At 31.7% G+C, this 57,671-nt stretch carries 55 protein-coding genes and 1 tRNA gene (2 of these 56 only partly in view); 36 read left to right on the top strand and 20 right to left on the bottom strand.

Features of this window, described 5'->3' with window-relative positions; all coding sequences use genetic code 11:
* The 9 genes from rpsB to INR78_RS07015 form a co-directional block, all read left to right on the top strand.
* A protein-coding gene (gene rpsB, locus INR78_RS07055; protein WP_106677418.1) for a 30S ribosomal protein S2 crosses the window boundary here: on the top strand, positions 1 to 609 show its 3' portion. The gene continues 162 nt to the left of window position 1, outside the view; only the last 609 of its 771 coding nucleotides appear in the window; its start codon lies off the left edge, out of view; its stop codon occupies positions 607 to 609.
* Between the two features lie 89 nt (positions 610 to 698).
* Complete coding sequence (tsf, locus tag INR78_RS07050) at positions 699 to 1,670, top strand: translation elongation factor Ts (RefSeq protein ID WP_036227106.1); 972 nt, start codon at positions 699 to 701, stop codon at positions 1,668 to 1,670.
* Between the two features lie 156 nt (positions 1,671 to 1,826).
* On the top strand, positions 1,827 to 2,534 hold the full coding sequence (pyrH, locus tag INR78_RS07045) for a UMP kinase (RefSeq protein WP_223075967.1): 708 nt from the start codon (positions 1,827 to 1,829) through the stop codon (positions 2,532 to 2,534).
* Between the two features lie 66 nt (positions 2,535 to 2,600).
* Positions 2,601 to 3,155 (top strand): ribosome recycling factor, encoded by a 555-nt coding sequence (frr, locus tag INR78_RS07040; RefSeq protein WP_106677414.1) that lies wholly within the window; start codon positions 2,601 to 2,603, stop codon positions 3,153 to 3,155.
* A gap of 79 nt (positions 3,156 to 3,234) precedes the next feature.
* Entirely contained in the window at positions 3,235 to 4,524 is a 1,290-nt protein-coding gene (locus tag INR78_RS07035; protein WP_223075966.1) for a DUF5686 family protein, read from the top strand.
* 144 nt (positions 4,525 to 4,668) lie between these two features.
* Positions 4,669 to 7,077 carry an RND family transporter gene (locus INR78_RS07030; protein WP_223075965.1) on the top strand — a complete coding sequence of 803 codons (2,409 nt, stop codon included), beginning with the start codon at positions 4,669 to 4,671 and terminating at the stop codon, positions 7,075 to 7,077.
* A gap of 36 nt (positions 7,078 to 7,113) precedes the next feature.
* Complete coding sequence (gene asnS / locus INR78_RS07025) at positions 7,114 to 8,544, top strand: asparagine--tRNA ligase (RefSeq protein ID WP_223075964.1); 1,431 nt, start codon at positions 7,114 to 7,116, stop codon at positions 8,542 to 8,544.
* Between the two features lie 74 nt (positions 8,545 to 8,618).
* Positions 8,619 to 10,079 (top strand): RNA polymerase factor sigma-54, encoded by a 1,461-nt coding sequence (gene rpoN, locus INR78_RS07020; RefSeq protein WP_223075963.1) that lies wholly within the window; start codon positions 8,619 to 8,621, stop codon positions 10,077 to 10,079.
* Positions 10,079 to 10,684 carry a hypothetical protein gene (locus INR78_RS07015; RefSeq protein WP_223075962.1) on the top strand — a complete coding sequence of 202 codons (606 nt, stop codon included), beginning with the start codon at positions 10,079 to 10,081 and terminating at the stop codon, positions 10,682 to 10,684. Before rpoN ends, INR78_RS07015 begins: the two co-directional genes overlap by 1 nt.
* A 2-nt stretch (positions 10,685 to 10,686) precedes the next feature.
* On the opposite strand, the gene INR78_RS07010 is transcribed toward INR78_RS07015, so the two are convergent.
* From INR78_RS07010 to INR78_RS06965, 10 genes are all read right to left on the bottom strand, one after another.
* Positions 10,687 to 11,379, bottom strand: a complete 693-nt coding sequence (locus INR78_RS07010) for a porin family protein (protein WP_223075961.1) — start codon at positions 11,377 to 11,379, stop codon at positions 10,687 to 10,689.
* An 86-nt stretch (positions 11,380 to 11,465) separates the two neighbouring features.
* The gene (locus tag INR78_RS07005) at positions 11,466 to 11,939 is read right to left on the bottom strand and encodes a biopolymer transporter ExbD (protein WP_223075960.1); all 474 of its coding nucleotides are present in this window, start codon (positions 11,937 to 11,939) and stop codon (positions 11,466 to 11,468) included.
* 9 nt (positions 11,940 to 11,948) lie between these two features.
* Positions 11,949 to 12,560, bottom strand: coding sequence for a biopolymer transporter ExbD (locus INR78_RS07000; protein WP_223075959.1), 612 nt, complete (start codon positions 12,558 to 12,560; stop codon positions 11,949 to 11,951).
* Positions 12,561 to 12,563: 3 nt separating this feature from the next.
* Complete coding sequence (locus INR78_RS06995; RefSeq protein WP_027879491.1) at positions 12,564 to 12,995, bottom strand: hypothetical protein; 432 nt, start codon at positions 12,993 to 12,995, stop codon at positions 12,564 to 12,566.
* 34 nt (positions 12,996 to 13,029) lie between these two features.
* Complete coding sequence (locus tag INR78_RS06990; protein ID WP_027879492.1) at positions 13,030 to 13,809, bottom strand: MotA/TolQ/ExbB proton channel family protein; 780 nt, start codon at positions 13,807 to 13,809, stop codon at positions 13,030 to 13,032.
* Positions 13,810 to 13,882: 73 nt separating this feature from the next.
* A tRNA-Ser gene (locus INR78_RS06985) sits at positions 13,883 to 13,970 on the bottom strand.
* Between the two features lie 75 nt (positions 13,971 to 14,045).
* Positions 14,046 to 15,077: an asparaginase gene (locus INR78_RS06980; protein ID WP_223075958.1), complete on the bottom strand. Its 1,032-nt coding sequence runs from the start codon at positions 15,075 to 15,077 to the stop codon at positions 14,046 to 14,048.
* Between the two features lie 20 nt (positions 15,078 to 15,097).
* Positions 15,098 to 15,865, bottom strand: coding sequence for a TatD family hydrolase (locus tag INR78_RS06975; protein WP_223075957.1), 768 nt, complete (start codon positions 15,863 to 15,865; stop codon positions 15,098 to 15,100).
* A 64-nt stretch (positions 15,866 to 15,929) separates the two neighbouring features.
* Positions 15,930 to 16,679 (bottom strand): M48 family metallopeptidase, encoded by a 750-nt coding sequence (locus tag INR78_RS06970; protein WP_223075956.1) that lies wholly within the window; start codon positions 16,677 to 16,679, stop codon positions 15,930 to 15,932.
* A 4-nt stretch (positions 16,680 to 16,683) separates the two neighbouring features.
* Positions 16,684 to 17,265, bottom strand: coding sequence for an RNA polymerase sigma factor (locus INR78_RS06965; RefSeq protein ID WP_223075955.1), 582 nt, complete (start codon positions 17,263 to 17,265; stop codon positions 16,684 to 16,686).
* 137 nt (positions 17,266 to 17,402) lie between these two features.
* Between INR78_RS06965 and INR78_RS06960 the strand changes: the two genes are divergently transcribed.
* From INR78_RS06960 to INR78_RS06935, 6 genes are all read left to right on the top strand, one after another.
* On the top strand, positions 17,403 to 17,843 hold the full coding sequence (locus INR78_RS06960) for a hypothetical protein (RefSeq protein WP_223075954.1): 441 nt from the start codon (positions 17,403 to 17,405) through the stop codon (positions 17,841 to 17,843).
* Positions 17,844 to 17,919: 76 nt separating this feature from the next.
* Positions 17,920 to 18,909: a hypothetical protein gene (locus INR78_RS06955; protein ID WP_223075953.1), complete on the top strand. Its 990-nt coding sequence runs from the start codon at positions 17,920 to 17,922 to the stop codon at positions 18,907 to 18,909.
* Between the two features lie 105 nt (positions 18,910 to 19,014).
* On the top strand, positions 19,015 to 20,973 hold the full coding sequence (locus tag INR78_RS06950) for a PKD domain-containing protein (RefSeq protein WP_223075952.1): 1,959 nt from the start codon (positions 19,015 to 19,017) through the stop codon (positions 20,971 to 20,973).
* A 22-nt stretch (positions 20,974 to 20,995) separates the two neighbouring features.
* Positions 20,996 to 23,551 (top strand): CHAT domain-containing protein, encoded by a 2,556-nt coding sequence (locus tag INR78_RS06945; protein ID WP_223075951.1) that lies wholly within the window; start codon positions 20,996 to 20,998, stop codon positions 23,549 to 23,551.
* A complete protein-coding gene (locus INR78_RS06940) occupies positions 23,535 to 23,987 on the top strand; it encodes a retropepsin-like aspartic protease (RefSeq protein ID WP_223075950.1) in 453 nt (150 codons plus the stop codon). Before INR78_RS06945 ends, INR78_RS06940 begins: the two co-directional genes overlap by 17 nt.
* Positions 23,988 to 24,026: 39 nt before the next feature.
* On the top strand, positions 24,027 to 24,668 hold the full coding sequence (locus tag INR78_RS06935; RefSeq protein ID WP_027879502.1) for a response regulator transcription factor: 642 nt from the start codon (positions 24,027 to 24,029) through the stop codon (positions 24,666 to 24,668).
* A 707-nt stretch (positions 24,669 to 25,375) separates the two neighbouring features.
* Here INR78_RS06935 and odhB read toward each other — a convergent pair.
* The 3 genes from odhB to INR78_RS06920 are packed head-to-tail and all read right to left on the bottom strand — an operon-like array spanning position 25,376 to position 29,803.
* Positions 25,376 to 26,623: a 2-oxoglutarate dehydrogenase complex dihydrolipoyllysine-residue succinyltransferase gene (gene odhB, locus INR78_RS06930; protein WP_106677385.1), complete on the bottom strand. Its 1,248-nt coding sequence runs from the start codon at positions 26,621 to 26,623 to the stop codon at positions 25,376 to 25,378.
* 33 nt (positions 26,624 to 26,656) lie between these two features.
* A complete protein-coding gene (locus INR78_RS06925; RefSeq protein WP_106677383.1) occupies positions 26,657 to 27,028 on the bottom strand; it encodes a DUF3887 domain-containing protein in 372 nt (123 codons plus the stop codon).
* Between the two features lie 18 nt (positions 27,029 to 27,046).
* The gene (locus tag INR78_RS06920; protein ID WP_223075949.1) at positions 27,047 to 29,803 is read right to left on the bottom strand and encodes a 2-oxoglutarate dehydrogenase E1 component; all 2,757 of its coding nucleotides are present in this window, start codon (positions 29,801 to 29,803) and stop codon (positions 27,047 to 27,049) included.
* A 116-nt stretch (positions 29,804 to 29,919) separates the two neighbouring features.
* On the opposite strand from INR78_RS06920, the gene INR78_RS06915 reads away from it, so the two are divergent.
* The 13 genes from INR78_RS06915 (at position 29,920) to INR78_RS06855 (ending at position 41,648) form a co-directional block, all read left to right on the top strand.
* Positions 29,920 to 30,465: an alpha-ketoglutarate decarboxylase gene (locus tag INR78_RS06915; RefSeq protein WP_255592964.1), complete on the top strand. Its 546-nt coding sequence runs from the start codon at positions 29,920 to 29,922 to the stop codon at positions 30,463 to 30,465.
* A gap of 187 nt (positions 30,466 to 30,652) precedes the next feature.
* A complete protein-coding gene (locus INR78_RS06910) occupies positions 30,653 to 31,156 on the top strand; it encodes a cytochrome c (RefSeq protein ID WP_223075948.1) in 504 nt (167 codons plus the stop codon).
* 6 nt (positions 31,157 to 31,162) lie between these two features.
* Positions 31,163 to 31,738, top strand: a complete 576-nt coding sequence (locus tag INR78_RS06905; RefSeq protein WP_223075947.1) for a fasciclin domain-containing protein — start codon at positions 31,163 to 31,165, stop codon at positions 31,736 to 31,738.
* Positions 31,739 to 31,767: 29 nt separating this feature from the next.
* Positions 31,768 to 33,738: a Sec-dependent nitrous-oxide reductase gene (gene nosZ / locus INR78_RS06900; protein ID WP_223075946.1), complete on the top strand. Its 1,971-nt coding sequence runs from the start codon at positions 31,768 to 31,770 to the stop codon at positions 33,736 to 33,738.
* Between the two features lie 131 nt (positions 33,739 to 33,869).
* Complete coding sequence (locus tag INR78_RS06895) at positions 33,870 to 34,466, top strand: hypothetical protein (protein ID WP_027879510.1); 597 nt, start codon at positions 33,870 to 33,872, stop codon at positions 34,464 to 34,466.
* Between the two features lie 50 nt (positions 34,467 to 34,516).
* Positions 34,517 to 34,954: a nitrous oxide reductase accessory protein NosL gene (locus tag INR78_RS06890; RefSeq protein ID WP_027879511.1), complete on the top strand. Its 438-nt coding sequence runs from the start codon at positions 34,517 to 34,519 to the stop codon at positions 34,952 to 34,954.
* A 4-nt stretch (positions 34,955 to 34,958) separates the two neighbouring features.
* The gene (locus tag INR78_RS06885; RefSeq protein ID WP_027879512.1) at positions 34,959 to 36,194 is read left to right on the top strand and encodes a nitrous oxide reductase family maturation protein NosD; all 1,236 of its coding nucleotides are present in this window, start codon (positions 34,959 to 34,961) and stop codon (positions 36,192 to 36,194) included.
* Positions 36,188 to 36,895: an ABC transporter ATP-binding protein gene (locus tag INR78_RS06880; RefSeq protein WP_223075945.1), complete on the top strand. Its 708-nt coding sequence runs from the start codon at positions 36,188 to 36,190 to the stop codon at positions 36,893 to 36,895. The genes INR78_RS06885 and INR78_RS06880 overlap by 7 nt, the downstream gene beginning before the upstream one ends.
* Positions 36,888 to 37,670, top strand: coding sequence for an ABC transporter permease (locus INR78_RS06875; protein WP_106677371.1), 783 nt, complete (start codon positions 36,888 to 36,890; stop codon positions 37,668 to 37,670). The genes INR78_RS06880 and INR78_RS06875 overlap by 8 nt, the downstream gene beginning before the upstream one ends.
* A gap of 30 nt (positions 37,671 to 37,700) precedes the next feature.
* On the top strand, positions 37,701 to 38,123 hold the full coding sequence (locus INR78_RS06870; RefSeq protein WP_027879515.1) for a hypothetical protein: 423 nt from the start codon (positions 37,701 to 37,703) through the stop codon (positions 38,121 to 38,123).
* 88 nt (positions 38,124 to 38,211) lie between these two features.
* Positions 38,212 to 38,577, top strand: a complete 366-nt coding sequence (locus INR78_RS06865; protein WP_146131292.1) for a hypothetical protein — start codon at positions 38,212 to 38,214, stop codon at positions 38,575 to 38,577.
* Between the two features lie 102 nt (positions 38,578 to 38,679).
* Entirely contained in the window at positions 38,680 to 39,525 is an 846-nt protein-coding gene (locus INR78_RS06860; protein WP_223075944.1) for a hypothetical protein, read from the top strand.
* 122 nt (positions 39,526 to 39,647) lie between these two features.
* Positions 39,648 to 41,648: a TonB-dependent receptor gene (locus INR78_RS06855; protein ID WP_223075943.1), complete on the top strand. Its 2,001-nt coding sequence runs from the start codon at positions 39,648 to 39,650 to the stop codon at positions 41,646 to 41,648.
* 303 nt (positions 41,649 to 41,951) lie between these two features.
* Here INR78_RS06855 and INR78_RS06850 read toward each other — a convergent pair whose 3' ends face one another.
* The 6 genes from INR78_RS06850 to INR78_RS06825 form a co-directional block, all read right to left on the bottom strand.
* Entirely contained in the window at positions 41,952 to 42,416 is a 465-nt protein-coding gene (locus tag INR78_RS06850; protein ID WP_027879519.1) for a hemerythrin domain-containing protein, read from the bottom strand.
* A complete protein-coding gene (locus INR78_RS06845; RefSeq protein WP_223078010.1) occupies positions 42,388 to 43,599 on the bottom strand; it encodes a hypothetical protein in 1,212 nt (403 codons plus the stop codon). Before INR78_RS06845 ends, INR78_RS06850 begins: the two co-directional genes overlap by 29 nt.
* Positions 43,600 to 43,713: 114 nt before the next feature.
* Positions 43,714 to 44,445: an iron-sulfur cluster repair di-iron protein gene (gene ric, locus INR78_RS06840; RefSeq protein ID WP_027879521.1), complete on the bottom strand. Its 732-nt coding sequence runs from the start codon at positions 44,443 to 44,445 to the stop codon at positions 43,714 to 43,716.
* A gap of 116 nt (positions 44,446 to 44,561) precedes the next feature.
* Positions 44,562 to 44,996: an Rrf2 family transcriptional regulator gene (locus INR78_RS06835; RefSeq protein WP_027879522.1), complete on the bottom strand. Its 435-nt coding sequence runs from the start codon at positions 44,994 to 44,996 to the stop codon at positions 44,562 to 44,564.
* 56 nt (positions 44,997 to 45,052) lie between these two features.
* The gene (locus INR78_RS06830) at positions 45,053 to 45,403 is read right to left on the bottom strand and encodes a hypothetical protein (protein WP_223078009.1); all 351 of its coding nucleotides are present in this window, start codon (positions 45,401 to 45,403) and stop codon (positions 45,053 to 45,055) included.
* On the bottom strand, positions 45,403 to 46,377 hold the full coding sequence (locus INR78_RS06825) for a polyprenyl synthetase family protein (protein ID WP_223078008.1): 975 nt from the start codon (positions 46,375 to 46,377) through the stop codon (positions 45,403 to 45,405). Before INR78_RS06825 ends, INR78_RS06830 begins: the two co-directional genes overlap by 1 nt.
* Positions 46,378 to 46,495: 118 nt before the next feature.
* Between INR78_RS06825 and INR78_RS06820 the strand changes: the two genes are divergently transcribed.
* The 7 genes from INR78_RS06820 (at position 46,496) to INR78_RS06790 (ending at position 57,067) form a co-directional block, all read left to right on the top strand.
* Positions 46,496 to 47,101: a TetR/AcrR family transcriptional regulator gene (locus tag INR78_RS06820; protein ID WP_223078007.1), complete on the top strand. Its 606-nt coding sequence runs from the start codon at positions 46,496 to 46,498 to the stop codon at positions 47,099 to 47,101.
* A gap of 20 nt (positions 47,102 to 47,121) precedes the next feature.
* Entirely contained in the window at positions 47,122 to 48,441 is a 1,320-nt protein-coding gene (locus INR78_RS06815) for a TolC family protein (protein ID WP_223078006.1), read from the top strand.
* A 12-nt stretch (positions 48,442 to 48,453) separates the two neighbouring features.
* Positions 48,454 to 49,626 (top strand): efflux RND transporter periplasmic adaptor subunit, encoded by a 1,173-nt coding sequence (locus tag INR78_RS06810; protein WP_223078005.1) that lies wholly within the window; start codon positions 48,454 to 48,456, stop codon positions 49,624 to 49,626.
* Between the two features lie 11 nt (positions 49,627 to 49,637).
* The gene (locus INR78_RS06805; protein WP_223078004.1) at positions 49,638 to 53,141 is read left to right on the top strand and encodes an efflux RND transporter permease subunit; all 3,504 of its coding nucleotides are present in this window, start codon (positions 49,638 to 49,640) and stop codon (positions 53,139 to 53,141) included.
* Between the two features lie 88 nt (positions 53,142 to 53,229).
* The gene (gene aspS / locus INR78_RS06800; protein ID WP_223078003.1) at positions 53,230 to 54,984 is read left to right on the top strand and encodes an aspartate--tRNA ligase; all 1,755 of its coding nucleotides are present in this window, start codon (positions 53,230 to 53,232) and stop codon (positions 54,982 to 54,984) included.
* A gap of 51 nt (positions 54,985 to 55,035) precedes the next feature.
* The gene (locus tag INR78_RS06795) at positions 55,036 to 56,817 is read left to right on the top strand and encodes a chloride channel protein (protein ID WP_223078002.1); all 1,782 of its coding nucleotides are present in this window, start codon (positions 55,036 to 55,038) and stop codon (positions 56,815 to 56,817) included.
* Positions 56,818 to 56,827: 10 nt separating this feature from the next.
* Entirely contained in the window at positions 56,828 to 57,067 is a 240-nt protein-coding gene (locus INR78_RS06790; RefSeq protein ID WP_027879531.1) for a hypothetical protein, read from the top strand.
* Positions 57,068 to 57,178: 111 nt separating this feature from the next.
* Here INR78_RS06790 and INR78_RS06785 read toward each other — a convergent pair whose 3' ends face one another.
* Complete coding sequence (locus INR78_RS06785; RefSeq protein WP_223078001.1) at positions 57,179 to 57,628, bottom strand: nucleoside deaminase; 450 nt, start codon at positions 57,626 to 57,628, stop codon at positions 57,179 to 57,181.
* Between the two features lie 41 nt (positions 57,629 to 57,669).
* On the opposite strand from INR78_RS06785, the gene dxs reads away from it, so the two are divergent.
* Positions 57,670 to 57,671 carry a 2-nt sliver of a 1-deoxy-D-xylulose-5-phosphate synthase gene (dxs, locus tag INR78_RS06780; protein ID WP_255593138.1) on the top strand. It continues 1,777 nt past the right edge of the window, so a 2-nt sliver of its 1,779-nt coding sequence is all that appears in the window; the start codon is cut by the window's right edge — 2 of its three bases fall inside, at positions 57,670 to 57,671; its stop codon lies off the right edge, out of view.

The raw sequence follows: 57,671 nt of genomic DNA, 5'->3' as shown, positions 1-57,671 counted from the left end.
GCGTTAGCAAAAATCGCAGCATCTGGTCGTAAAATTTTATTTGTTGCTACAAAAAAACAAGCTAAAGACATCGTATCAGAAAAAGCGGCTAGTATTAACATGCCTTACATTACTGAGAGATGGCCTGGTGGAATGTTAACAAACTTTGTTACTATCAGAAAAGCGATTAAAAAAATGGCTACTATTGATAGAATGAAGAAAGACGGAACATTTAATACGTTATCTAAAAAAGAGCGTTTACAAGTTGACCGTTTAAGAGCTAAGTTAGAGAAAAACTTAGGATCTATCGTTGATATGACACGTTTACCAGGAGCTTTATTTGTTGTAGATATTAAGCGTGAGCACATTGCAATTAAAGAAGCACAAAAATTAAACATTCCTATCTTTGCTATGGTAGATACTAACTCTGATCCACGTGAGGTAGACTACGTAATACCAGCAAACGATGATGCTTCTAAATCTATTGATAAAATCTTAACGCACGTTACAGAAGCTATTACAGCTGGTCTTAACGAGCGTAAAGCAGAAAAAGCTGAGAAAGACGCTGCAAAAGCAGACAAAAAATCGGCTCCTAAAAAAGCAAAAGCTTCAAAAGAGGAAGAAGAATAAATTAACAATTTTCAAACATGAATAAGTCGTTTAGTTCTTTTCTTTACTGAAAATTAATTGAACGACTTTTTTTTAAATTATAACTTATTATGAGTGAAGTAAAAATTTCTGCAGCAGAAGTAAACAAGCTAAGAAAAGCTACTGGTGCAGGTATGATGGACTGTAAAAAAGCATTAGTAGAAGCTGGTGGAGACTTTGATCAAGCAATTGACGTTTTACGTAAAAAAGGTCAAAAAGTTGCTGAAAAAAGAGCAGATCGTGACTCTTCTGAAGGTGCTGCTATCGCTAAAGTAAACGATGATAACACAACTGGTGTTGCTATTGTATTAGGTTGCGAAACTGACTTTGTTGGTAAAAACGAATCTTTTGTTGCTTTAGCTAACGAAATGGCAGATAATGCTATCAACTTTGATAACAAAGAAGAATTTTTAGCTTCTGACTTTAATGGTATTTCAGTATCAGAAAAATTAGTAGAACAAACTGGTGTTATTGGTGAAAAATTAGACATCAATGCTTTTGAAAAAGTAAACGCACCTTACGTTGGTTCTTACGTACATATTAACAAGATTGCTGCTATCGTTGGTTTTTCTGCTGCTGTAGATAACGTAGAAACTTTAGCAAAAGACGTTGCTATGCAAATTGCATCTATGGGTGCATCAATCTTATCATACAAAGATTTTGATCCAGCATACGTAGCTAGCGAAACTGAAGCAAGAATTGCTGCAATTGAAAAAGAAAACGAAGAGTTAGAACGTTTAGGAAAAACATTAAAAAATGTACCACAATACATTTCAATGTCACAATTAACTCCAGAAGTTTTAGCTCAAGCTGAAGAAGATGCTAAAGCGCAATTAAAAGCTGAAGGTAAGCCAGAACAGATCTGGGACAAAATCTTACCAGGTAAAATGGAACGTTTTATCTCTGATAACACAACTTTAGATCAAGAACAATGTTTATTAGATCAAAAGTTTATCAAAGACGAAAAAATGACTGTTGCAGAATACGTAAAATCTTATGGTGATGTTGAAATCACAGGATTTAAGCGTGTAAGCGTAGGATAGTCTTTTATTGTAAACACAATAAAACATAAATATAAAAAGCCATTACAACTTAGTAATGGCTTTTTTTTAATGCCTTGAAGTCAAAAAGACAAAACAAAAATTTTAATAATTTGATTTCAAAAAATTATGTAGCTTTGCTAAACTTTCAAAATTAAAATGAAATACAACCGAATTTTACTAAAACTATCTGGTGAAGCCCTTATGGGTAAGCGCCAATATGGTATAGATCCAGAACGATTAGCAGAATATGCAGAAGACATCAAACAACTTACCGATAAAGGCGTTGAAGTTGCCATAGTTATTGGTGGCGGTAATATCTTTAGAGGTGTTGCAGGAGCAAGTAACGGTATGGATCGTGTACAAGGTGACCATATGGGTATGCTTGCCACAGTGATAAACGGTTTAGCTTTACAAAGCGCTTTAGAAGACGCCGATGTAAAAACTAGACTTCAAACAGCCATCAAAATTAATGAAGTTGCCGAGCCTTTTATTAGAAGAAAAGCTTTAAGCCACTTAAGAAAAGGACGTGTTGTTATTTTTGGTGGAGGAACTGGTAACCCATACTTTACAACAGATTCTGCAGCAGTTTTAAGAGCAATCGAAATTGAAGCAGATGTCATTTTAAAAGGAACAAGAGTAGACGGAATTTATAATACAGACCCAGAAAAAGATAAATCTGCAATAAAATTTGACCATATCACTTTTGATGATGTCATTAGACAAGGTTTAAAAGTAATGGATACTACAGCGTTTACTTTAAGCCAAGAAAACAAATTACCAATCATAGTTTTTGATATGAACAAAAGAGGTAATTTACTAAAAGTAGTTTCTGGTGAAAACATTGGAACAGAGGTTAATTTATAAGTTTTATATTTCAATTTTAAAAAATTGGCTCAATTATTGAAAGAGCTTCGATAATAAATACATACTATGGAAGAAATTACATTTATTATAGATACTGCTAAAGAAGCAATGGATAAAGCAGTAAAACACTTAGAAAAACAATTTTTAAACATTCGCGCAGGTAAAGCTAGTCCTGCAATGTTAGGTAGTGTAATGGTTGATTATTATGGATCTCAAACACCATTAAGTCAAGTTGCAAACGTAAACACTCCTGATGGAAGAACCATTAGTGTTCAACCTTGGGAAAAAAATATGCTTCAAGAAATTGAAAAAGCAATTATGAATGCTAACCTTGGTTTTAACCCAATGAATAATGGTGATTTTATAATTATTAATGTACCACCATTAACTGAAGAACGCAGACGTGATTTAGCAAAACAAGCAAAAGCTGAAGCAGAAGACGCTAAAATTGGAGTAAGAAACGCAAGAAAAGAAGCTAATAACGACATTAAAAAAACAGATGATGCTTCTGAAGATGTACAAAAAAATGCTGAGGCTGACGTACAAGATCTTACCGATAAATACGTTAAAAAAATTGACGAAATTTTAGCGATTAAGGAAAAAGAAATTATGACCGTTTAATAATTTAAGCGACTTTAATAGTCGCTTTTTTTATTTCTTCTTTTTTAATATATTTTATTTTGGATCGTTTTTAGTTTGAATGTTAAAACACAAATACACTTCTACTCTATTTTTATGCACTACAATATTTTTGTTTAGTGTCACTTTTGTATTTTCTCAAACACCAAAAGATAGTACAGCTGCGGTTAATGATTCAATTAAAAAAGCCAACTTTTTAAACCGTTTAGGTAATGGTTTTTTTCCGACCAAATTTCTAGATATTGATTTAAGATACTTAGTCAAGTTTAACCAATACGAAGGTTTAAGATCTGGACTTGGCGGACAGACAAGTAATGAGTTTTCAGATAAATATCGAATTAATGCTTACTTAGTTTACGGTTTTGTAGATAAAAAATCTAAGTATAGTATTGGTGGTGGTGTTAGAGTTGCTCCAAAAACCAATACATGGATTAGCCTTTCATATACTGATGATTTACAAGAAACAGGAAGCACGCAATTTATTTTAGACAAACGCTTTTTTCAGTTTTTTGAGCCTCGATTATTAAACATAGACTTATTTCATAAGCACATCACTACAAAACTATCTGTTGAGCATGAAATTTCACCTAAATTATTAACCGAAACTCAATTTTCAACAAGTAACATTAGCCCAACTTACAGTTATAATTTTATTGCTAATAATTCTATCTACCATGCGTTTGAGGTATCACTTGCTAAGATAGCTTTTCAATATAATCCGTTTGATAAATTTGATGTAAAAGGTAACAAACAAACATTGGTTAAAAGTGGTTTCCCTAAATTTACTTTACAATACACTAAAAGTTTTAAAGACGTCTTTGGTGCAGATTTTAACTTTTCTAAAGTAGATTTTAGAACAATTCAAAAGTTTAATCATAAGAATAATGCTAATACCTTACTAACATTTACTGCTGGTTTTGCTCATGGTGATACGCCTTTAACTCATTTATACCATGCTTACCCGAATAATATCAGAAAAGAAACCATTTTGCAACGTTTTTCTGTAGCCGGCATAAATAGTTTTGAAACTATGTTTTTTAACGAGTTTTTCTCAGATAAGTTTACCACATTTATTGTAAAGCATTATTTTTCTCCTTTTAAAATTACAGAACGTTATCAGCCACAATTAGTTTTAATTTCTAGATATGCATTAGGTAATATGAGTAATATTGACAGGCATCAAAATCTTGATTTTAATACGCTTGACAAAGGTTACACAGAAACCGGATTTGAAATTAACAAATTGCTTTTTGGTTTTGGCTTAAGTGCTACTTATAGATATGGTGCCTATCACCTACCAAAAGAAGAAGATAATATTGCTGTCAAATTCACTTTCAATATTACTCTATAAACTTATTTGAATACTTTTAAACAATGTAAAGCTTTTAAAATATTTTAAAATTTATAAAGCAAACAATATTAAAAACATTTTTAACCTTGATTGTCTAGTAAATACATTGGTTTTACATACCTTTGCATGATTTTTTGAAGCAATATGTTAAAACTTTTTTCAAATAACTTCTGGGATTTTATAGCACGTAAAATTTTGCGTAACAAAATTGGTATTCTATTAGGCATTATTGTCATTACCATTCTATTAAGTACGCAATGGAAATACATGCGTTTTACATATACAGAAGCTAACCTTTTACCAGACGACCACGAAGTAAACATTAAGTATAACGAGTTTTTAAAAGTCTTTGGTGAGGAAGGTAATTTGATTGTTTTAGGTATAAAAGACCCTAAACTTTTTACAGTTGAAAAACTTAATGCATGGAATAACCTATCTGAAAGTTTTAAATCTGCTCCAGAAGTAGAAACTGTAATTTCTATAAAAGATCTTCAAAAACTTGTAAAAGACACAGATAAAGAGCAATTTAAATTAGAACCTTTTATAAAAGATTCTATAAAGTCTATTGCTCAAATTGAAACTTTACAAGACGAGCTTTTTAATAAATATCCGTTTTACGACAATTTTTTATTTAATAAAGAAAGTAAAACAGTAAGAACAGCTATTTATCTTAAAAAGGATATTGTAAACACACCTGCAAGAAAAGACTTTGTCTTAAATAATCTTGAAGAAAAAATTAAAGAATTTGAAAGCTTAAATGATATGCAAGTACGCGTATCTGGTATGCCATATATTAGAACATTAAATGCTCAAAACATAGTTGATGAGATTAATCTTTTTGTAATAGCAGCTCTTGTTGTTACATCTTTAATTTTCTTTTTATTCTTTAGATCGTTTAGAGCTACTTTAATTTCGTTAGTAGTCGTTTGTATTGGTGTCATGTGGACACTTGGATTTCTAGGAATGCTTAAATACGAAATTACAGTACTTACAGCATTAATACCGCCATTAATTATTGTTATTGGTATACCTAACTGTATTTTCTTAATCAATAAATACCAACACGAGGTAAAATCTCATGGTAATAAAGTAAAAAGTTTACAACGTGTTATAACCAAAGTTGGTAACGCCACGTTAATGACTAACGTTACCACTGCATCTGGGTTTGCAACATTTATTTTAACAGAAAGTACGTTATTAAAAGAATTTGGTGTTGTAGCATCGTTAAGTATACTTGCTATTTTCATACTATGTTTGCTTATAATTCCTATAATTTACACCTTTTTACCTTATCCAAAAGATAGACATTTAGAACATTTAAACAAACGTTGGATTGGTGGTTTTGTAAATTGGATGGAACATATGGTAAGAGAAAAGCGCATTACCATTTACATAACATCTTTAGTTCTGTTAGTAGTGTGTATCATCGGAATTTATCAAATACGCATTTCTGGAAGTTTAATAGAAGATATGCCAAAAAAAGCGCAATTCTTTAAAGATATTCGTTTTTTTGAAGAAGAATTTAATGGCATCATGCCTTTAGAAATTATGGTAGACACCAAACGTAAAAAAGGTGTCATGAAGTTGTCTACTTTAAAGCGCATGGATAAAATTGAAGAGTTTATTGTAGAAACTCCAGAATTATCAAAACCAATTTCAGTTGTTGACTTAGTAAAATACTCAAAACAAGCATACTACAACGGAAATCCAAAATACTATCAATTACCTACTAGTCAAGAAAACAGCTTTATTTTAAGCTATGCTAAAAATTCGTCATCAGACGTAGATTTACTTTCAAATTTTGTAGATAGTACAGGTCAATATGCACGCATTACCACCTTTATGAAAGATATTGGTACTGATAGAATGGAGCGTATTCAAGAAAATTTACAAGAAAAAATAGATAACACTTTCCCTAAAGAACGCTACAATGTAACTATGACAGGTAAAGCGTTGGTATTTCAAAAAGGGACAAAATACTTAGTAAAAAATCTAGCTATTTCGTTAAGCTTAGCCATTTTATTAATATCACTATTTATGGCATATATGTTCCGTTCTTTCAGAATGATTATAGTATCGTTAATTCCTAACCTTTTACCTTTAGTAGTAACAGCAGGTTTAATGGGTTATTTAGGTGTACCTATAAAACCATCTACAATCTTAGTATTTAGTATTGCTTTTGGTATATCTGTAGACGATACCATTCACTTTTTAGCAAAATACAGACAAGAGTTACAAGCCAATAACTGGAAAATTAAAAAATCGGTTTATGGCGCTTTACGCGAAACTGGCGTTAGTATGTTTTATACATCTATAGTGCTATTTTTCGGATTTTCAGTATTTATCATTTCTAGTTTTGGTGGTACCGTTGCACTTGGTGCTTTAGTATCCGTAACGCTATTATTTGCTATGCTATCTAACTTACTATTGTTACCATCATTACTACTTTCTTTAGAAAGAAATATTGCCAATAAAGAAGTATTAAAAAAACCTGCAATAAATATTATTCCTGAAGAAGATAATGACGAGACATCTATTTCTGATAAGGAATAAATAAAAAACTCTATTTTTGAATTAAAATTTTTTAAAATGAATCAATATACAGTCGCTACATTATTAGAAGAAACTAAATTTCAAGAAGTACATATAAAAGGTTGGGTACGTACCTTTAGAGCAAATCGTTTTATAGCTTTAAACGACGGGTCTACAATTAATAATATACAATGTGTAGTTGATTTTGAAAATACAGATGAAAACATCTTAAAACGCATTACAACTGGTGCTGCTGTTGCCATTACTGGAGATTTAGTAGAAAGTCAAGGTAAAGGCCAAAAAGTAGAGATTGCTGTAACTAATATTGAAATTTTAGGAGATTCTGATCCAGAAACTTACCCTATTCAACCTAAAAAACACACGTTTGAGTTTTTAAGAGAAAATGCACATTTACGCACAAGAACAAACACATTTAGTGCAGTGATGCGTTTAAGGTCTGCATTATCTTTTGCTATTCATAAATATTTTAATGACAACGGATTTTACTACATGCACACGCCAATAATTACAGGAAGTGATGCAGAAGGTGCAGGAGAAATGTTTCGCGTAAGCGCATTAGACCCTAAAAATCCACCATTAACAGAAGACGGAGATGTAGATTATAAAGAAGACTTTTTTGGTAAAGAAACTAACCTAACAGTTTCTGGTCAATTAGAAGCCGAAACTTACGCCATGTCTTTAGGTAAAGTGTACACGTTTGGACCAACATTTAGAGCCGAAAACTCTAACACCTCACGTCACTTAGCAGAGTTTTGGATGATTGAGCCTGAAGTTGCTTTTATGGATCTTGCAGGCAACATGGATTTGGCAGAAGATTTTATGAAAAGTGTGATCACTTACGTTTTAGAAAATTGCCAAGACGATTTACAGTTTTTAGACGACCGTTTATTTAACGAAGAAAAAACAAAACCTCAAGCAGAACGTAGCGATATGCGCCTAATAGAAAAATTAAAGTTTGTAACAGAAAACAACTTTAAGCGCGTAAGCTATACAGAAGCAATAGATATTTTACGTAACAGTAAACCAAACAAGAAGAAAAAATTTAAATATATTATAGAAGAATGGGGCGCAGATTTACAATCTGAGCACGAACGTTTTTTAGTTGAAAAACACTTTAAATGTCCAGTAATTTTATTTGATTATCCAGCAAATATCAAAGCATTTTACATGCGTTTAAACGAAGACGGAAAAACGGTAAGAGCAATGGATATTTTATTCCCTGGTATTGGAGAGATTGTTGGAGGATCACAACGTGAAGAGCGTTTAGACGTTTTAAAAGAAAAAATGGCTGCTTTAGACATTCCAGAAGAAGAATTATGGTGGTACTTAGACTTACGTAAATATGGTACTGCAGTACACTCTGGATTTGGTTTAGGGTTTGAGCGTTTAGTTATGTTTGCAACAGGTATGACAAACATTAGAGACGTTATTCCTTATCCAAGAACACCTCAAAACGCAGAGTTTTAAATAAATCATAATCCTACAACTATTTAAATTCTTGTAGGATTTTTTTATTATTTTTATAATTCATCATAATCTTTATGCTTAAACAATATTTACAGTTCAAATTATCGCAAAAATTGTCTCCGCAACAAATTCAATTAATGAAATTGATACAGTTGCCTACACAAGCTTTTGAACAACGTTTAAAGCAAGAATTAGAAGAAAATCCAGCACTAGAAACTGGTAAAGAAGAAAGAAAAGACGATTTTGATGATAATTTTGACAACAGTCAAGATGATTATGAAGATAACGATAAGATTGAAGCAGAAGATATTAATGTTGACGATTATTTAAGTGATGATGAGATACCTGATTATCGTACAAGCGCAAATAATTACAGTGCAGATGATGACGAAAAAAGTGTCCCTTATGCATCAGGAACAACATTTACCCAACATTTAATAAATCAATTAAACACGTTTAGACTATCTGACGAAGAACGAGATATTGCAGAATTTTTAGTTGGAAGTGTAGACGAAAGCGGTTACATAAGAAGAAGCTTATCAGATATTGTAGACGACTTAGCCTTTACACAAAGCATTTATACGGATGAGGAAAAAGTAGAAAATATACTTAAAAAAGTACAACAATTAGATCCTGCTGGTGTTGCAGCAAGAAGTCTACAAGAATGTTTAAGTATTCAATTACATCGTAAAGAAAAACATCCAGATGTTGAGCTTGCAATTGAAATTATAGATCAAGCTTTTGAAAAATTCACAAAAAAGCATTACAAAAAATTAATGCAAAAGTTTGATGTCAACGAAGAGCAATTAAAAGAAGCTATTCATGAAATTGAACGTCTTAACCCTAAACCTGGCGGTTCTTACGCTGGAAATAACCGTATTGTAGAGCATGTTGTGCCAGATTTTGCTATAAAAATAGTTGATGGAGAGTTAGAGCTTACTTTAAACGGTCGTAATGCTCCAGAACTTCATGTATCTAGAGAATACAATAACATGCTTAAAGGCTACAAAGAGTCTAAAGATAAAAGCAAACAGCAAAAAGATGCAGTGTTATTTATAAAACAAAAATTAGATGCTGCAAAATGGTTTATAGAAGCTATAAAACAGCGTCAACAAACACTTTTTGTTACGATGAGTGCAATAATGCATTATCAAAAAGAATACTTTTTAACTGGTGACGAGCGTAAGCTAAAACCAATGATTTTAAAGGATATTGCTGACGAGATTGATATGGATGTTTCTACAGTCTCACGCGTTGCAAATAGTAAATATGTAGATACACCTTATGGTACCAAATTGATTAAAGAGTTTTTCTCAGAATCAATGACTAATGATCAAGGTGAAGAAGTATCTACTAGAGAAATTAAAAAAATATTAGAAACTGTTATTGAAGAAGAAGACAAGAAAAAACCTTTAACAGATGCAGCTTTATCTAAAATTTTAAAAGAAAAAGGATACCCTATAGCAAGACGTACTGTAGCAAAATATAGAGAACAGCTTGATATACCTGTAGCAAGGTTAAGAAAGACCATTTAATGAAGTGGTTAATAAAAAGCATATCATTTATATTCCACCCTATTGTAATGCCTTTAATTGCAGTAGTATTTTACTTTCATAAAACACCAAGGTTTATACCAGAACAATGGGTTGATGCTAAAATTATTTCTCTTACTATTCTTTCTGTATTTTTACCTATATTAATTTATTATTTATTAAAAACCTTAGGAAAAGCTGAAAGTATTTATCTTAAAAGTACTGAAGAAAGAATTTTCCCTTTACTAATTAATATCTTTATAATAGGTTTAATTATATACCGTGTATTTCCATCGTATCAGATAATAGAATTATACTACTTCTTTATTGGTGTATTAATATCTAATATTACTGCTTTAGTTTTAAATATAACTAAATTTAAAGTTAGTTTACACATGACTGCTATTGGTGGTGTATTTATGTTTTTTATTGGATTTGCTATTCATTTTAGCAAAAATATAAATGGCACATTAGCACTAATGGCTATTATTACAGGCGCTATTGCTACTTCTAGGCTATATTTAAAAGCTCATACTCTAAAAGAACTTATAATAGGCTTAATGATAGGCGCTATACCACAAATTATAGTAGAAAATTATTGGTTATAAATTTAAAGAATATAAAACATCAAACCTATTTTGATATCAGTCATATCAATAGGATTGTTATTAACATTACTATTGTCAAAAATTGGATTTAATCCGTAATATAAATGAAAATTCCAAGTGCTATAACCTGCACTTAAGGTTAATCCATATTGAAGCGTATTAAAGCTATCTATTTGCTTTATTCTTATGTTTTCAGGCTCTCCTTCGTACTTAGAAGAGTTAGAAAAAACATAACCAAATTTAACTCCCGTATAAATTCTCCAGAAATTATATTCTTTTGCTGTAGATGTTCTCCATCTAAACTCGATCGGTAATTCAACTATTGAAGTGTAAAATTTATTTTTTGAGTAATTAACATCATCATTAATTACAGAAAAATTTACATCCTTATTATTTTCAGCAATTAAAAGGTTTTGGTTATAACTATTAAAAGATAAACCTAAACCGACACCTATAGCTTTGTTTCGTTTTTTATTAATTGGCATATCCCTTATAAAACCGAAGTGAAACCCGCTTGAAAATTTATTTTGATTAACTCCATTGGGTTTGTTGTTTAGTAGGTTATAAGTGACACCTAAATAAAACTGATCTTCTCTATAAAGCGAATCTGTTACGTTAGGAAATGGAGACTCTTCTTCTTGGGCCAAAAGAGACGCATAACTAAGTATAAAAAATAATATTAACCTAAACTTCATTTTTAAAACTAATAAGTATAAAGGTATAAAAAACAAAAGGTGTTTTGAAAATCAAAACACCTTTTGTTATAAAATTAAGAGTATTCTTATTTAAGTGCACTACCTTTTTTAGTAGTGTAATTAATTTTAAGTTGTCCAGCTTTACGTAAAGCTTGTTCTATATCAGAAACTAATCCCATATTAGTTGATTTATCTACTTTTAAAGCAGTAATCAACATTGGTACTTCTTCCTCTCGTTTAGTAGCACGCTCTGCAGCAACAAAAGCTCCGATATCGTTTATATTAGCAAGCTTGTCATTTAACTGAATTCTTGCTTCTGTACCATATCTGTCTTTATAACTATCACTAGGTGGACCTGCATAAATAAACATGATTAAGTTTTTCTGACCTAATTTTTCAGTATCTGCAGCAGACGGCAAATTGTTTTTTATCTTCAAACTACTGTCTCTCATTACGGTTGCTACCATGAAAAAGAATAATAGCATGAATACAATATCCGGTAAAGATGCTGTAGAAATTGCTGGTAGCTCATTACTACCTTTCTTTTTAAATTTTGACATAGTTTTTAATTAAAATTGTGGTTCTGCTTTAGATATGATTCTAGGATATTTTTTCTTAATATTCTCTATCTTATCTTTTAGTTTCTCGCTTTTAAACTCTGAAGACTTAGAGTCATCATAAGTTGCTTCCATTTCTTTAAAAGAACGGTTATAAAGCTTTTGAGCTAATTTTTCTCTTAACTCAGAATAAGCGCTTACTAGTTGATCATAGACTGTTATAAACGTCTCATAATCTGTAGCTCTAGAGTGCGTTATCGAAATAATCGCTTTTGTAGGATGATCTGATGATTCTGGATTACGTTCTCCACTACAATAATCACATCTTTCTCCTTCTGCGCTTTGCCCGCCTCCGTTATCAATAAACTTTAATGCAGCAGCTTTAAGATCTTTAATTTCCATTAAATCTCCTTCAACCAACATCTGGTTGTTTTTGTTAAGCTCAACTGTAAAGATATTCTTCTGTTTAATTTTAACTTCTGGTGGCGGAATATCTGGTGGTAACTTAGAGTTAATACCAGAATCCACTTCTATAGTTGTTGTAACTAAGAAGAATATTAATAATAAGAAGGCAATGTCAGCCATAGAGCCTGCATTAACTTCTGGTGCTGATCTTTTTGCCATAATTTATTTTATTAATTTTTTGATACCTGAGAATAACATTGCTCCTGCTGCAGTTAGTATTAACACATAAAATGCGATTAATCCTGCTCCAACCATATGAGATTCTCCTTCTGTAGCTGGGTTACCTCCGTACTTGTAAACCATTGTATCTCCTCCTGATACAGCATAAGATACAATTAGCACTGCTAAGAATGCTCCTACACCTATTAACGTATTTTTTAGAGATCCAGTATTTGAAAATAAATTTTTAAATACAAAAATGATTACTGATAAAAGGATAATAAAAAGTACTATGTATGCTACATAAGACATGTAGTCTACAACAGCGTTGTCTCCTGCTTTAATAGCTTCGTCTCCTGTTGCTAAAATACCAATTAATAAACCTATACCAGCTAAACTCAATACTAAAGCAACTATTTTTAAAATCTTGTGCATAATCTTTAATTTTTAAAGTTAGTAATTGAGTGAATTATTTCTTGTACTTAGATAACATATCGATTAAAGTGATAGAAGAATCTTCCATATCATTAACGATGCTATCAATTTTTGCAATAATATAGTTATAGAAAATTTGTAAGATAATTGCTACGATAAGACCAAATACAGTAGTTAATAAGGCTACTTTAATACCTCCTGCTACTAATGATGGTTGCATATCTCCTGCTGCTTCAATTTTATCAAAAGCTTGGATCATACCAATTACCGTACCCATGAATCCTAACATTGGTGCTAATGCGATAAATAAAGAAATCCAAGAAACGTTTTTCTCTAATTGTCCCATTTGTACTCCACCGTAAGCTACTACTGCTTTTTCTGCAGCTTCTAAGTCTCCATCTGCTCTATCTAAACCTTGGTAAAAGATAGAAGCAACAGGTCCTTTTGTATTACGACAAACTTCTTTTGCAGCTTCAATTCCTCCAGATTGTAAAGCGTCTTCTACATCTTGAGTTAATTTTTTAGAATTTGTAGTAGATAAGTTTAAAAAGATAATTCTTTCAATAGCAATTGCTAAACCAAGAATTAAACATAATAATACAATCCCCATAAATCCTGGTCCACCTTCTATAAAACGTTTTTTAAGTTCTTGGTGGAATCCTAATTCTTCAGCTGGCGCATCTGCAGCTTCATTAGAATCTTCTTGAGTTAAGACTACAGTTGTTGCAGTTGTCATTGCAGCATTTGCAGTTGCGTTAGCTGTTCCGAAAGCCATAATACATGCTATAGCTAGGATAGAAAATAATCTTTTCATTTTGTTCTTCTTAATTTTATTAGTTAAAGTGTTAAAGATATAAAAATTTATGTAATCTGAAATAAAAACTACGCAGAGAGGAAGGGATTCGAACCCTCGATACGCTATTAACATATACACACTTTCCAGGCGTGCGCCTTAAACCACTCGGCCACCTCTCTGTAATTACTTATTTGTTCTTACAGCACGGCAAATAACAAAAAAATATTCTAAAGCTGAAATTTTAGACGTTAATTTTAGGTCATTTCACCTCTTAAGGACGTTTCAAATATGGTTTTGAATAAGTTAGGAGAAATATTTTGCCCCAATAAATACATCATTTTTACTAAAGCAGCTTCTGTAGTAATGTCTTTTCCAGAGATTAAACCTATTCTTTTAAGGTTTTCGCTAGTTTCGTATCTTCCCATAATTACACTTCCTCCAGAACATTGGGTGACATTAACTATATGTATTCCTTTTTTTGTGGTTTCTCTTAATAAATCTAAAAACCATGGTTCTGTAGAGCAGTTTCCTGCCCCATAAGTTTCTAATATGACACCTTTTAACCCTTCACTTTTAAAAATTGACTCTAAAACTTGTTTTGTGATACCTGGGAATAGTTTTACAAGCGCAATATTTTCATCTAAATTTTTATGTACAATTAAGTCTTTTCTTGGGTTTGGCTTCCACAAGTATTCATTATTAATTTTAAGATGTACACCGCTTTCTGCTAAATCTGGATAATTTAAGCTTGCAAAAGCTTCAAAATGTTCTGCGTTGATTTTTGTAGTTCGGTTGGCACGATACAATTTATATTCAAAATACAAACACACTTCTTTAATTATGGGTTTGTTATAGTATTGAAGCGATGCTATTTGAATTGATGTAATTAAATTTTCTTTAGCATCTGTACGTAAATCTCCTATTGGCAATTGTGATCCAGTAAAAATAACTGGTTTTGCTAAATGTTCTAACATAAAACTTAAAGCTGATGCTGTATAGCTCATGGTATCACTACCATGAAGCACGACAAAACCATCAAAAGCTTCGTAATTGTTTTCAATAATTTCAGCAATTTGCGTCCAATATTTTGGTTGCATGTTACTAGAATCTATTGGGTCTTTAAACGATGTGGTTTCTATATTACAGTCTAATAGCTTTAACTCTGGTATGCGTTTAAGAAGATTGTTAAAATCGAAAGTTCGTAACGCTCCAGTTTCTGGGTCTTTAATCATACCAATAGTTCCACCGGTGTAGATTAAAAGTATGTTAGGTATGGTTTTAGTCATTTCGATTTATGATTTTTAGATTAAATACCAAAAACGTCTTTTGAGTTTTCTGTAGTAATCTCTGCTATTTTTTCTTCTGAAACTTGATAAATATCCGATAATTTTTCTAATACTTTGGTAATGTAACTACTTTCATTACGTTTACCTCTATATGGTGTAGGCGCTAAATAAGGAGCATCGGTTTCTAAAACAATATGTTTTAAATCGATTTGACTTAAAAACTGATCTATTTTTCCGTTTTTAAACGTTGCTACGCCACCAATTCCTAACTTCATATTATAGCTAATCGCTTGTTTTGCTTGTTCCAAATTACCTGTAAAGCAATGAAAAATACCGTATAAATCATCTGCTTTATCTTCTTCTAAAATTTCAAACACCTCATCAAATGCTTCACGACAATGAATTACTATTGGTAATTTGTGCTGTTTTGCCAATTGTATTTGCTGTCTAAAGGCATCTTGCTGAATTGATAATGTAGATTTATCCCAATATAAATCTATTCCTATTTCGCCAATAGCATAATACTTGTGCTTATCCAACATGTATACAACATGATCCAGCTCTTCTTTGTAATTATCTTTTACATGTGTTGGATGTAAACCAGTCATTAAAAACACATTGTTAGGATAATCTTTTTCTAAAGCTAACATGCCTTCTGTGTAAGTGCTATCTATTGCTGGCACAAAAAAACGACTTACGCCTGCATCAAAAGCACGTTGCATCATTTGATCTCTATCTTCGTCAAAAGCTTCGCTATATAAATGTGTATGGGTATCTGTAATTATCATGTTGCAAAAGTAAAAAAGTCATCTTGTTTAAGATGACTTTTTAAGGGTTATTTAAAATTGATTTTTAATCTAGCTTATTGAGTAATTTTTGTGCTTGATTATAATCTTCTGCGTCTTCTGAGATGTTCTTTAATACGTTTTTACAAGCTTCTAAATTATCTTGTTTTAATTTGCTTAAGGCTAAATACCACATGGCTTTATTTTTATAGATTGAATTACCTTCTGATAATCCTTTTAATAATTCATCTGCTTCACTAAATTGATTGGTTTCTATTAACGTGATGCTTTTATAAAGTTGAATTTCGGTATTACCAGAATCTTGTTCTAAAATTTGATTAAAAAGCAACTCTGCCTCTTCATAGTTTTTAGTATTAAATGCTGTTTCAGCTTCTTTTAATAGTCCATCATTATCGCCTCTTACCGTTAAACTAATTTGATCGTAATTAGCAAAATCTGAATAACTTGGATCGCCCGAAAATTGATTAAATACAAAGAAACCAAGTAACAACACAACACTTGCAGCTATTGCAAACTTGTAAAAACCAGATGATTTTTTCACTTTTACTTCTTCTTGTTGCGCATTTAGTTTTGAAAAATAATTATGAGATATACTGTCTAAATTGGCTCTAAAATCCATCGTTTTTTCTTCGTTACCAATTTCGTGATCTAAGTGCGCAGAAATATCTTTATATATACTAAAAGACTGCTTAAAAGCTTTGTCAGTTTCTAATCTAGTTTCAAGTGCATTTGTAGCATTTTCATCTAAATTGCCTGACAAATAATCTTCAAAAAGGATGTAATCTTGTTCTTCCATAACATTAATAATTTAGTTGATTAAACGTTGGCGACTCTTGTACCATTTTTGTTAGTTGTCCTATGCATAACGATTTTTTCTTTCGCGCATAAGCGTAACTTACATTAAGACTTGCTGCGACTTCTTCCATAGATTTTATTTTAAAAGTAGCATTAAGTAAGTCTTTACAAGCTTTTCCTAATTGGTCAAACATTTGATTAAATAGGTTTTGCTTGTTTTCAAAAATGGACGTTTCAAACACAAATTGAGTTGCATCGTCATCTTTAGATAACACCTCTTCGTTAATTGTTACCTCCTTATTATTAATTTTTTTTAAAGTATTTAACCATTTACGCTTACACAATAAAAAAAAGTACGCATCAAAAGGACAAGTTAACTGTAAGTTTTTCTGTATTGCTTGGTTATAAATGGTAATAATGGTGTCTTGTACTACATCTTGCGCATACTCTTCGTCACCACTATTTTGCTTCACATAGTTAATTACTTTAGGCACAAACTTGTCATATATAGTCTGTATGATAAAGGAATTATTATTGACCAATCCATCTATATACTTCTGGTCTTCGTGTACTTTTTTATTACTCATAAGCCCTTTGTTTTAAACGAATTTAAAAAAAGTTGAACAAAATAGGGTAACAATTTTTAAATGGATTTGATATAAAGGTGAATAAGCCAAAAGGCAACACAACTTAAAACGAAACAACAATTTAAAAATTAGAAATTATGAAACGTACAATTTTAATTATCGCAACAGTAGTATTTGGATTATTAAACCTTAACGCTACAACTGTAACAACAGAACCTAACAGTGCAACAACTGCAACAATGACCAAAGACGATTTAGTAAAAGTCTATGATTGGTATGTAAAAACAACTACTGGTGAATTTAGAGGCACAGCAAAAACATTATTTGACGCTAAAAGACGCGCCAATTTTGTTGGACAAAACGAAGTAGTCTTAGAACAAAAAATTAGTAACTATTTCATTTTAAAAAGTGAATTAAATAAGAAAGAAAGCAGACTGTACTTCTGGGAAGTAAAAAGTGAAAAAGGTGAAGCTAAAGGGTTTTCAACATCAGAAGTTTCAGCAAAAAGGATGATTCAGTTAGTTGCAAAAGGAGACGTGATCTCTTATAAAATCATTGCAAGTAAACAATTAAAATAAAAAAAGTAAAAAAAACCAGGGTAACAAAATCCTTACCCTGTTTATATAAACGTGTAACACATAAAAATTAGAAATCATGAAAACTTTAATTAACACAAAACAAATTTTAGGATCTTTATTATTAACTACACTATTATTTAGTAGTTGTAAAACAACAGACGACAACGATTTACCTCCGTTTGAAGCAACTCCAGCAACTGCACAAGAGTTTAAAAACATTAAAGATGAAGCGTTAGCAGACATTACTCAAAATTTCAGTTTTAATTCTGATGATGGTTACATCACATTAACTTCAGAAAATGGTGTGCAATTAGGAATAAACGGAGATTGTTTAACCCTTAACGGAAACGAAATTACAGGTAACGTAGATATAGAATATGTTGAAATTTTTGAAAAAGGTAATATGCTTACCACTAACAAACCTACAATGGGTACAATGCCTAATGGTGATAAAGCTATGCTTTTAACTGGTGGCGAATTTTTTATCGAAGCGACTCAAAACGGTCAAATTTTAGATACAAACTGTGCATTTAACTTATCAATACCAGCAAGTTTAACTGGTGGAGCAGACCCAGAAATGGTACTTTGGGAAGGTACAATTGATGAAGATGATAATTTAACTTGGGATGAAGTTGAAGATGCAACTGCACAAGGTGGCGTTTTTGTAGAAGGTGGACAATATTATGCCTTTTTAAACAACTTTGGATGGTCTAACGTAGATCGTTTTTATAGTGATCCTAGACCAAAAACTCAAATTCAAGTACAAGCTCCGGTAGGTTATAACCACACAAACAGCGCTGTATATTTATCTTATGATGGTGAAGACACAGGTCTTGCAGCCTTAGACACTTATGATGGCGCACTAAACTTATTTAGTGAGCATTATGGACAAATCCCAATTGGTTTAGAGTGTCATGTTATTTTTGTAACCGAAGATAATGGTCAATGGAGGTATGCTATCAAAGCAGTTACTATTGTAGAAAATGATATTATCACATTTAGTTTTGAAGACACTTCAGTAACCACAGAAGCTAGTTTAATTTCAATCATAAATGCGCTACCATAATCAATTTACCTACTTAGCAAAAACCAGAAATTTACATTTCTGGTTTTTGTGTTTTACCAAATCAAAATAATTATTGTTACATTTAATTACTTAATTCACAGAGTCATGAAACATTTAATCGCTATAATCCTTACTGTCTTTGCTGTTGTTTTGTGCTATTCTCAAGAAAATATTGCAAAAGACACCACGCAACGCATAGCCACAATAGAGCATAAATTTGAAGGAAATCAAGTAAAGTTTACACCAAACGCACCAGAATTAAACCAAATTGCTGGAGCACCTAAAGCGTTTTATACTAATTACTGGGAATTTGGTGATGGCACTTACAGCAAAGAAAACAACCCTACTAAAACCTATAAAAAGTCAGGTGAATACGAAGTCCACTTATGGGCAACCAACAATTACGACACTGGTAAAACTCCAACCTCAAGACCTAAAAAAATTAAGGTCACAAATGTAGATGAAAGCTATAATGAGGAAGCTAGTATGATCACAAATTTTGATTTACAACGCAATCGCGAGCCTGTTCCAGAAGAAGAATTTGTCGTTATTGTTAAATACAAAAACACAAAGGATTATGTCACCAATGGTAAAGTTTTTCTGTTTTATAACGAAAAACAATTTAAAGCAGACAATTTTGAAATTGCAGAAAGCAGAATGTATCATAATGAAAATGAAATTAGCACCGAAGATTTAGTATTCACCTCAAAATTAGATACCGATAATTATTACGCATCCGCGGAAAACAAAATACTTAAACTACAATCAAAGCTTCAAGATTCTACCGAAAAGCAAAACCTACCATTAACCTTAGAAGAATCTAAAGCTAAATACAACAACAATACTGCGTTTAGTTTTAAAAACATGCAACCAAACGAAGAGCGCAACGTATTTTACACCATAAAAACTACGCCAGAAATGATTAAAGATACTAGCGCTATTGTAAGTGTTAGAGGCATTTACGTACCAGATGAAAATTACGACAATCACAACGTCAAAGACATGGAAATGGAAATAGTCACTTCTCATGATCCAAACAAAATGTCTACTAGCGCGTTTTTAATGAATTATAGATTGGTGCGTTTTAAAAAGCCAAAATTTAAAATCAAATTTCAAAATAATGGCGAAGGACCTGCAAGAAAGATTCGTTTAGAAACTGATATTCCTGAAATTTTTGACAAATCAACTATTGAGGTTTTAGACATGTATCCTAAGGTTAAAATTTGCCCAAAATATGATGTAGAATACAGTTGTTTAGACACTACATATACGCAAAATCAAGCCATTTTCACCTTTAAAAACATTTATTTACCTGGTAGCGAGCAAAAAAACGTCAAAGAATACGACTCGACAAAAGGGTTTGTAAAATACAGAGTTAAGTTTGGCAAAAACTTTCATAAAATCAAAACCAAATCAAGAACAGCAATCATATTTGATAAAAACGAACCTATAATTACCAATTACTCCACTACTCGATTTATGCCTGGTATTTCTATTGGTGCAAAAGCTGGTTATAATTACTTTTTTGATTTAGACAATTCAAAAAGTTATTTTGTTGGCGCAACGCTTTCACCTTACAAATCGTATCGCTTTTATTGGCAAGTCGAGTTGTTAAACAGTTTGCATGAATTTGATGGCAGCACTCAAATTTCAGAACAAATCACAGATAATAGCGCTACTGGAGAATTACTTTTTAGACGCACAACAACATCTACCAGCTATAACAATATAGATTGGGAAGTTCCTGTTTTATTAAGGTATAACGTCAATAATTACATTGGTTTAGGCGCAGGTTTACAAGGTATGATTTCGGTAAGTCAAAAAGAAAGCACAACAACAACCATAGAAGATTACGAAAACATAAATACGTTTCCTGAAGCTTTGATTAGTAGCGAAACTATATCTACTGAAAACAAAGAATCTTTCACCAATTTTAGAAGTGGTTTTTTAGTTGAAGCTACAGCTGGTTTTGCTAGAATTGGACCTAGTATTGGTGCTAGATACATTTTTAATTTTAAAGACAATTACAACTATATGCAGTTTTATGCGATTTGGAAATTTTAATAAAAAACCAATTAATTTATAAATGAAATACAGCCTCATTTTCCTTCTTTTATTTTCCTTTTCTACTACTTTTTCCCAAGATTTAGAAGAAGCTATTTATGTGGCTACAGAAAATTTTAATACCAATAGAACTGCTGAAAGTTTTTCAACTTTATTAAAAAAAGAAGCCGATTTTAAAGTAAAAATCAAAACTATTGATGAGCAGTTAGCGTATTTCTTTTTATTGATTAATAAAGGACATTATTTAGACAATATAAACAAACAACCACAAGCTATTTTAGCTTATGAAACTGCTTGGAATATTTACAACAAACACCAATTAAGCACTATTACAGACTATGACGTAATAGACTATTGTCTAAAACCATTAGGTATTTTATATAATAAAGTTGGCGATTACACCAATGCAGAAAACACAATAAAGCAATACATTTTTATCGCTGAAAAAAACAAAAATAATCCACAACGTATTGCAGGCGCCATCAATTTAGCTCAATTATATTTTACAGCAGGAAAATTTGATGAAGCCATTAAAATTTCAGAAAACGGACTTCAAATTTCTGGCTTAACTTCTTCTAAAAAAGAAAAATTATTAGCCATAAAAAACAACAGTCAGATTGCTTTAAACAACTCTGAAGCCACTACCATAAAAACCGAAAACCCAGAAGTAAAATATAATCTAGCCCTAAAAAACAAAGACTACAAACAGGCATTATTGCACTTACGTGAAATGATTACAGAGCAATACAACAAACCTGAATTTTCAGCTAGAGCTATTGCTAAATTACACGTGCTTAATGCCCAACTTCATCTAAAATTGGATCACAAAAACGCTTGTGCTTTAGAATTAAAAAATGCTTTAAATGTTTTATTACCTAATCACGACACAAACGTGTTACCTAATTTTGAAGACCTATATGCAGAAAATACGTTTATAGATATTTTTGATTTACTTGGCAATATTCAAGTTAGCAGCACAAACGCTTTAAACTGTTACGATCGTAGTTTTTATGTCACCAATCTACTAACCGAAAACATCACTTCTCAAGAAGCAAAATTGCGTCATGCAGATAAAAATAGAAAACGAAGTGAAGCTTGTATAGCCATACTTTACCAAGATTTTAAAACCCTAAAAAAGCCAAATATTATTGTAAAAGCTTTGGCTTATGCCGAAAAAAACAAAGCAGCAATTTTAAAAGAAACTATTGCTAAAAAAAGCCTTTTACAACTGCATCCAAAAGACACTTTATTGATAAAAGAGCAAGTTTTATTGACAAAACAAGCAGATTTAACCAATCAACTTATAAAAGCTGAATTTGAAAAAAACTCTGAAGTAGTTAATGATCTAAGCTATAAATTATCCAAAATAAGTAATGATTTAAAAAACCTAAAAAATAAAATTGATTTAAGTTACCCTAACGATAAAAACGAAAATTTTATTGATGATTTAAAACGAAAACTCAAAAAAGAAAAAGCCTCTTTAGTCGAATATTTTTATGGTGAAAATAATGTTTACACCTTCATTATTTCAGATAAATCTTTACAGTTTTTTAAATTTAAAAGAGACGAAGATTTTGACGCTTCAATTTCAAATTATATAGATTATTTTAATTCGCCAAACGCTATAAATAATGATGTATCCAAGTTTACAACAGATGCTTTTAACCTCTATCAACAATTAAAGTTAAACAGAATAAAAGCATCCAACAACATTATAATAATACCAGATGGCTTCTTAAATTTTATTCCTTTTGAAAGCTTAATTACAAAAGAAACAAAGACGACCAATTACAGTAAAATGCCTTTTTTAATCCAAAAACAATGCATTGCTTACAACACAAGCGCAGAAATATTCTTAAAAGGAAAGCAACCAGAATTTGATGATCATGTTTTAGGAATATTTCCTGTGTTTAAAAACACTAAAAAGGCATTAACTTTTTCTGAAGACGAAGCCAAAAGTATAGATCAATTTACAGATGCCAAGTTTTTAATGTACACTAATGCAACTAAAAAGGACGCTTTTATACAAGCGGATAATTATGGGATTTTACATTTTTCTACACATGCAGATGCAGGTAGCTTTAGTATACCCGCAAATATCGAGTTTGCAGACGACAATCTATACTTAAATGAATTATACACAAAACAATTAGATAATAATTTAGTTGTTTTAAGTGCATGCGAGACTGGCATTGGTAAACTAAACAAGGGTGAAGGCAGTATGAGTTTAGCTAGAGGATTTCAATATGCAGGCATTGATCAATTAGTCTTTTCTCTTTGGAAAGTTAATGACAAATCTACGTCTCAAATTATGCATAACTTTTATAAAAACTATAGCAAATTTGAGTCTGTAGCTATAGCAAATCAAAAATCTAAACAGCAATATTTAGATGATAAGTCAATAACTAACGCAAAAAAATCGCCTTATTATTGGAGTGCTTTTGTCTATTATGGAACAACGACGATTAAAGGAAAATCCTCTATATTAATTTACTTACTTTTTACTTTTATTGGTTTAGCTATTACATTACTTTTATGGTCTGTTATTAGAAAACAAAAACATGGAAGACAAGCTTAAAGATTTTTTATTAGAACAAGATTATGTTCGTGTAAAGTTAAAACTTACTAAAACTAATCACTTTGAAATTAAAGCTACCATAAACGGAGTTAAAGGATTGTTTATTCTTGATACTGGTGCTTCTAATAGCTGTGTAGGATTTGAAGCTGCAGAAAAATTTGACTTAAAAAAAGTTAAAGATTCCAAAATATTAGCTGCAGGTGCGGGAGCAATAGATATGGCTACTCAAATTTCAAAAAAAAATAAAATAAAAATTGGACGACTTAAAATAGACAAAGTATCTCTTGTTCTATTTGATTTAAGTCATGTAAATATAGCTTTAACAAATCATAACTCTAAACCTGTTGATGGAATTATCGGTGCAGATATTTTAAAAAAAATAAAAGCCATTATAGACTACAATAAAAAATATCTTTACCTGAAGAAGTTTAAGTAAACATTTTTTATAACTTTAAATTAACTAAATCTACAATAAATGAGTGTTTCTATTGTCATAGCAGATGACCATCCTTTAATGTTAAGAGGTTTATCCGATTACATTTCTTCAAAAGGATTTAATATAATAGGTAGTGCAGAAGACGGAAAAACAGCCTACAACCATATTGTAAAACTTAAGCCAGATTTAGCGCTTTTAGATATAAGAATGCCAGGTATGACTGGACTAGAAGTTGCAAAAGCATGTTATAAAAACAATTTACCTACAAAGGTAATACTTATAACTTTTGATAATGAAGAACACCTTTTTGATCAAGCTAAAGAATACAATGTCTATGGTTATATACTAAAAGAATTTGCTATAGAAGAAATTGAACAATGCATAAATAGCGCTATAAAAGGTGAACCTTATTTTAGCCAAGAAATTGCTTCATATTTAAATTCAAAAATTAATTATTCTAGCAAAAACTTAAATAAACTTTTAACGCCGACAGAATTAAAAATTTTAAAATTGGTTTCTAATGAAATGTCAAGCTTAGAAATCTCTGAAACACTTAACTCTTCTATTAGGACAGTTGAAAAGCACAGAAGCAATATTGTAAAAAAACTAGATTTAAAAGCTTCTCAAAACGCACTAGCCATTTGGGCACAGTTAAACAAAGAGTTTATAAAAAACACTTAATACAATGTCTAAATATTTAAAAGAAACTAAGCAAACCCAAAGTAATACAATTATTTTGGGTTTATTTTTTAAGAGTTTTCGTAACATTTTCGTAAATATACGTAGACCTACGTATTTCACAGAATGTATTTATGCATTACTTTAGCATTGCTATTAATCAATTTTGGGAAAACTGAAAAAGGCTCTAAACCACTTAACCAAGGTTTGGGGCTTTTTTATTAAAAAAGGTTTTCGTAATGTTTTCGTAAATATACGTAGACCTACGTATTTTGTAAAAATTTTATATCATATAATTTAGCCTCGCTATTAAAATCAATTTTGGGAGAATTGATTAAAAGCCCTATTCATGCCTCTTTGTTTAGGGCTTTTCTACTTATTACAACTAGAAGTTTCGTTATTTTTTCGTAAATATACGTAGTAGTACGTATTTTATTTAATAAACATTACAATTACCTTTACAATGCTATTAATTAGTTCTTAGGGAGAATTATATTTTTAACTCTGCATCATATAATGGTGCAGGGTTTTAATTTTAAATTAAAAAAACAACAAAATGGACACAAGCAGATCAAAATACAGTAGTATGTTTATATTATGTATCATATTACTAGCAGTTGCAGTGGTTGCATTTAACTTATACTGCCTTTAAAGCATAAAAAAAGAGCTACTAAATAGTAGCTCTTTTTTTTATAACCTTATTTACTTTTTTAAAGTTCTAATGCTTTCTTAATATCGTTATCCATTAATAACTCAGAAGGATTTTCTAAAGCTTCTTTTACAGCTACTAAGAAACCAACACTTTCTTTACCATCAATAATTCTATGATCGTAAGATAATGCAACATACATCATTGGATGAATTTCTACTTTTCCATCTACAGCAATTGGACGCTCTATAATGTTGTGCATACCTAAAATACCACTTTGAGGCGGGTTAATAATTGGTGTCGATAACATACTTCCAAATACACCTCCATTAGAAATTGTGAATGTACCACCAGTCATTTCGTCTACAGTAATTTGTCCATCTCTAGCGCGTAATGCTAAACGTTTTACTTCTGCTTCTACTCCTCTAAAAGATAGGTTTTCTGCATTTCTAATTACAGGCACCATTAGTCCTTTAGGACCAGATACTGCTATACTAACATCTACAAAGTCGTAAGAGATCATTTCTTTACCATCTATCATAGAGTTAACAGCTGGGTACATTTTTAATGCTCTTACAACTGCTAATGTAAAGAAAGACATAAACCCTAAACTAACTCCGTGTTTAGATTTAAATTCTTCTTTGTATTGTTTACGTAATTCAAAAATTGGTGTCATGTTAACTTCATTAAAAGTAGTTAACATCGCTGTCGTGTTTTTAGCTTCTACCAAACGTTCTGCTACTTTACGACGTAACATAGACATTTTGCTACGAGATTGTCCTCTATTTCCTCCTGTTGGTGTACCCATAGATGGAACTGCTTTTACTGCATCATCTTTTGTAACACGACCATCTTTACCTGTACCTTGCACAGCACTTGCTTCTATACCTTTTTCTGCTAAAATTTTCTTTGCAGCAGGACTTGCTGTACCAGATGCATAAGTTTCTTTTGCTGGGTTTGGTGCTTTTTCTTCTGTATTAGGTGTAGATTTTTGATCTTGTGCTACATCTTTTTCTGCATTACTATTTCCACCTTCGTCACCACCTTTAAAGGTTGTACTTTCTGGCGCTTCTGCACTAGTATCGATTAAACAAACAACTTGTCCTACCTCTACAGCGTCTCCTTCTTCAGCTTTTAAGGTAATAATACCACTTGCTTCTGCTGGTAGTTCTAGGGTAGCTTTATCGCTATCTACCTCTGCAATTGCTTGGTCTTTTTCTACATAATCACCATCTTGAACTAACCATTCTGCTATTTCAACTTCTGTGATTGATTCGCCTGGAGAAGGCACTTTCATTTCTAAAATCATTGTGATATAATTTTATGCTTGTGTTTTGTTTTATTATTTTTTACTAAGTTGGAATCCTTTGATTTTATTTTCTTCATCTAGAAGAAAAAATGCTTCGCCAGTTCCGTTTTCAAATGTTACTATATAAGTATGTCCTGTTCGTACTATATCTTTTAACTCTCTACTCTTTATTTTACCTAAAGCTCCAGCATTAATTTCATTTTTAAAAAAAGTATTTACTTTTTCTAAAGTAAACGTTTTTTTAAAATTATCATCTAACATGTTATAAATAGCTCTGTAGTTATCATTATTATAATGTTTTGTAAAGATATCTACCGTTGTTTTATAATTGGTCTTTTCTGTATTTTGAGAAAATCCTATTGCAAAACTTAACATAGCTACAATTAATACTATTCCTTTTTTCATCTTTATTGAATTAAAAGCTTATCGCTGGTTATTTTTTGTTTTGTCAAAAACGAAATCTATGACTTCTTTATGACGTTTTTTAGATCTTACAGAACTTCCTGCTGCTGGTGCACCGTAAGGTCTTCTAGATGCTGCTCTAAAGCTTTTAGCTTCTTCTAAGTGCATCATCATATGCATGTATGCGCCCATGTTTCTTGGCTCTTCTTGTGCCCAAACCACATCTTCTACATGCTTATATTTATCTAAAATTTCTCTTATTTTTTCTACAGGTAACGGGAACAACTGTTCTATCCTTACTATAGCTACATCGTTACGGTTTAGATTTTCTCTTTCTTCATCTAAATCGTAATAGAACTTTCCTGTTACAAATACTAATGTTTTTACATCTTCGGTTTTTACTGAAGTATCTTCGATTACCGTCTGGAAACTTCCGTTAGCAAACTCTTCTACTGTACTAACACATTTTGGATGACGTAACAAACTTTTTGGTGTAAACACTATTAATGGTTTACGGTAATTAGATAACATTTGACGTCTTAACAAATGGAACATATTTGCAGGTGTAGTACAATCGGCAACAAACATATTGTCTTTTGCACATAATTGTAAGTAACGCTCCATACGAGCTGAGGAGTGCTCTGCTCCTTGACCTTCGTAACCATGAGGTAAAAGCATTACTAGTCCGTTTTGTGTTTTCCATTTATCTTCTCCTGAAGATATATATTGGTCTAACATGATTTGCGCTCCGTTACTAAAGTCTCCAAACTGAGCTTCCCATATGGTTAATGTTTTTGGGCTAGCCATAGCATAACCATAGTCAAAACCTACAACACCATATTCTGACAATAATGAGTTATAAATATAAAAATGACCTTGATTGTTATCTAAATTATTTAGTAATACTATTTCTTCTTCGCTATCTTCTACTTTTACAACTGCATGTCTGTGAGAGAAAGTACCACGTTCTACATCTTGACCTGTTATACGTACATCGTAACCTTCGGTTAGTAAAGTACCGTAAGCTAAATGCTCTGCCATAGCCCAATCCAACCTGTCCTCGTCAAACATGGTTTGTCTAGATTGGATTAATCTTTCTATTTTTCTGATAAACTTTTTATCTTCTGGCAAGTTTGATATTACTTTGGTAATATCTGCAAGCTTCTCTTTACTTGTTGTTGTATCTACAGTTTGCATCATTACTTTTTCGTCTACACGTACAAAATCTTTCCACGTGTCTTCCATAAATGGAGTAATGATTGTCTTATCTTCTTTTCTAGAATCTTCTAATTTTTCTTCTAGTTGGTCTTTATAATCTGTCTCTAATTGCTTTACGTAATCTTTATCTATAACTCCGCTATTAATTAGCTTCTCTGCATAGATATCTCTAGGATTTGCATGCTTTGCAATTGCTTTATAAAGTTTTGGCTGGGTAAATCTAGGTTCGTCTCCTTCGTTATGCCCATATTTTCTATAACCTAATAGATCTATAAATACATCTCTATTAAAGTTCATTCTAAAATCTAAAGCAAATAGCATAGCGTGTACTACAGCTTCGGCATCGTCTGCATTAACGTGTAATACTGGTGACAAGGTTACCTTACCAACATCTGTACAATAGGTACTAGATCTGGCGTCTAAATAATTTGTTGTAAATCCTACTTGGTTATTTACTACAACATGTATAGTTCCGTTTGTTTTGTAACCGTCAAGTTGAGCCATTTGAACAATCTCGTAAACTAAACCTTGACCTGCAATTGCTGCATCACCATGTACTACAATTGGTAATACTTTACTAAAGTTATCTTTATGTTTTTGATCTTGTTTTGCTCTAGATATACCTTCTACCACTGCTCCTACTGTTTCTAGATGCGAAGGGTTAGGCGCTATACTTAAATTTATTTTTTTTCCTGTATCTGTACTACGTTGACTTGTCCAACCTAAATGATATTTAACATCTCCGTCAAAAACTTCTTCTTCATAATCTTTACCATCAAACTCGCTAAAAATATCTTTTGCAGATTTACCAAAGATATTTGTTAGGGTACTTAAACGACCTCTGTGTGCCATACCCATTACAAACTCTTCTACACCTAGCTCTGCTGCTTTTTCTATTACTGCATCTAATGCAGGGATTAACGATTCTCCTCCTTCTAAAGAGAAACGTTTTTGCCCAACGTATTTAGTGTGTAAAAAGGTTTCAAAAGAAACAGCTTCGTTTAACTTTTTAAGAATGTGTTTTTTCTGTTCTGAAGAAAAATTTGGCTGATTATCATTAATATTCAGCTTATTTTGTATCCATTTGATTTCTTCTGGCTGACGTATATACATATATTCAATACCAATAGAATCACAATAAATACTATTTAAGTGTTTTAAAATTTCTCTTAAAGATTGTGTACCTATACCTAAAATTTCACCTGCATTAAACTGGGTATCTAGGTCTGCTTCAGACAAACCAAAATTTGCTAGTTCTAATGTTGGCGCGTATTTTCTACGCTCTCTAACTGGATTGGTTTTAGTAAAAAGATGACCTCTACTACGGTAACCATCTATTAAATTTACTACCTGAAATTCTTTTTGAAGATGCTCTGGTATTTGTGCCGAGACACCTTCTACAATTTCTCCTTCCATTCCATAGTTTTCACTTCCAAAGTCATAACCTTGAAAAAATGCTCTCCAACTTGGCTCTACAGAGTCAGGGTTTTTTAAATATTGATCGTATAATTCAGCAAAGTATGCTGTATGTGCTGCGTTTAAAAAGGAATATTTATCCATTATTATGTGTAAGTCGTGTTCGCTTCAACAAAATTTTATCAAAAATACAACTTTTACCAAATATAGCGATGGTTTTATTATATTTATAACGTTTACATTTAACTAAATTGATGATTATGAAAAATATCCCCTTAAAACAACTTGATTTTAAATTATTGCTAATATTTAGTGTGTTTTTTACGAGTTTATCATTTTGTCAAGGAAATTTAACAAAAAACAAAAGTGATTTCTGGGAAAACGTAAGATTTGGTGGCGGTTTTGGTTTAAGTACAGGCGATGGTTTTTTTAGCGCCACCTTAGCACCTAATGCTATCTATCAATTTAATAGTAAATATGGATTAGGTGTTGGTTTAAATGGGACGTATAATAGACAAAAAAATGTTTATAAATCTACAATTTTTGGAGGTAGCGTTATTGGAATTTACAATCCTATAAATGAAATACAACTTTCTACTGAATTTGAAGCTTTAAATGTTAATAGAAAGTTTGAAGGTAACTTTTCTAATAATCTAGATAATAATTATTGGTATCCTGCTCTTTTTGTAGGTGCTGGTTACCGTACAAACAACATTACTTTTGGCATAAGATATGATGTTTTATATGACGATAACAAAAGTATTTATGCAAACTCATGGATGCCTTTTGTTAGAGTTCTTTTTTAAAAACAATTAGATTGATCTAATATAATTTAACCTCTTTTTAATTAAACAAAGAGGTTTTTTATTGATATTTCTTTAATTAGGGTAAATTTGTCCTAATTATGATTTTTATCATATTTTAAGCTTCCTTCTATTTATAATTTTGTCATAATATTTTAATTTAATAAAAACCCATCTAAAACTAGATACTATGAAAACAACACTAAAACTTATGACAATTTTTTTCTCTGCGATAATAATTAGTTGTGGCGGTAAAGAAGAAAAGAAAAAGGAAACATTTTCTTATAAAAAGAAAACAACAACAGAAAAAACAACAACAAATGCTCCTAAAAAAATAAAAGCTTCTGACAAAGTAGTTTTAGATAACAAAGGTGTAGGACCTATAAAAAACATTGATTTAGGTGCTGAAATAGATAAAAAAATGGCAACACAAGGCTCTGAGATATTTAAAAAAATGTGTACTGCTTGCCACAGACCTGACAAGAAATTTATTGGTCCAGCTCCTGCTGGCATCTTAGATCGTCGTGCGCCAGAATGGGTAATGAATATGATTTTGAATCCTGAAGTTATGGTTAAAGAAGACCCATTAGCTAAAGAACTTTTAATAGAATTTAATGGAGCACCAATGGCAAATCAAGGACTATCAGAAGAAGATGCCAGAGCTGTATTAGAATATTTTAGAACCTTAAAATAACAAACCATGAAAAAACCAATTAAAATCTTGTTTTTAACCTTTACAATTGCAGTTTTATTCTACTCTTGTAAGAATGCAAACAAAGACTCAACAACCACAACAGAAGTTACTAACGAAGCCTCAAAACCTTCAAAAAAGTCTGGACAAGCCTTTATTGAGGATGATAAGAGTTCAACTGTTTTAAGTATTGCAATGGGCTCTAAAGACCATACAACACTTGTAGCAGCTGTACAAGCTGCGTCTTTAGAAAACGCTTTAGTAAACGCAGGACCATTAATGGTTTTTGCTCCTACTAATGAAGCTTTTGAAGCTTTACCAGAAGGAATAGTAGACAATTTATTAAAACCTGAAAACAAAGATGCTTTAGCTAATATCTTGAAGTATCATGTAACTCCAGGAAACTACTCCAAAGACTTTTTAAAGAAATTTAAAAAATTAGGTCAAGCTAACAACGCCTATGTAAAAGTAGAAGTAATTGATAACGAACCCATGATTGGTGGTGCTAAAATACTAGCTAGTATTAATGCTGGTAACGGCATAGTCCACGTCATTGATAAAGTTTTATTACCACCTTCAGAATAACTACAAACACTATTTAAAAATAAACAAAAATGAAAAAAATATTAAAATCAACACTTGCAATTGTAGCGGTATTTGCCGCATTTACAAGCTGTAATAACTCTGGTAAGTCTGGCGGAAAATCTGGAGCCTTATCAAGTAACATAGCCGAAAAAGTCTATGTAGCTCCTGGTGAGCACGACTCGCATTACGCCTTTATTTCTGGTGGTTACAGTGGAAATTTAACCGTTTACGGCTTACCATCTGGTAGAATGTTTAAAGAAATACCTGTGTTTTCACAGTTTCCTACTTCAGGTTATGGATATTCTGAAGAAACAAAACCAATGCTAAATACCTCTCATGGATTTATTCCTTGGGGAGATTCTCACCATCCAGATATTTCTCAAACCAATGGAGAAATTGATGGTCGTTTTATTTTTATAAATGAAAATAACACACCAAGAATAGCAAAAATTGACTTAAAAACTTTTGAAACTACCGAAATTATTGAAGTACCAAATAGTGCTGGTAATCATAGTTCTTCATTTGTCACAGAAAATACAGAGTATGTAGTAGCAGGAACACGTTTTTCTGTACCTGTACCACAACGTGATATGCCAATTAAAGAGTATAAAGGTAATTTTCAAGGTGCACTATCATTTATTAGCGTAGCACCAGAAACAGGTAATATGGATATCAAATTCCAAGTTTTAATGCCTGGTTTTAACTACGACTTATCACATCCTGGACGCGGAAAATCTCATGGTTGGTTTTTCTTCACTACTTATAATACTGAAGAAGCAAATACACTACTAGAGGTTAACGCTTCACAAAACGATAAAGATTTTATTGCAGCTATTAACTGGAAAAAAATTGAAGAATACGTAAATAACGGAGGCGGAAAAATGATGCCTGCAGAGTATGCACACAATGTCTATGACGAGCATACACACACTGCAACTTCTACAATGAAAAAAGAAGTACGTGTGATTAATCCAACTGAAGTACCAGGAGCTGTATATTTCTTACCAACACCAAAATCTCCTCATGGTTGTGATGTAGATCCTTCTGGAGAATATATTGTTGGTAATGGTAAGCTATCTGCCAACTTAACAGTGCATTCATTCTCTAAAATGTTAAAAGCTATTGAAGGTGAAAAGTTTGCTGGTGAAGCATACGGAATTCCGATCTTAAATTTTGAAGATGTTTTAGCAGGATCTGTTGAACAGCCTGGACTTGGCCCATTACATACTGAGTTTGATGGTGAAGGAAATGCATATACGACTTTCTTTATTTCATCTGAAGTTGTAAAATGGAAATTAGGAACTTGGGAAGTCATTGACAGAAAACCTACATATTACTCAGTTGGTCACTTAACAATTCCTGGAGGAAACTCAAGAAAACCACAAGGTAAATACATGTTTGCGATGAATAAAATCACAAAAGACAGATACTTACCAACTGGACCAGAAATGGAACATTCGGCTCAATTGTACGATATTTCTGGAGAGAAAATGGAACTATTGTTAGATTTCCCTACACACGGAGAGCCTCATTATGCTGCTGCAATGGAAGCAGACTTAGTAAAAGAACGTTCTCAAAAAATCTACAACTTAGAAGAAAATAAACATCCTTACGCTGCTTTTTCAGATTCAGATGCTAAAGTGGTAAGAAAAGGTAATGAAGTTCATATTTATATGACTACTATTAGAAGTCACTTTACACCAGATAATATTGAAGGTATCAAATTAGGTGACAAAGTATTTTTCCATGTCACTAATTTAGAGCAAGATTTTGATGTACCTCATGGATTTGCGGTACTAGGACAAAACACATCTGAGTTGTTAGTTATGCCTGGACAAACAAAAACATCTGTTTGGGAACCTACTAAAGTTGGTGTATGGCCATTTTATTGTACAGATTTCTGTTCTGCACTACACCAAGAAATGCAAGGTTATATAAGAGTATCACCTAAAAATTCTGATGTACCATTAAAATGGTCAATGGGAGAAGACATAGAATAACAAATCTATAAAATTAGAGAGATTTTGTTTTAGTGTTTATTTCTCTAACTAAGGCGAGAGTTGTTTTTCGCTCTCGCCTTTCTATTAAATACACTACAACAAATAAAAATATAAAAGTTAATTATTGTATTATGAAAAAGTCTAACCTCATAATGTTCTTGGCAGCTATTTTACCATTAGGATTATTTTTATTTCCGCTTTGGAAAATTACGCTGGAAGCACCACAATATCCTACACCTTTAGGTATGTATATACATATTAATGACTTTGTAGATGCCAATCCGCATGATATTAAAAACATAAACTTAATGAATCATTATGTTGGGATGCAATATATTCCAGAAGCAATTCCGGAGTTTAAAATTTTTCCAGCTGGTATTATTATAACAACAATTTTAGGATTGCTAATTGCTTGGAAAGGAAATTACAAATGGTTTTTAGGCTGGTTTATATTAATGATTATTTTAAGTGCTGCCGGAATGTATGACTTTTACCTCTGGGAACACGATTATGGTCACAATTTAGACCCAAAAGCCATCATGAAGTTTACCAATCCGGATGGGACCCAAATGGGATTTCAGCCACCACTTTTTGGAAGTAAAGACATCTTAAATTTTAGAGCACATTCGTATCCTCAATTTGGAGCATTATTTTTAGGTTTAGGTATTGCTGCAGGATTTGTTGCTTATTTTATAGGTAAAAAAAGACATAAAAAACTCCCTTCTTAAATAAACCCTTCCCTTTAGGAAGGATTTAAGATCGGAAAAAAACACTAAAAATGAAAACACTAAAACACTATATATTTATTTCATTACTGCTATTAGTTTTTAGCTGTAATGTTTCACCAAAACCAATAGACTACGGAAGCGATGGCTGTCATTTTTGTAAAATGACTATTGTAGATAAAGTACATGCTGCAGAGATTGTTACTAAAAAAGGAAAAGTTTACATGTTTGATGCAACAGAATGTATGATTAATTTCAGAAAAGATTTTGACACATCTGAGATTGAACTTTATCTATCAAACAACTACACAGAACCAGAAGCTTTAATAGACGCTACCGAAGCTACATTTTTAATCAGTAAAAATATTCCAAGTCCAATGGGCGCATTTCTATCTGCTTTTAAAAATGAAGCAGATGCTAAAGAATTTCAAGCTGAAAAAGGTGGCGATTTATATACCTGGGAAGAATTACTAGCCAAATTTAAAGACTAGTATCATGAAAACATTTTTCATTGTTATGTCTGTCATTTTTATGACAAAGCTAAGTATTGCTCAAAATATAACCGTATGCAAGACCTGTCCCATTTCAACTTTAAAAAAAGCAATTGCACATGCAAAAGATTTTGATACAATAGTTGTTAAATCTGGTACTTATAAAGAGTTTGATGTTAACGTCAATAAGCCTTTAACTATTATAGGTGAAAACTATCCTGTAATTGATGGCGAATTAAAAGGCGAAATCATTACTATCACCTCAGACAACGTAACTGTTGATGGATTGTTTATCATAAACGTTGGGACTAGTTACACTGAAGATTATGCTGCAATACGCGTTAAAAACAGTAAAAATTTTTTGATTCAGAATTTAGTACTAGAAAAACTTTTTTTTGGTATCTACATCGAAAAATCCAGAGACGGCAAAGTGTTTCATAACAAAATTATTGGTGATGCTGTAGAAGAATATAATTCTGGTAACGGCATCCAACTTTGGTATAGCAATAACGTAAAAATAGAACATAATTTTGTACAACATGTACGTGATGGTATTTATTTAGAATTTTCTGATGATTGTGTCATAAAAAACAATGTAAGCGCATTAAATGTGCGTTATGGACTTCACTTTATGTTTTCTAATGACGATATTTATCAAGACAATATTTTCGAAAATAATGGTGCAGGCGTTGCCGTAATGTTTTCTAAACACATAGAGATGTACAACAATATTTTTAAGGAAAATTGGGGAACGGCTTCTTATGGTTTGCTGTTAAAAGAAATAAACGATGCAGAAATTGAAGGCAATACCTTTGAAAACAACACAATTGGGATTAATATTGAAGGTTCTAATCGTATTAATTACAAGCAAAACACGTTTTCTAACAATGGTTGGGCCATTAAAGTAAAAGGAGCATGCTACACTAATAAATTTACCCAAAATAACTTTTTATATAACTCTTTTGATATTGCCTATAATAGCAAGGTTAATGACAACGAATTTGATAAAAACTATTGGAGCAATTACACAGGTTACGATCTTAACAAAGATGGTATTGGAGATGTGCCTTACAGACCAGTAAAACTATTCTCTTACATTGTAAATCGCACACCAGAAACCATTATTTTACTGCGTAGTATGTTTATAGATATTATTGATTTTTCTGAAAAAGTATCTCCCGTATTTACTCCAGATGATTTAATGGACAACAACCCTCAAATGAAAAAAATAACATGGTAACTATAGAGAATCTACATAAAAAATTTGGTAAAAATCAAGTGCTAAGCGGTGTTGATTTATCCATAACTGAAGGCGGTATTTTTGCAGTTCTTGGACCAAATGGGTCTGGTAAAACAACATTGATAAAATCGGTTTTAGGCATGGTAATTCCTGATAAGGGAAACATTACCGTTTTAAATGAGAACATTAAAAAGAATTCTGATTACAGACATAAAATTGATTATTTACCGCAAATAGCCAATTTCCCAAGTAATCTTCGTGTTAAAGAATTAATCAAGATGATTAAGGATTTGCGCAAACCCACCAATGAAGATCAACGATTAATAGAACTCTTCAGATTAGAACCCTTTTTAGATAAAAAATTAGGCAATCTTTCTGGTGGAACCAAACAAAAAGTCAACTTGGTTTTAACCTTTATGTTTGATAGTCCATTAATTATTTTGGACGAACCTACTACAGGTTTAGACCCAATTTCTCTTATTAGATTAAAAGATTTAATCAGTGCAGAAAAAGAAAAAGGAAAAACCATCTTAATCACTTCTCATATTATGAGTTTTGTTGAAGAAATTTCGGATGAAATTGTGTTTATCCTCGAAGGTAAAATCTATTTTAAAGGCACTATTCAAAAATTAAAAAACAAGACCGATCAACCTGATTTTGAACACGCGATTGCGTCTATATTAACAGACAATCATGCTTAAAATATTAAAATATAGTTTTTTCGATTTAATGCGTAGTCGTTGGAGTTACGTCTATTTTGCATTCTATTTACTGCTTGGTATTGTCCTGTTGTTTTTAAACAACGACCTATCAAAAGCAGTCATAACGTTAATGAACGTTATTATTGTTTTAGTACCTTTAATAGGAACTATTTTTGGCGTTATGTATTATTACAATTCCAAAGAATTTACAGAGCTTTTATTAGCACAACCCTTAAAGCGTTCGTCTATTTTTTTAGGCCAATATTTAGGTGTAGCCTTATCACTTTCTATGAGTTTAATTTTAGGCTTAGGATTGCCTTTTGTGTTTTATGGTTTGTTTGAAAGTAGTGCCATTTGGGACTTTTCATTACTACTTATTACAGGTACATTTTTAACCCTAATTTTTACTGCTTTAGCTTTTAATATTGCCTTATCTAACGAGAATAAAATTAAAGGTTTTGGATATGCAATTTTGCTTTGGTTATTCCTGGCAGTCATTTATGATGGTCTGTTTTTGATGACACTAATTATGTTTGAAGATTATCCTCTAGACAAAGTATCTTTAATCGGTACGATGCTAAATCCTATAGATTTATCAAGAACATTAATTTTATTAAAACTAGATATTTCAGCCTTACTAGGCTATACAGGAGCAGTGTTTAAGCAATTTTTTGGAACTAGCTTTGGGTTAATTATATCTTTTATTATGCTTACCGTTTGGGTTATTTTACCTGTTTTAAGAATTATATTTAAGTCTAAGAAAAAAGATTTTTAAGCTACTAATCGACATTAAAACCACACCATTATGAAAATTAAATTTGCCATAGCATTACTTATTTTAGCTTTCGTTTTTGGTTGCAAAAACGACCAGTCTAATCCTCAGACAACTTCTTCTATACAATTAGAAGGTTTGACACTTAATAACAACCAAAAATGGGTTGCTAATAAAGAAACGCATATTGGAATGCAGCGCATTGATTCGATTTTAAAACATAATGATTTTAAGAGTGCTAAAAAACTAGGCAAATCGCTTTCAAAGCAAACCAGTTATATCATTAAAAGTTGTGATATGACTGGCGAAGCGCATGACCAACTTCATGTAGTACTGGTTCCTATTATAGAAGAAATTTCAGAGATAAAAGAACTAGATAACACTTCAGAAATAGACAAAAAAGTAAGACATTTGCAACGCTTAACAGCAACCTATTTTAACTATTTTAAAAACTAATTATTAACTGACATAAATCATATTATTTAGGACAAATTTATCCTAATTTAGCAACATGATATTAAAGGTTACATATAAATTAACTGCTTTGTTTTTAACATTCGTTTTATTAGCGAACAACATTAACAATGTCGTTATTGTAACCGATTTTGTGATTAACCAAGAGATTATAGCTAAAACACTTTGTATCCAAAAAGAAAATCAAAAAGGATGTAACGGTAAGTGTCAATTAACAATAGAACTGGCAGAAAATAACACCAATTCTAATCAAAATGCACCATTGCCAGACAATGAAAGAACGCACTTAGACTTTTTTGTTATTAATACTTTTAGACATCTAAACGTTGAGGAATTTTCTCAAATATCTCAACTACACAGTAATCTATATTATAAAATAAAAGCACCAACTACTGGCTTTTATACTATAGATACACCACCACCAAATTTGTGTTAATTTTTTCGTGATGCTCTTAGAGCATATTTCTTTCTTTTTTGATGCCAAAATGGTTTCAAAACAAGATAATTATGTCAAAAAATTAACTCAAACACTATAATAATGAAACTTAAATATTTATTACCAATCGTATGTTTTACGCTATTCTTTTCATGTTCAACAGACGATAATGACGACACAATGCTAATTAATGAAGTTGAAAATTTACAACTTATTAAAACCATAGAAAATGGTGACCAATCTATAGAACTTTATAACGAAAAAGGAATGTTTGAAACTGGTTACAACATGATTAGCTTAAGAATTAAAGACAATAACACAAATACATACGTAGAAGATGCTACAATCTCTTGGATGCCAGTAATGCAAATGCCAACGATGCAACATTCATGTCCTAAATCCGAAATCACAAAAGCAATAGGAAAAGATACGGTTTACCAAGGTTTTATAATCTATCAGATGACTTTTGAAGATGGTTCTGGCTGGTCTTTAACTTTAGATTATACTATTAACGATGTGGACTATTCTGTAACAGAAACTATAAACGTTATGCAATACGAAAACCAGAATACTGCAAGTTTTATGGGTAGCGACGATAGTAGATATATTGTAGCTTTGATAGCGCCTAAAGCCCCAAGTATAGCAATAAATAACATGAAAGTAGGTCTTTTTAAAATGGAAAATATGATGACGTTTCCAGCTGTGGAAGATTACACCATTGCTTTAGATCCGCGTATGCCAGGAATGGGTAATCATAGCTCACCAAATAATACAGATTTAACGTATAACAGTGCAGATCATTTTTACTACGGAAATTTATCCTTAACAATGACTGGCTATTGGAAGCTTAATCTGAAGCTTTTAGACGCGTCCGGAACTGTTTTAAAAGGTGAAGATGTTACTGAAAACAATGAATCTAGCAGTTTATATTTAGACCTAGAATTCTAATTTTTATTATATGCCATATTGAGCGCAGTCGAAATGCTATAGAAAAATAATAATAGCCGTTTTTTCGGCTGTTCTCAAATTGGCAGCATTTCACACTTATTTAAACACTAAAATTTTTTGCTATGAAAATGCAACTATTAGTCTTTTTATGTCTTCTAGTATCTGCAACTGGTTTTACACAAGACCAGCAAGAAGAAGCCAAAAAAGACACGACAAAATTAGAAGAAGTCCTTATCGTATCGCGACGTAAATTTAGTAATCACAGACAAGAAAAAACATTATCTAGTATTGATGATTACTTAGAAAAATCCAATAATGTTACGATGATAAAACGAGGTAATTATGCTTGGGAACCAACGGTTAACAACATGGTTAGCCAGCGTTTGGTAGTAACCATTGATGGCATGCAGATTTTTGGTGCTTGTACTGACAAAATGGATCCCATTACATCCTACGTAGATGTATCAAATCTTGACAAAGTAACTATTGGTTCTGGTCAAGAAGGTACCGAAAACGGACATTGTGTTGGTGGAGGCATCGATTTGCAATTACCTACTTCTAAATTTAATGGTTCTGGTCTAAAATCAAGTATCGATTTAGGTTACGAAACTAACGGAAATTACAAAGCTACAGGATTAGATCTGGAATATGCAGGCAACCAGTTTTTTATAAGTGCAGATGGGATTTTTAGAACATCTGATAATTATGATGCTGGTAACAATAAAGAAGTATTATATTCTCAGTTCGAAAAATATAATCTATCGTTACAAACAGGTTATAAATTCTCTGAAACCCAAAGCCTAGACGCCAATATTATTTACGACAAAGCCACAGATGTTGGCTATCCTGCTTTACCAATGGATGTATCTTTGGCAGAAGCTTTAATTAGCTCATTAACCCATCATTACACACCAGAAAACAAAGCCTTAAAAACATTAGAAACCAAATTGTATTTTAACACTATTACTCATATAATGGACGACACCAAGCGACCAATTGTTCCTATAAGAATGGATATGCCTGGATGGAGTGATACCTATGGATTTTACAGCAAAGCAGATGTTATTAAAGACAAACACCATGTATCTCTTAACTTAAATGGGTTTTATAATAAATCTTTAGCTGAAATGACCATGTTTTCTAACAACCCAAATGAACCAGATATGTTTATGTACACTTGGCCAGATATTAGAACACGTTACACAGGTATTTTTGCCAAAGACGCATATTATTTAAACGATAATTCTAGCCTTGAATCTTCTGTGCGCTTTGGTTTACACAACAACAGGATAGCCAAAGAAGAAGGCGTAGAAAGTTTAGCTATTTTTCATGATAATGTAGAAGACACCAAAGACAGAACGCTATTAAGTGTTGCGTCTGCTTACAAGTATAATAAGAACAATTATAAGCTTTCTTTTGGTTTAGGTTATGGCGAACGTGCACCATCGGTAAGTGAAGGTTATGGTTTTTTTATATTTAATAGTTTTGATAATTATGACTACATAGGCAATCCAAATTTAAAAGATGAAAAAGCGCTAGAAGCCAACTTTAGTTTCAACCAAAAATTCAATGATTTTGAAATTGGCTTACAATCATCTTACTTTTATATTATGGATTATATCATCGGAGATTTAGCGCCAAACGTAAGTTCTATGACTATTGGTGCTAATGGAGTACGCGTTTATAATGCTTTAGACCATGCTTCTATTTTTGATATCTATTTAAACAGTAGCTATAAAATTTCTGAGCGATTATCAGTAAACGGAACTATTGGTTATAACTATGGTAAAGGAAGCAATAACAAAAATTTACCACTTATAAAACCGTTCTCTTATTTTGCTGAATTTAATTACAATACATCAAATTTTAATGCAGCTTTACAGCTAGAAGGTAATGGCAATCAAAGTAATTTTAGTAGTTTATATGGCGAAAATGAAACCGCTTCATATGCTATCTTAAACCTTAATTTAGGTCATGCATTTTATGGTAAAAACGGAAAAACAATTCTAAAATATGGTATCGAAAATATTTTAGACGCCAATTATTCTACCTATGCAGACTGGAATAATATACCAAGACAAGGACGCAATTTTTATGTGAATTTATCTTATGTATTTCCTTGAAAATGATATAAACATGGTTAAATGTGTGAACTAAAAAATATATAAATCATAAACCTATTAGACCTCACAGGTTTTAAAATCTGTGAGGTCTTTTTTTAAAAGTATTTCTGTCATTAAGAATGAGGCACGAAGAGGAATCTTATAATAAAGAGATTTCTCGTCACTCGTTTTGTCGAAATGACAAGAAACCATTAAAGGTTTATAAAAACTAATTCTGATAATCATCGGAAGTAAAATCCCAAAGTTTTGAAAACAGGATAAAACCTTTAATTTGATAATCAAAAGACAACATAATCTTTGGACCTATTTTGTCCAAAATTCATCATCAGTATTATCTTCAAAAACTTCTGGTTGATGAATTTTTTCAATATCAATTAATTCTGCTTCCGTAGCTATCTTTTGTATTTCAGGAAACAAAACACGTTCTTCAAATCTTATATGCTGTTCTAATTGGTCTTTAATATGCTGCAACGTTATAGTCTCATCATTACTCTCTTCAAACAAGTGTATTAAATTTTTGTGTTCTGTCAAAGCACGTTTTACCAATTCGTGATCATTGCCTAAAATGGGAAAAATGTGATTTTCTTCCATTTCAAAATGCGGAATTAAATGGGTTTTGTAAAACCAGTCAGCATACGTCTTAATACGTTTTGTCGCTATCTGATATCGAAAACCCATTTTAATTTTATAACACAATAACAAGCCAAAATGATGTTCTCTGCTTAAGGGTTGCAAGGCTTTATGTCTTTTTTGTGGCTGATGTTGCATACTTTTTGGATTTAATAATATTTAATAAAATAAAACTAATGCCTAAAGGCAATAAAATGCTAAATAAAAATAATAGCAGGTAATATTCTGTTAGGATTCCGCTTTTAAAATAGTACTTGATGCCTTGAATGAGCAGTAATAATTCGGTTAATACAAAGCCTAACACAAAACTATAAACACCAAAAGTTAGTGATTTTGAAACCGTAACCAAATCAGTTTTCAAGATAAAAGCAAATAAAAATCCACTAATAACACCAAGCATTAACAAATGGATAAAACCAATAACAAAATTACGATGCTCATAAACTACTTGAGAAAACTCAGGTAAAATAGAAAGTGACTGAAAAACTACTTTTAAAACAAAACAAATCAGCGCAAAACAATACATATAAAATATTAGCTTGTTTTTCTGATTTGTCAGCGTATTTATTTTCGGTTTTATAAGTTGAAAACATTTATACAGCGCTAAAATTTGGATAACAACACCAAAACCATTAATCCACAATAAACTATCATGAGGTGCAAACCATTGAGTTGGCAATGCAAAGGTTAATAAAGTTGATGCAATTAATAACCAGAAAAACTGTTTAAATATTTTAGAATTTTCAACCTGTAAAAGATGAAAAAAGACCACTAAAACTGCTATTAAAAACCATCCATTAAACTGATAATGTAAGAAGAATTGTATTGCTATTTGATAAAACGCAGACGACTGACCAAGTGTTGCTACTGCTGGACCTAAACACCAAACACCAAAGGTAGAAACAACCATAAATAACAATGCTGTTTTTAACAACTTTTGACTTACGTTTGATGAGGTTTTGCAGTGTTTCCAAATTAGATACACAAAGTAGTAACTACAAAAAATGTGTAAGGTTGAAAACGTAATAGAAATAGCAGCATATCCTTGAAACGGAAAAGTAAGCATCATGCCAATTACAGCAACTTCTGTTAGCCAAAACAACCGATTGAAGACCTTAAGTTTTTCTGGAACAAAATAATGTACAAAAAGTACATATAACATTAAATATACCCAACCTAACATGGCTACGTGCGAGTGCGCATGCGTTAAAAACCGATAATTAATATCAATAGAGTCTATAAAAGAAAAACGCAAAGTCAATCCCATTACTGCAGCAATAAAGAAATTAATTAAACAGACTATGACTAATTTTTTTGGCATGTATCAATTAGTTGGGTTAGAAAAGTAATGAAATAAGATAAAAATCCCGAAATGTCTGAGGAAAACATTTCAGGATTTTACTATAGGTTAAAAAAAGTAGATAAGGGATCGCTATCAATCAAATTGTGTTTCTAACGCTATAGCTTTAGGAAACAGAATGTTATTTTCTAAATGAATATGTAAATGCAAGTCTTTTTCAAATTCCTCTAACATAGCAAAGGTAACTTTATACGTGTTGCAAGCATCAGCTGGCGGATTGTAATTGTCCGTTAATTCTGCAATGTCTCTAAAACGTTGTCCTTCATTATCGTGTTCTTCCTTCATCATAGCAATTGGGTTTTCTACAGTGCCAAATTGTGGTGATTGGATTGCTTCATTTTTTAATTTAGCATTAACCATTCTCTTTACAAAAGGGAAAAGGATTAGTTCTTCCTTCTTCATGTGTGAGGCTAACTCGCCTGCAGATGCTGTAAACAACTCGTTTATTTTAAATAATTCTGGATGACGTTCGCCATGCACACGACATAATTTGTTTAAAAACTGAAGTAACACAGGTATTTTTTCTTCTACATATCTGTGGTGTTTTTTCTCTATATATTCTGCCAACAAGTCTAATGGCCAAGAGTTATAGTCTATACTTTCGCCTGTTTTGGCATTTAAAACGTTATTAAGTTCTGCTATAATTGCAGCTTCATCAATACCTTTTTTCTTGCAAGCTTCGGCAACTGTTCTATTACCATTGCAACAAAAATCTATTTTGTATTTAGAAAAAATAGCTGCAGTTCTAAAATCGTCTGCAACGTACTGTCCTATTTCTTTTTCGATGTTTTTTTGTAATACTTCCATAATTTATTATTTATTTCGGATAAATTTGTCTTATTTATATTTAAATTTTTTTTATTGAAACTCGATTTCAATCTAATAATTGTAAGTTGAAATCGATCCTTTTTTATATTGTAATTTTAAGTTTTTAAAAACGAAGAACCTAACTTAATATCCATAGCTAATTCTTCTAAATTAGTAGTTTCTAACATCTGTTTCAAACCATTTCTAATATCTTTAAATTTATCGTGCACAGGACAAGGATGATTTTCGTCGCAGGCACTTAAACCTAAGCCACATCCACTGTAGACAGCATCTCCATCGATAGCTTTAACAATTTGAGATAATTTAATTAATGGTATTTCATCTTTATCAATTTCAAAACCACCATGTGCGCCTCTTACAGATTTTATAATATGGTTTCTAACTAAAGCTTGAAGTATTTTTGCAGTAAATGCTTGAGGAGAATTAATTTCTTCAGAAATCTCCTTAGGACTTACACGTTGCCCTTCATAAGAGTTTTTAGCAATAAAAATTGAGGCTCTAATTCCGTATTCGCAAGCTTTTGAAAACATTTATTAATAATTTATTACAAAGATATAAAAACTAATTAAGACAAAACTATCTTAAATTAAGAATATTGGTGTCTAAACCATACTTTTTGCCATTCTCGTTTTAGGATTAAAAATGAAACGTTTTCACTTAACTGCAAAACATCGTTACCATCTAAAGCTTTAATTTGATGTTCTGGCACATCAATTATATATAGCAAATTAAGATATTCTGTAAATTTTTCTTGTATTAATCTATATACCGTATCCTGCAACAACAACTTCAAACTAGTTGGTAAGATATCCTCATCAAAATCTAAATCTATATTAGCGTATAAAAAATCTTTATTTAGTTGAGAGACTAATTTTTTATACAAATTTAATTTTGTGGCGTCTTCAATTAAGTTTTCAAATGTTGCTGGTAATTTCATTAGACTTTTCTTGTCATTAATCCCATTCCAAAATCTTTTAATAACTGCTTTTTTTCTTCAGAGATAGTTAAGTCATCTAAAACCTTAAATGCTTTATTTGTATATTCTTCTATAGCATTTTGAGTTGCTTTTGCAGATCCACTTTCTACAAAAAACTGTTTTACAGTTTCTATTTTATCTTTGTTATCTTCTAATTGAACCGAATATAATTGCTCTAATTGCCTTTTTTTATCTGCATCCAAATACTCTAATGCTTTTAAATAGAGATATGTTTTTTTATTTTCAATTATATCTCCTCCTATTTGCTTTCCAAACGTTTTTGGATCGCCAAATGCATCTAAATAATCATCTTGAAGCTGAAAAGCTATACCTAACAATCTTCCAAATTGATAGATGCTTTCTTTATTTTCTTCAGACGTTTTTGCAACAATAGCTCCCATCTTCATAGCTGCACCAACTAGCACAGCTGTTTTATACTCAATCATTTTTAAGTATTCCGAGATAGTAACATCGTCCCTTGTTTCAAAATCTACGTCGTATTGTTGTCCTTCACAAACCTCTAAGGCTGTTTTACTAAATAATTTAGCTAATGCTTGAAACGTTTTAGGCTCGTAATTCTCAAATAGTTGATAAGCCATAATTAGCATTGCATCTCCTGACAAAATACCTGTATTTATATCCCATTTTTCATGTACAGTTTGTTGTCCACGACGTAATGGTGCATCGTCCATAATATCATCATGCACTAATGAAAAATTATGAAAAATCTCTACACTTAATGCTGCATCAAAAGCATCTTTATGGTTAGCATCAAAAATTTCGGCAGTCATTAAAGTTAGTACTGGCCTCAATCTTTTTCCGCCTAATTCTAGAATATAATTTATAGGATTGTATAAGTTTTCTGGCTGTTTTGGCTTTGCGTATTGCTGTAAATACGCCATAAACGCTTTTTGGTAAGTAGAGATATTTTGCATCCTGCAAAAATAAAGTAATTACACATATTAAACTAAAATAATCGCATGTTAAAAAACCATTAAAACTTTGGAAACTTTTTTTGTTTTTAAAGTTTCCTGACGTACATTTGCCCAGATTATGAGAGAGAATATATTAGACAAATCAGCAGATTTATTTTTAAACTATGGGTTTAAAAGTGTAACAATGGATGATATAGCTAATGCTTTAGGTATTTCAAAAAAAACTATATATCAACATTTTGATAACAAAACAAAACTAGTAGAAGCCACAACATTGCATATGTTTGATATGATATCTAAAGGCATTAATTGTATTTGTTCTTTAGAGAAAAACCCTATTGAAGAAATTTATGAAATCAAACGTTTTATAATGGAACATTTGAAAGACGAAAAATCTTCACCTCAACATCAACTTCAAAAGTATTATCCAAAAATTTTTGAATCATTAAAGCAAAAGCAATATTACTTAATGCAAGATTGTGTTGTAAATAATTTAAATCGCGGTGTAGAATTAGGGTTATATAGAAAAAGCATCAACATTCAATTTATATCTAGACTATACTTTAATAGTATGATGTCTTTAAAGGATAGAGATTTATTCCCTTTACAAAACTTTTCAATGAACATGTTAATGGATAATTATTTAGAATATCACGTTCGTGGAATTTGCACATCAAAGGGCTTAGATATTTTAAAAGAACTAACAGAAATAAATCAATCATAAAAACTACCAAAAGAATATAAATGAAATCATTATTCAAATTACTAATAATCACAGTGTCTTACTTTGGGTTTGCCCAAGAGACACCACAAAATTTTAGCTTACAAGAAGCTATAGATTTTGCTTTAGAAAATAACAGGCAAGCTAAAAATGCTACTTTAGATATCGAAGCAGCAAAAAAACAAAAATGGGAAACTACCGCAACAGGATTACCACAAATTAACGCTGCTGTTGACTACCAAAACCTTATCAAACAACAGTTTGAATCTGTAGATTTTAACCAAGATGGTATCCCAGATTTTGGAGCAAAAAACTCTGTTAACGCTTCTGCAACATTAAGTCAGTTACTATTTGATGGTTCTTATTTAGTTGGATTACAATCTGCAAAAGTCTATTTAGAAATTTCTAAAAACTCTAAAGAAAAAACAGATTTAGAAGTTAGAAAAGCAGTAATTAATGCCTACGGAAACGTATTAATGGCTGAAGAAAGTGTTTCAATTTTAGAGAATAACATTAAAATTCTTCAGAAAAACTTAGATGAAACCACTAAAATCTACGAAAACGGATTAGAAGAAGAAGAAAGTGTAGAGCAATTACAAATCACATTATCTAGTGTGCAAAGTAACTTAAACAATACTAAAAGATTAAAAAAACTAGCCTATCAAATGTTAAGTATAACTATAGGTCTAGACTATAATGCTCCTATAATTTTAACTGATGACTTAGAAAGTCTAACTGTAAAAAACATACTTCAAGACGGTATAGAAGATGCAGATGTAAAAAACACAATTGATTATAAGATAGCTGCCAACGATAAAACCTCTAAAGAATTACTGTTAAAACTTGAAAAAAGTAAAGCACTACCAACTTTAAGTGCCTTTTTAAGCGGTGCATATATTGGGAATAATAACGAGTTTAAATTCTTATCAGATCAGCAAAAATGGATTGGTACAGCTACATTTGGCGCTTCATTAAACATCCCAATATTTAGTTCTGGCATGCGTAGTGCAGCAACACAACGTGCAAAAATCAATTTAGACAAAGCTAAAATCACTTTAGATGAAACCGAGCAACAATTAAAATTACAAATTGAAGCTGCTAAAAGCGATTTTATTCTTGCTACAGAAGAATACGAAAACAAAAAGCAAAATCTTAATCTTGCCGAGAGAATCGAAAAGAAAAATCAAACCAAATTTTTTGAAGGTGTTGGTTCTAGTTTTGAACTAAGACAAGCACAAACACAACTATACACAGCACAACAAGAATTTTTACAAGCTATGTTAGACGTAATTAACACCAAAGCAGAATTAGAAACATTAACCAACACAACAACCAAATACTAAACTCTTAAAACAATGAAACATATACAATTAATAATCCTTACATCACTATTATTAGTAGCTTGTGGCGGTGATAAAAAGAAAAATACCGTAGAAAGCGTTTTAGAAACTAATAATCTAGAAACCATTAGAGCTAAACGCGCAGAGCTTGTAGAAAATCAAGAAGAAATACATGCAAAAATCAAACAGTTAGATGAAGCTATTGCAAAAATAGACACTGTAAAAAAAGTACCATTAATTACTACAATTACAGCCAAAACTGAAGTTTTTAATCACCAATTAGAAATTCAAGGTAACGTAACCACAAAAAACCTATTAGTTATTACACCAGAATTTAATGGTATCCTAACAAATGTATACGTTAAAGAAGGACAAAAAGTAAACAAAGGACAATTATTAGCAAAAATTGATGATGGCGGATTAAGCCAACAATTAGCACAATTAAAAATTCAAGCAGATTTAGCGCGTACAACCTTTGAGCGTCAAAAACGTCTTTGGGATCAAAACATTGGTAGCGAGATACAATACTTACAATCAAAATCAAATTACGAAGCGCAACAAGAAGCTGTTAATCAACTACAACAACAAGTCTCAAAAACTAGTGTAAAAGCTCCTTTTTCTGGAACTATAGATGATGTAATTACAGAACAAGGAAGCGTTGTTGCTGCAGGACAAACACCGCTTATGCGTATTGTTAATCTAAATGATATGTACATAGAAACAGATGTACCAGAAAGTTACATTACAGATGTAACCAAAGGTAAAGATGTTACAGTCTCAATTCCTGTAATTAACAAAACTGTTGACACCAAAATTAGACAAGCCGGAGATTATATAAACCCAGCTAACAGAACATTTAAAATTGAAGTTCCTGTTCCTAATAAAGACAAAGACATTAAACCAAACTTAACTGCCAAGTTAAAAATTAACGATTATACTAACAAAGAAGCGTTACTAGTGCCACTAAGCATTATATCAGAAAATGCAGAAGGAGAGCAATACCTTTATACTATTAAAGATAAAAATAAAAACGGAGAAGGTATTGCTACTAAAGTAATCATCAAAACTGGTAAAACACAAGGTGATGTTATAGAAGTGCTTGAAGGCATTAAAAACGGTACCGAAATTATTAAAGAAGGTGCTCGTAGCGTAAAAGACGGACAAACAGTTAAAGTCATTAAATACTAAAAAATCAACCAATGACTAAAAAGAAAAAAAATAAAAAAGTAGACAAAGAGTTTGCACTATCATCGTGGGCAATTAACAATAAAACCACAATGTATGTACTTATTCTGGTCATATTTTACTTAGGTGTATCTGCGTTTTTCAGTATGCCAAGAGAAAACTTCCCAGAAGTTAACGAGACTAAAATATACGTAAGCGCTGTTTTCCCTGGTAACACAGCAGAAGACATAGAAAAACTTATCGTAGATCCATTAGAAGACGAGCTTAAAACAGTTAGCAACGTTGTCGAAATCACATCTACTTCTCAAGAAGATTATGGGATGTTAATGGTAGAGTTTGACGAAAACATAACTGTAGAACAAGCAAAACAAAAGGTAAAAGACGAAATTGACACCAAAACTTCTGGCGAGGATTGGCCAACTTTTAACGGTGCAAAAGTAGAACCTGATGTGTTCGAGTTAAGTCTTTCTGAAGAAATGCCAATTCTTAACATTAACATTTCTGGTGATTATCCGATTGAAAAACTTAAAGATTACGGCGAATATCTTCAAGATGAAATTGAAGACCTTTTAGAAATCAAAAAAGTAGACATTCGTGGTGCACAAGAAAAAGAAGTTGAAGTCGCTGTAGACATTTACAAAATGATGGCTGCTCAAGTTACTTTTAACGATATTATAGGCGCTATAAATAATGGTAATGTTACTATGTCTGCTGGTAATTTAAAAGCAAGCGGACAAAGACGTACCATTCGTATTTTAGGAGAAATCGAAGATCCTGCTCAATTAGAAAATTTTGTTGTAAAATCTGAAAACGGAAACGCTATCTACCTAAAAGATATCGCTGAAGTATCTTTTAAAGAAGAAGACAAAACAACCTTTGCTAGAGAATTTGGTCATCCAGTAGTGATGTTAGACGTTAAAAAACGTGCTGGTAAAAACATGGTTGCTGCTGCAGAGCAAATTCAAGTCATTGTAAAAAATGCAAAAGACAATGTATTTCCTCAAGATTTAACTGTTACCATAGCAAACGACCAATCTTCTGTAACCATTGGTCAGGTAGACGATCTTGTAAACAACATTATTTTTGGAGTACTTTTAGTAGTAACCGTTTTAATGTTCTTCTTAGGATTTAAAAACGCCATATTCGTTGGTTTTGCTATACCAATGTCTATGTTTATGTCTTTAATGATTTTAGAATTATTAGGACAAAGTCTTAATACCATGGTACTTTTTGGACTAATTATGGGACTTGGTATGCTAGTAGATAACGGTATTGTTGTCGTAGAAAACGTCTACCGTTTAATGGATGAAGAAGGTATGACGCGTATGCAAGCTGCCAAAAAAGGAATTGGAGAAATTGCTTTCCCTATCATCATTTCAACACTAACAACTGTTGCTGCATTCGTACCGCTTGGTTTATGGCCAGGTATTATGGGAGAATTTATGATGATTTTACCTATCACACTTTCAGTAGTGTTAGGATCGTCGCTATTTGTAGCTATCTTTTTCAATTCAGTATTAGTATCTCAATTTATGAGTACAGAAGATAAAGATATGCCATTAAATAAAATTATTCGTACAACAGTAATCATGGCTGTTATCGGAATTTTAGTCTTAATAGTTGGCGGTAGCTATCGTGGTTTAGGTACACTTATGGTATTTACTGCTATAATGTTATGGGTTTACAGACTTGTGTTACGTGGTTGGGCTAACAATTTCCAAAATAAAACATTAGTTAAATTAGAACGTTGGTACGAAAAACAATTACGTTGGGCTTTATCAGGTAAAAAACCATACATATTAAGTTTAGGCACATTTGCATTACTTATTTTATCATTTGTGGCTTTCGGTATTTCATTAGGATCACAACGTACTAAAGTTGAATTTTTCCCAGATAATAAACCTAATCAAATTATTGTCTATATAGAATATCCTCAAGGAACTGCAATAGAAAAAACAAACGCTATTACTAAAGAAATTGAGCAACGCGTTTACAAAGTTTTAGACAACAATCAATATAAAGATGGCGACTATAACTTTATGGTAGAAAGTGCAGTTTCTCAAGTTGGTGAAGGTGCTGGTAACCCACAAACCGATGGTGGATCTGCTGCCGAAATGCCTCATAAAGCCAAGATTACCGCATCTATGCGAGAGTATAAATACCGTCGTGGTGAAGATAGTGAGCTTTTAAGACAAAAAGTACAAGAAGCGCTTGTTGGTATTTATCCAGGTGTATTAATTTCTGTAGAAAAAGACCAAAATGGTCCGCCTGCTGGAGCGCCTATTAATATTGAAATTGAAGGTGAAGATTATAACGAGTTAATTGCTACTGCCGAAAAAATGCGTGAGTTTATTAATTCAAGAAACATTGCTGGTATAGACGAGCTTAAAATTGATGTAAATAAAGATAAACCATCAATGCAAGTTATAGTAGACCGTGAAAAAGCTGGAGAATTAGGAATAAGCTCTGCACAAGTTGGTCAACAATTACGTAACTCAATCTTTGGTTCTAAAGCTGGGATTTATAAAGAAGGTGGAGACGATTATGATATTTATGTTCGTTTTAACAAAGATAACAGATACAATACAAGTGCGTTATTTAATCAAAACATCACATTTAGAAACAATACTGGACAATTAGTAAGCGTACCTGTTTCTGCAGTTGCATCTTACGAAAACAATTCAGGGTTTAGTGCCATTAAACACAAAGACACCAAACGTGTTGTTACGGTATATTCTGCATTAGCACCAGGTTATACAGATGCTGGCGCGATTGTAACAAAAATTCAGAATGAAATGAAAAGTTTTGAAGGTTTGCCAGAAAACATCAAAATAGATTATACTGGTCAAATTGAAGAGCAAAATAAACAAATGGCATTTTTAATGGGTGCATTTTTCACTGGACTTGGATTAATCTTTTTCATCTTAATTTTCCAATTTAATTCGGTTTCAAAACCAGCTATTATAATGTTAGCTATTTTCTTAAGTTTTATTGGTGTCTTTGGCGGATTAGTAATAACTGGTAAAGCATTCGTAATTATGATGACAATGGTTGGTATTATTTCGCTTGCCGGAATTGTAGTAAACAATGGTGTTGTACTATTAGATTACGCACAGCTTTTAATAGACAGAAAGAAAAACGAATTAGACTTAGACGACAACGAATATTTAAGCAACGACGATCTTTTTGAAAGTATCGTAAAAGCTGGTAAAGCACGTTTAAGACCTGTATTATTAACCGCTATCACGACAATTTTAGGATTAATACCATTAGCTATAGGATTAAACATTAACTTCTTTACATTGTTTAGCGAGTTTAATCCAAACATTTACATGGGAGGAGACAACGTTGTATTTTGGGGACCATTAGCTTGGACAGTAATTTATGGATTGTTTGTTGCAACATTCTTAACATTAATTGTTGTTCCGGTATTATTCTTCTTAACAATGAAATTAAAAATGTGGATTAGAAATAAATTCTCTTCTAATAAAACAGAAGTAATCACAGAAGACATTTAATATCCCTTAATCACTTATAAATAAAAAAAGCCGAAGCACTTGCTTCGGTTTTTTTATTGCTTAAATTTGCATTTACTAAAACATAATTATGTACAGAAGTCATAGCTGTGGTGAGTTAAGAGCATCACATATAAATACAGACGTTACCCTTTCTGGTTGGGTACAAAAATCTAGAGATAAAGGATTTATGATTTGGGTAGATCTACGTGATCGTTACGGAATTACTCAACTTATTTTTGATGAAGAACGTACGCCTAAATCCATCATGGAACAAGCACAAAAATTAGGTCGTGAGTTTGTGATTCAAGTTAAAGGAACCGTAATCGAACGTGAGTCTAAAAACAAAAATATACCAACAGGTGATATCGAAGTTTTAGTAAAAGAATTAACCATTCTTAACGAATCTAAATTACCACCTTTTACAATAGAAGATGAAACTGATGGTGGCGAAGAGTTACGTATGAAATATCGTTACATCGATATTAGACGTAATCCCGTAAAAAACAACTTAATCTTTAGAGCAAAAGTGACTCAAGAGGTTAGAAACTTTTTATCAAACCAAGGATTTATAGAAGTAGAAACACCTTATTTAATCAAATCTACACCAGAAGGTGCACGTGATTTTGTCGTACCAAGTAGAATGAATGAAGGTCAGTTTTACGCGCTTCCACAATCACCACAAACCTTCAAGCAATTACTTATGGTTGGTGGCATGGATAAATATTTTCAGATTGTAAAATGTTTTAGAGACGAAGATTTACGTGCCGATAGACAACCAGAGTTTACGCAAATTGACTGCGAAATGGCGTTTGTAGAACAAGAAGACATCTTAAATGTTTTTGAAAACTTAACGCGTCATTTATTAAAAGAAGTCAATGGTGTTGACGTTGAAAAATTCCCACGTATGCTTTATGACGATGCTATGCGCCTTTACGGAAACGACAAACCAGACATTAGATTTGGCATGCAGTTTGGAGAGCTTAACGATGTTGCACAACACAAAGATTTTGGTGTATTTAATAATGCCGAATTAGTTGTTGGTATTGCAGTACCTGGTGCTGCATCATATACTCGTAAAGAAATAGACAAGCTTATAGACTGGGTAAAACGTCCACAAGTTGGTGCTTTAGGTATGGTTTATGTAAAATGTAACGAAGACGGAACTTACAAATCTTCGGTAGATAAATTTTACGATCAAGACGATCTTGCTAAATGGGCAGAAAAAACTGGCGCTAAGGCTGGCGATTTAATTTGTATACTTTCAGGAGACACCAACAAAGTACGCGCACAACTTAGTGCTTTACGTATGGAAATGGCAGAACGTTTAGGATTACGTAAACCAAACGAATTTGCACCACTTTGGGTAATCGATTTCCCATTATTAGAACTTGATGAAGAAACTGGTCATTACCACGCAATGCATCATCCATTTACATCTCCAAAACCAGGTCAAATAGAATTATTAGATACTAAACCAGGTGAAGTTAAAGCTAACGCTTACGACTTAGTATTAAACGGAAACGAAATTGGTGGTGGATCAATAAGAATTCATGATAAAGAAACTCAAGCCATTATGCTTAAACATTTAGGTTTTAGCGAAGAAGAAGCTAAAGCACAATTTGGATTCTTGATGGATGCTTTTGAATATGGTGCGCCACCACATGGCGGACTAGCATTTGGATTAGATAGATTAGTAGCAATTTTAGGTGGACAAGAAACGATTAGAGATTTTATTGCATTCCCTAAAAACAATGCTGGTAGAGATGTCATGATTGATGCGCCTGCACCAATTGATGATGAACAATTAGACGAACTTAATTTAAGTTTAAAACTTAATTCATAAATCAAAAAAAAATCCTGCAACCTTTGCAGGATTTTTTGATTAACTTTAAGTATGCCTAAACAATCGCTTTTAAAACGTTTTTTTATATGGAGATTAAAGCACATCTCCGAAAAAACTTTTACTTATATTTTAAGTGGTTTAGTTGGATTATTAGCAGGTCTTGCTGCAGTAACGTTAAGAAACATCACCTTTACTATAGAAGGTGCTTTAGACAATCTAGCTGTCTTTTCTAAAAACCAAGTTTACTTTATTTTACCGGTAATAGGATTGTTTTTAGTGTATCTATTTGTCAAATACATTTCAAAGAAAAATATAGAACATGCTATTCCTTCAATTCTATTTAAACTATCAAAAAGAAGCGGATTAATAGATCGGTCTAAAATCTACATTCCATTAATAACTGCACCTTTAACGGTTGGTTTTGGTGGATCTGTTGGATTACTTGGACCAGCAATAGCTTCTGGATCTGCAATAAGTTCTAATTTAGGACGACTATTTCATGTTAATCAACAAACAAGAACGTTATTGATTGGTTGTGCTGCTGCAGGAGCAATTTCTTCAATATTTAAATCACCAATTGCGGCTATTATTTTTGCGGTAGAAGTGTTTAGTTTAGATTTAACTTTTGCTTCTTTATTACCTTTATTAATTGCTTCGGTTTCTTCCGTATTAACGTCTTACTTCTTTTTAGGAGACGATTTACTGTTCAACTTTAATTTTTCGGATAAGTTTCAAATAAAAGATACTTTATTTTATGTGGTTTTAGGTATAGGTACTGGATTTGCTTCTATTTACTTTACTAAAATGTACTTTTTTATCCTTCAATTTTTTGAGCGTTTTAAAACCAAACTCTTAAAATTAATTGTTGGTGGATTAGCTATTGGTGGCATGTTATTTTTAATTCCGCCACTTTATGGTGAAGGTTTTGGATTTATAAACAACCTACTTGCTGGCGATCATTTAAGCGCGCTTGGCACAACGCCTTTTGATGCTTTTAAGGATAATATTTGGGTTGTAATAGCCTTACTTTTTGGTATTACTATTTTTAAAGCTATTGCGATGACAACTACTTTTGCGGCTGGTGGAGCAGGAGGAATTTTTATTCCAACTATGGTTATGGGAAGTGCTTTAGGTAATGTGGTTGCTAAAGTCATTAACAATCTTGGTTTAGGATTTTACGTGTCAGAAACCAACTTTACCTTAATTGGTATGGCAGGACTAATTGCTGGTGTATTACATGCGCCTTTAACTGCTATTTTCTTAATTGCCGAAATTACTGGCGGTTACGAATTATTTATTCCTTTAATGATTGCTGTATCTATGTCGTTTATAATCAAAAAAAATGCATTTGATTACACCATTTATACTCGCGAACTTGCTTTAAAAGGCGAACTTCTAACACACGATAAAGACCAAAGTGTATTAACTTTAATGACTTTAGATAGCGTAATAGAAACTAATTTTATAGCACTAAATCCTAAAATGACTTTAGGCGAGATGCTTCATAAAGGCGTTGCAAAATCAACCCGAAATTTATTTCCTGTCATAAAAAAAGATAAGACTTTGGTTGGAATAATTTTATTGGATGATGTTAGAGAAATCATGTTTAATCAAGCCTTATACGACACTACTTTTGTAGAAGATTTAATGCACAACGCGCCAGATATTATCGATTATAAAAACGATTCTATGAAAGATGTTATGATTAAATTTCAAAACTCTAATGCGTGGAATTTACCTGTTGTTAAAGACCATAAATACATTGGTTTTGTCTCAAAATCTAAATTATTAACAGCATACAGACGCCAATTAATTAACTTTACAAAATCTTAAAATCACCTCAATGAAATACTTAATTTTATTAGCTTTTATAGCCAGTTTAGCATCAATAATTTGCGGTTATGCATTAGATAATGTAGACAACCAAAAGTTAATTGGCTTTGGCGTTTTAGGCTTATTTTTTGTGGTTATTCCGTTGTTTTCTTATCACCGTTGGAAAAACAAAAAAGTTGAAGATTACATGCTTACCAAAGAAAAACTCCAAGAGATGCGAGACAAAGAAGGTGACAAACGTAAATTATAATTAAGGCGTTACCCTATCGGGTCGCGCTATTCGCTATATCTTTTTGTTTTCAATAAACAAAAAGGATGTCACTACTATCGCTAACGCACATTCTAGCCAACATAAAGACCATTAGTTAAGATTTCGTTTTTCTATAAAAAACCGTTTCATTAAAGCAGAAGCTTCTTCAGCTAAAACTCCACCTTCAATTTTAGTTTTAGGATGCAATTTGGTATTTAAATTAATACAACCACGTTGTTCATCTCTAGCTGCATAAACAATTCTACTAATCTGACTCCAATACAACGCGCCAGCACACATTTGGCAAGGCTCTAAAGTCACATATAACGTACAATCTTTTAAATATTTTCCACCTAAAAAATTAGCAGCAGCAGTAATAGCTTGCATTTCGGCATGCGCCGTTACATCATTTAATCGCTCGGTAAGATTATGTGCTCTAGCGATAATGCGGTCTTTAATTACAATTACAGCACCAACAGGAATTTCATCTTTATCAAAAGCCTCTTGTGCTTCTTGCAAGGCTTTTTTCATAAAATAAGTATCATCAAAAGGTTGTATCATAAGCGTAAAAATACAATTTAAGATACTACATTTGTAGTATAAT

The organism is Mesoflavibacter sp. SCSIO 43206 (genome assembly GCF_019904215.1).
Taxonomy (GTDB): domain Bacteria; phylum Bacteroidota; class Bacteroidia; order Flavobacteriales; family Flavobacteriaceae; genus Mesoflavibacter; species Mesoflavibacter zeaxanthinifaciens.
The sequence above is the reverse complement of the archived record's forward strand: the minus strand, read 5'-3'. Positions and strand labels throughout refer to the sequence as shown.

Bases quoted from the DNA above. Each gene is read 5' to 3' on its own strand.
- tsf (WP_036227106.1), top strand. From the start codon at position 699: ATGAGTGAAGTAAAAATTTCTGCAGCAGAAGTAAACAAGCTAAGAAAA.
- pyrH (WP_223075967.1), top strand. From the start codon at position 1,827: ATGAAATACAACCGAATTTTACTAAAACTATCTGGTGAAGCCCTTATG.
- frr (WP_106677414.1), top strand. From the start codon at position 2,601: ATGGAAGAAATTACATTTATTATAGATACTGCTAAAGAAGCAATGGAT.
- INR78_RS07035 (WP_223075966.1), top strand. From the start codon at position 3,235: ATGTTAAAACACAAATACACTTCTACTCTATTTTTATGCACTACAATA.
- INR78_RS07030 (WP_223075965.1), top strand. From the start codon at position 4,669: ATGTTAAAACTTTTTTCAAATAACTTCTGGGATTTTATAGCACGTAAA.
- asnS (WP_223075964.1), top strand. From the start codon at position 7,114: ATGAATCAATATACAGTCGCTACATTATTAGAAGAAACTAAATTTCAA.
- rpoN (WP_223075963.1), top strand. From the start codon at position 8,619: ATGCTTAAACAATATTTACAGTTCAAATTATCGCAAAAATTGTCTCCG.
- INR78_RS07015 (WP_223075962.1), top strand. From the start codon at position 10,079: ATGAAGTGGTTAATAAAAAGCATATCATTTATATTCCACCCTATTGTA.
- INR78_RS07010 (WP_223075961.1), bottom strand. From the start codon at position 11,379: ATGAAGTTTAGGTTAATATTATTTTTTATACTTAGTTATGCGTCTCTT.
- INR78_RS07005 (WP_223075960.1), bottom strand. From the start codon at position 11,939: ATGTCAAAATTTAAAAAGAAAGGTAGTAATGAGCTACCAGCAATTTCT.
- INR78_RS07000 (WP_223075959.1), bottom strand. From the start codon at position 12,560: ATGGCAAAAAGATCAGCACCAGAAGTTAATGCAGGCTCTATGGCTGAC.
- INR78_RS06995 (WP_027879491.1), bottom strand. From the start codon at position 12,995: ATGCACAAGATTTTAAAAATAGTTGCTTTAGTATTGAGTTTAGCTGGT.
- INR78_RS06990 (WP_027879492.1), bottom strand. From the start codon at position 13,809: ATGAAAAGATTATTTTCTATCCTAGCTATAGCATGTATTATGGCTTTC.
- INR78_RS06980 (WP_223075958.1), bottom strand. From the start codon at position 15,077: ATGACTAAAACCATACCTAACATACTTTTAATCTACACCGGTGGAACT.
- INR78_RS06975 (WP_223075957.1), bottom strand. From the start codon at position 15,865: ATGATAATTACAGATACCCATACACATTTATATAGCGAAGCTTTTGAC.
- INR78_RS06970 (WP_223075956.1), bottom strand. From the start codon at position 16,679: ATGGAAGAACAAGATTACATCCTTTTTGAAGATTATTTGTCAGGCAAT.
- INR78_RS06965 (WP_223075955.1), bottom strand. From the start codon at position 17,265: ATGAGTAATAAAAAAGTACACGAAGACCAGAAGTATATAGATGGATTG.
- INR78_RS06960 (WP_223075954.1), top strand. From the start codon at position 17,403: ATGAAACGTACAATTTTAATTATCGCAACAGTAGTATTTGGATTATTA.
- INR78_RS06955 (WP_223075953.1), top strand. From the start codon at position 17,920: ATGAAAACTTTAATTAACACAAAACAAATTTTAGGATCTTTATTATTA.
- INR78_RS06950 (WP_223075952.1), top strand. From the start codon at position 19,015: ATGAAACATTTAATCGCTATAATCCTTACTGTCTTTGCTGTTGTTTTG.
- INR78_RS06945 (WP_223075951.1), top strand. From the start codon at position 20,996: ATGAAATACAGCCTCATTTTCCTTCTTTTATTTTCCTTTTCTACTACT.
- INR78_RS06940 (WP_223075950.1), top strand. From the start codon at position 23,535: ATGGAAGACAAGCTTAAAGATTTTTTATTAGAACAAGATTATGTTCGT.
- INR78_RS06935 (WP_027879502.1), top strand. From the start codon at position 24,027: ATGAGTGTTTCTATTGTCATAGCAGATGACCATCCTTTAATGTTAAGA.
- odhB (WP_106677385.1), bottom strand. From the start codon at position 26,623: ATGATTTTAGAAATGAAAGTGCCTTCTCCAGGCGAATCAATCACAGAA.
- INR78_RS06925 (WP_106677383.1), bottom strand. From the start codon at position 27,028: ATGAAAAAAGGAATAGTATTAATTGTAGCTATGTTAAGTTTTGCAATA.
- INR78_RS06920 (WP_223075949.1), bottom strand. From the start codon at position 29,803: ATGGATAAATATTCCTTTTTAAACGCAGCACATACAGCATACTTTGCT.
- INR78_RS06915 (WP_255592964.1), top strand. From the start codon at position 29,920: ATGAAAAATATCCCCTTAAAACAACTTGATTTTAAATTATTGCTAATA.
- INR78_RS06910 (WP_223075948.1), top strand. From the start codon at position 30,653: ATGAAAACAACACTAAAACTTATGACAATTTTTTTCTCTGCGATAATA.
- INR78_RS06905 (WP_223075947.1), top strand. From the start codon at position 31,163: ATGAAAAAACCAATTAAAATCTTGTTTTTAACCTTTACAATTGCAGTT.
- nosZ (WP_223075946.1), top strand. From the start codon at position 31,768: ATGAAAAAAATATTAAAATCAACACTTGCAATTGTAGCGGTATTTGCC.
- INR78_RS06895 (WP_027879510.1), top strand. From the start codon at position 33,870: ATGAAAAAGTCTAACCTCATAATGTTCTTGGCAGCTATTTTACCATTA.
- INR78_RS06890 (WP_027879511.1), top strand. From the start codon at position 34,517: ATGAAAACACTAAAACACTATATATTTATTTCATTACTGCTATTAGTT.
- INR78_RS06885 (WP_027879512.1), top strand. From the start codon at position 34,959: ATGAAAACATTTTTCATTGTTATGTCTGTCATTTTTATGACAAAGCTA.
- INR78_RS06880 (WP_223075945.1), top strand. From the start codon at position 36,188: ATGGTAACTATAGAGAATCTACATAAAAAATTTGGTAAAAATCAAGTG.
- INR78_RS06875 (WP_106677371.1), top strand. From the start codon at position 36,888: ATGCTTAAAATATTAAAATATAGTTTTTTCGATTTAATGCGTAGTCGT.
- INR78_RS06870 (WP_027879515.1), top strand. From the start codon at position 37,701: ATGAAAATTAAATTTGCCATAGCATTACTTATTTTAGCTTTCGTTTTT.
- INR78_RS06860 (WP_223075944.1), top strand. From the start codon at position 38,680: ATGAAACTTAAATATTTATTACCAATCGTATGTTTTACGCTATTCTTT.
- INR78_RS06855 (WP_223075943.1), top strand. From the start codon at position 39,648: ATGAAAATGCAACTATTAGTCTTTTTATGTCTTCTAGTATCTGCAACT.
- INR78_RS06850 (WP_027879519.1), bottom strand. From the start codon at position 42,416: ATGCAACATCAGCCACAAAAAAGACATAAAGCCTTGCAACCCTTAAGC.
- INR78_RS06845 (WP_223078010.1), bottom strand. From the start codon at position 43,599: ATGCCAAAAAAATTAGTCATAGTCTGTTTAATTAATTTCTTTATTGCT.
- ric (WP_027879521.1), bottom strand. From the start codon at position 44,445: ATGGAAGTATTACAAAAAAACATCGAAAAAGAAATAGGACAGTACGTT.
- INR78_RS06835 (WP_027879522.1), bottom strand. From the start codon at position 44,996: ATGTTTTCAAAAGCTTGCGAATACGGAATTAGAGCCTCAATTTTTATT.
- INR78_RS06830 (WP_223078009.1), bottom strand. From the start codon at position 45,403: ATGAAATTACCAGCAACATTTGAAAACTTAATTGAAGACGCCACAAAA.
- INR78_RS06825 (WP_223078008.1), bottom strand. From the start codon at position 46,377: ATGCAAAATATCTCTACTTACCAAAAAGCGTTTATGGCGTATTTACAG.
- INR78_RS06820 (WP_223078007.1), top strand. From the start codon at position 46,496: ATGAGAGAGAATATATTAGACAAATCAGCAGATTTATTTTTAAACTAT.
- INR78_RS06815 (WP_223078006.1), top strand. From the start codon at position 47,122: ATGAAATCATTATTCAAATTACTAATAATCACAGTGTCTTACTTTGGG.
- INR78_RS06810 (WP_223078005.1), top strand. From the start codon at position 48,454: ATGAAACATATACAATTAATAATCCTTACATCACTATTATTAGTAGCT.
- INR78_RS06805 (WP_223078004.1), top strand. From the start codon at position 49,638: ATGACTAAAAAGAAAAAAAATAAAAAAGTAGACAAAGAGTTTGCACTA.
- aspS (WP_223078003.1), top strand. From the start codon at position 53,230: ATGTACAGAAGTCATAGCTGTGGTGAGTTAAGAGCATCACATATAAAT.
- INR78_RS06795 (WP_223078002.1), top strand. From the start codon at position 55,036: ATGCCTAAACAATCGCTTTTAAAACGTTTTTTTATATGGAGATTAAAG.
- INR78_RS06790 (WP_027879531.1), top strand. From the start codon at position 56,828: ATGAAATACTTAATTTTATTAGCTTTTATAGCCAGTTTAGCATCAATA.
- INR78_RS06785 (WP_223078001.1), bottom strand. From the start codon at position 57,628: ATGATACAACCTTTTGATGATACTTATTTTATGAAAAAAGCCTTGCAA.